This is a genomic window from Pseudomonas gozinkensis, assembly GCF_014863585.1.
Taxonomy (GTDB): domain Bacteria; phylum Pseudomonadota; class Gammaproteobacteria; order Pseudomonadales; family Pseudomonadaceae; genus Aquipseudomonas; species Aquipseudomonas gozinkensis.
Window position 1 is genome coordinate 6,506,880 of the sequence record NZ_CP062253.1, and the last position, 56,648, is coordinate 6,563,527.

General features: G+C 60.3%; 50 protein-coding genes (1 of these 50 only partly in view). 13 read left to right on the top strand and 37 right to left on the bottom strand.

Features of this window, described 5'->3' with window-relative positions; translation table 11 throughout:
- The 5 genes from cfaB to hflK (IHQ43_RS29185) form a co-directional block, all read right to left on the bottom strand.
- Positions 1-496 carry the start of a C17 cyclopropane fatty acid synthase CfaB gene (cfaB, locus tag IHQ43_RS29165; RefSeq protein ID WP_192562910.1) on the bottom strand. 689 nt of this gene lie to the left of the window's left edge, so 496 of the gene's 1,185 nt are visible here — the first part of the coding sequence; it begins with the start codon at positions 494-496; its stop codon lies beyond the left edge, outside the window.
- Positions 497-673: 177 nt separating this feature from the next.
- Positions 674-2,581 (bottom strand): heavy metal translocating P-type ATPase, encoded by a 1,908-nt coding sequence (locus IHQ43_RS29170; RefSeq protein WP_192562911.1) that lies wholly within the window; start codon positions 2,579-2,581, stop codon positions 674-676.
- The gene (gene hflK, locus IHQ43_RS29175) at positions 2,578-3,636 is read right to left on the bottom strand and encodes a protease modulator HflK (protein WP_192562912.1); all 1,059 of its coding nucleotides are present in this window, start codon (positions 3,634-3,636) and stop codon (positions 2,578-2,580) included. Before hflK (IHQ43_RS29175) ends, IHQ43_RS29170 begins: the two co-directional genes overlap by 4 nt.
- Positions 3,633-4,679 carry a protease modulator HflC gene (gene hflC, locus IHQ43_RS29180; RefSeq protein WP_192562913.1) on the bottom strand — a complete coding sequence of 349 codons (1,047 nt, stop codon included), beginning with the start codon at positions 4,677-4,679 and terminating at the stop codon, positions 3,633-3,635. Before hflC ends, hflK (IHQ43_RS29175) begins: the two co-directional genes overlap by 4 nt.
- Positions 4,676-6,622, bottom strand: a complete 1,947-nt coding sequence (gene hflK / locus IHQ43_RS29185; protein ID WP_192562914.1) for a protease modulator HflK — start codon at positions 6,620-6,622, stop codon at positions 4,676-4,678. The genes hflC and hflK (IHQ43_RS29185) overlap by 4 nt, the downstream gene beginning before the upstream one ends.
- Positions 6,623-6,832: 210 nt before the next feature.
- On the opposite strand from hflK (IHQ43_RS29185), the gene lpdA reads away from it, so the two are divergent.
- Complete coding sequence (gene lpdA / locus IHQ43_RS29190) at positions 6,833-8,233, top strand: dihydrolipoyl dehydrogenase (protein WP_192562915.1); 1,401 nt, start codon at positions 6,833-6,835, stop codon at positions 8,231-8,233.
- A 37-nt stretch (positions 8,234-8,270) separates the two neighbouring features.
- Here the strand turns inward: lpdA and IHQ43_RS29195 are convergent, their stop codons facing one another.
- Positions 8,271-8,744: an Lrp/AsnC family transcriptional regulator gene (locus IHQ43_RS29195; protein WP_007954205.1), complete on the bottom strand. Its 474-nt coding sequence runs from the start codon at positions 8,742-8,744 to the stop codon at positions 8,271-8,273.
- 144 nt (positions 8,745-8,888) lie between these two features.
- On the opposite strand from IHQ43_RS29195, the gene IHQ43_RS29200 reads away from it, so the two are divergent.
- Positions 8,889-9,518: a LysE family translocator gene (locus IHQ43_RS29200; RefSeq protein WP_192562916.1), complete on the top strand. Its 630-nt coding sequence runs from the start codon at positions 8,889-8,891 to the stop codon at positions 9,516-9,518.
- Here IHQ43_RS29200 and IHQ43_RS29205 read toward each other — a convergent pair.
- The 7 genes from IHQ43_RS29205 to IHQ43_RS29235 are packed head-to-tail and all read right to left on the bottom strand — an operon-like array spanning position 9,515 to position 18,583.
- Complete coding sequence (locus IHQ43_RS29205; RefSeq protein ID WP_192562917.1) at positions 9,515-11,653, bottom strand: tetratricopeptide repeat protein; 2,139 nt, start codon at positions 11,651-11,653, stop codon at positions 9,515-9,517. The genes IHQ43_RS29200 and IHQ43_RS29205 overlap by 4 nt on opposite strands.
- The gene (locus IHQ43_RS29210; RefSeq protein ID WP_192562918.1) at positions 11,640-12,833 is read right to left on the bottom strand and encodes a DUF3142 domain-containing protein; all 1,194 of its coding nucleotides are present in this window, start codon (positions 12,831-12,833) and stop codon (positions 11,640-11,642) included. Before IHQ43_RS29210 ends, IHQ43_RS29205 begins: the two co-directional genes overlap by 14 nt.
- Positions 12,834-12,881: 48 nt before the next feature.
- On the bottom strand, positions 12,882-13,700 hold the full coding sequence (locus tag IHQ43_RS29215) for a class I SAM-dependent methyltransferase (protein ID WP_192562919.1): 819 nt from the start codon (positions 13,698-13,700) through the stop codon (positions 12,882-12,884).
- Positions 13,694-14,848 (bottom strand): acyltransferase family protein, encoded by a 1,155-nt coding sequence (locus IHQ43_RS29220; RefSeq protein ID WP_192562920.1) that lies wholly within the window; start codon positions 14,846-14,848, stop codon positions 13,694-13,696. The genes IHQ43_RS29215 and IHQ43_RS29220 overlap by 7 nt, the downstream gene beginning before the upstream one ends.
- Positions 14,845-15,741, bottom strand: a complete 897-nt coding sequence (locus tag IHQ43_RS29225) for a class I SAM-dependent methyltransferase (RefSeq protein WP_192562921.1) — start codon at positions 15,739-15,741, stop codon at positions 14,845-14,847. Before IHQ43_RS29225 ends, IHQ43_RS29220 begins: the two co-directional genes overlap by 4 nt.
- Positions 15,738-17,042 carry a glycosyltransferase gene (locus IHQ43_RS29230; protein WP_192562922.1) on the bottom strand — a complete coding sequence of 435 codons (1,305 nt, stop codon included), beginning with the start codon at positions 17,040-17,042 and terminating at the stop codon, positions 15,738-15,740. The genes IHQ43_RS29225 and IHQ43_RS29230 overlap by 4 nt, the downstream gene beginning before the upstream one ends.
- Positions 17,036-18,583 (bottom strand): glycosyltransferase, encoded by a 1,548-nt coding sequence (locus IHQ43_RS29235; RefSeq protein WP_244142234.1) that lies wholly within the window; start codon positions 18,581-18,583, stop codon positions 17,036-17,038. The genes IHQ43_RS29230 and IHQ43_RS29235 overlap by 7 nt, the downstream gene beginning before the upstream one ends.
- 426 nt (positions 18,584-19,009) lie before the next feature.
- Between IHQ43_RS29235 and IHQ43_RS29240 the strand changes: the two genes are divergently transcribed.
- Genes IHQ43_RS29240 through IHQ43_RS29275 form a run of 8 tightly spaced genes read left to right on the top strand, consistent with a single transcriptional unit; the run spans position 19,010 to position 27,995 of the window.
- Positions 19,010-19,924, top strand: a complete 915-nt coding sequence (locus tag IHQ43_RS29240; RefSeq protein ID WP_192562924.1) for a GDP-mannose 4,6-dehydratase — start codon at positions 19,010-19,012, stop codon at positions 19,922-19,924.
- On the top strand, positions 19,921-20,892 hold the full coding sequence (gene gmd / locus IHQ43_RS29245; protein WP_011336673.1) for a GDP-mannose 4,6-dehydratase: 972 nt from the start codon (positions 19,921-19,923) through the stop codon (positions 20,890-20,892). The genes IHQ43_RS29240 and gmd overlap by 4 nt, the downstream gene beginning before the upstream one ends.
- Positions 20,893-20,895: 3 nt before the next feature.
- Entirely contained in the window at positions 20,896-22,338 is a 1,443-nt protein-coding gene (locus IHQ43_RS29250) for a mannose-1-phosphate guanylyltransferase/mannose-6-phosphate isomerase (RefSeq protein WP_192562925.1), read from the top strand.
- On the top strand, positions 22,339-23,136 hold the full coding sequence (locus IHQ43_RS29255; RefSeq protein ID WP_192562926.1) for an ABC transporter permease: 798 nt from the start codon (positions 22,339-22,341) through the stop codon (positions 23,134-23,136). It abuts the gene before it with no gap.
- Complete coding sequence (locus tag IHQ43_RS29260; RefSeq protein WP_192562927.1) at positions 23,136-24,386, top strand: ABC transporter ATP-binding protein; 1,251 nt, start codon at positions 23,136-23,138, stop codon at positions 24,384-24,386. The genes IHQ43_RS29255 and IHQ43_RS29260 overlap by 1 nt, the downstream gene beginning before the upstream one ends.
- Positions 24,383-25,750 (top strand): glycosyltransferase family 4 protein, encoded by a 1,368-nt coding sequence (locus IHQ43_RS29265; RefSeq protein ID WP_192562928.1) that lies wholly within the window; start codon positions 24,383-24,385, stop codon positions 25,748-25,750. Before IHQ43_RS29260 ends, IHQ43_RS29265 begins: the two co-directional genes overlap by 4 nt.
- Positions 25,734-26,864, top strand: a complete 1,131-nt coding sequence (locus IHQ43_RS29270; protein WP_192562929.1) for a glycosyltransferase family 4 protein — start codon at positions 25,734-25,736, stop codon at positions 26,862-26,864. The genes IHQ43_RS29265 and IHQ43_RS29270 overlap by 17 nt, the downstream gene beginning before the upstream one ends.
- Positions 26,865-27,995, top strand: a complete 1,131-nt coding sequence (locus tag IHQ43_RS29275; RefSeq protein ID WP_192562930.1) for a glycosyltransferase family 4 protein — start codon at positions 26,865-26,867, stop codon at positions 27,993-27,995.
- 4 nt (positions 27,996-27,999) lie between these two features.
- On the opposite strand, the gene IHQ43_RS29280 is transcribed toward IHQ43_RS29275, so the two are convergent.
- From IHQ43_RS29280 to mnmG, 19 genes are all read right to left on the bottom strand, one after another.
- Positions 28,000-30,030 (bottom strand): 2Fe-2S iron-sulfur cluster-binding protein, encoded by a 2,031-nt coding sequence (locus tag IHQ43_RS29280; RefSeq protein ID WP_192562931.1) that lies wholly within the window; start codon positions 30,028-30,030, stop codon positions 28,000-28,002.
- Between the two features lie 45 nt (positions 30,031-30,075).
- Positions 30,076-30,702, bottom strand: coding sequence for a glutathione S-transferase family protein (locus IHQ43_RS29285; RefSeq protein ID WP_192562932.1), 627 nt, complete (start codon positions 30,700-30,702; stop codon positions 30,076-30,078).
- 104 nt (positions 30,703-30,806) lie between these two features.
- Positions 30,807-31,733 (bottom strand): LysR family transcriptional regulator, encoded by a 927-nt coding sequence (locus IHQ43_RS29290; protein ID WP_192562933.1) that lies wholly within the window; start codon positions 31,731-31,733, stop codon positions 30,807-30,809.
- Positions 31,734-31,804: 71 nt separating this feature from the next.
- On the bottom strand, positions 31,805-33,637 hold the full coding sequence (glmS, locus tag IHQ43_RS29295; protein WP_192562934.1) for a glutamine--fructose-6-phosphate transaminase (isomerizing): 1,833 nt from the start codon (positions 33,635-33,637) through the stop codon (positions 31,805-31,807).
- 2 nt (positions 33,638-33,639) lie between these two features.
- Positions 33,640-34,416, bottom strand: coding sequence for a DeoR/GlpR family DNA-binding transcription regulator (locus IHQ43_RS29300; RefSeq protein WP_192562935.1), 777 nt, complete (start codon positions 34,414-34,416; stop codon positions 33,640-33,642).
- Between the two features lie 129 nt (positions 34,417-34,545).
- Positions 34,546-35,913 (bottom strand): bifunctional UDP-N-acetylglucosamine diphosphorylase/glucosamine-1-phosphate N-acetyltransferase GlmU, encoded by a 1,368-nt coding sequence (gene glmU, locus IHQ43_RS29305; RefSeq protein WP_192562936.1) that lies wholly within the window; start codon positions 35,911-35,913, stop codon positions 34,546-34,548.
- A gap of 118 nt (positions 35,914-36,031) precedes the next feature.
- The gene (locus IHQ43_RS29310) at positions 36,032-36,457 is read right to left on the bottom strand and encodes a F0F1 ATP synthase subunit epsilon (protein ID WP_007954164.1); all 426 of its coding nucleotides are present in this window, start codon (positions 36,455-36,457) and stop codon (positions 36,032-36,034) included.
- A 45-nt stretch (positions 36,458-36,502) separates the two neighbouring features.
- Positions 36,503-37,879 carry a F0F1 ATP synthase subunit beta gene (gene atpD, locus IHQ43_RS29315; protein ID WP_007954162.1) on the bottom strand — a complete coding sequence of 459 codons (1,377 nt, stop codon included), beginning with the start codon at positions 37,877-37,879 and terminating at the stop codon, positions 36,503-36,505.
- Positions 37,880-37,906: 27 nt separating this feature from the next.
- Positions 37,907-38,767 (bottom strand): F0F1 ATP synthase subunit gamma, encoded by an 861-nt coding sequence (atpG, locus tag IHQ43_RS29320; RefSeq protein ID WP_007954161.1) that lies wholly within the window; start codon positions 38,765-38,767, stop codon positions 37,907-37,909.
- A gap of 50 nt (positions 38,768-38,817) precedes the next feature.
- Positions 38,818-40,362: a F0F1 ATP synthase subunit alpha gene (atpA, locus tag IHQ43_RS29325; protein WP_041073579.1), complete on the bottom strand. Its 1,545-nt coding sequence runs from the start codon at positions 40,360-40,362 to the stop codon at positions 38,818-38,820.
- Positions 40,363-40,383: 21 nt separating this feature from the next.
- Positions 40,384-40,920 (bottom strand): F0F1 ATP synthase subunit delta, encoded by a 537-nt coding sequence (locus tag IHQ43_RS29330; protein ID WP_007911956.1) that lies wholly within the window; start codon positions 40,918-40,920, stop codon positions 40,384-40,386.
- Positions 40,921-40,932: 12 nt separating this feature from the next.
- Complete coding sequence (locus tag IHQ43_RS29335) at positions 40,933-41,403, bottom strand: F0F1 ATP synthase subunit B (RefSeq protein WP_007954149.1); 471 nt, start codon at positions 41,401-41,403, stop codon at positions 40,933-40,935.
- 58 nt (positions 41,404-41,461) lie between these two features.
- Positions 41,462-41,719 (bottom strand): F0F1 ATP synthase subunit C, encoded by a 258-nt coding sequence (gene atpE / locus IHQ43_RS29340; protein WP_003097235.1) that lies wholly within the window; start codon positions 41,717-41,719, stop codon positions 41,462-41,464.
- Between the two features lie 134 nt (positions 41,720-41,853).
- Positions 41,854-42,723 (bottom strand): F0F1 ATP synthase subunit A, encoded by an 870-nt coding sequence (gene atpB / locus IHQ43_RS29345; RefSeq protein ID WP_007954148.1) that lies wholly within the window; start codon positions 42,721-42,723, stop codon positions 41,854-41,856.
- A gap of 16 nt (positions 42,724-42,739) precedes the next feature.
- Positions 42,740-43,147 (bottom strand): F0F1 ATP synthase subunit I, encoded by a 408-nt coding sequence (locus tag IHQ43_RS29350; protein ID WP_003229783.1) that lies wholly within the window; start codon positions 43,145-43,147, stop codon positions 42,740-42,742.
- A 148-nt stretch (positions 43,148-43,295) separates the two neighbouring features.
- Positions 43,296-44,168, bottom strand: coding sequence for a ParB/RepB/Spo0J family partition protein (locus IHQ43_RS29355; protein ID WP_011336720.1), 873 nt, complete (start codon positions 44,166-44,168; stop codon positions 43,296-43,298).
- A gap of 9 nt (positions 44,169-44,177) precedes the next feature.
- Positions 44,178-44,975: a ParA family protein gene (locus tag IHQ43_RS29360; RefSeq protein ID WP_007954142.1), complete on the bottom strand. Its 798-nt coding sequence runs from the start codon at positions 44,973-44,975 to the stop codon at positions 44,178-44,180.
- A gap of 18 nt (positions 44,976-44,993) precedes the next feature.
- Positions 44,994-45,638: a 16S rRNA (guanine(527)-N(7))-methyltransferase RsmG gene (gene rsmG / locus IHQ43_RS29365; RefSeq protein ID WP_192562937.1), complete on the bottom strand. Its 645-nt coding sequence runs from the start codon at positions 45,636-45,638 to the stop codon at positions 44,994-44,996.
- Positions 45,635-47,533 (bottom strand): tRNA uridine-5-carboxymethylaminomethyl(34) synthesis enzyme MnmG, encoded by a 1,899-nt coding sequence (mnmG, locus tag IHQ43_RS29370; protein WP_192562938.1) that lies wholly within the window; start codon positions 47,531-47,533, stop codon positions 45,635-45,637. Before mnmG ends, rsmG begins: the two co-directional genes overlap by 4 nt.
- A gap of 571 nt (positions 47,534-48,104) precedes the next feature.
- Between mnmG and IHQ43_RS29375 the strand changes: the two genes are divergently transcribed.
- The 3 genes from IHQ43_RS29375 to IHQ43_RS29385 all read left to right on the top strand — a co-directional run bounded on the left by IHQ43_RS29375 (position 48,105) and on the right by IHQ43_RS29385 (position 52,113).
- Positions 48,105-48,611: a sigma-70 family RNA polymerase sigma factor gene (locus IHQ43_RS29375; RefSeq protein WP_192562939.1), complete on the top strand. Its 507-nt coding sequence runs from the start codon at positions 48,105-48,107 to the stop codon at positions 48,609-48,611.
- Positions 48,611-49,558, top strand: coding sequence for a FecR domain-containing protein (locus tag IHQ43_RS29380; RefSeq protein WP_192562940.1), 948 nt, complete (start codon positions 48,611-48,613; stop codon positions 49,556-49,558). The genes IHQ43_RS29375 and IHQ43_RS29380 overlap by 1 nt, the downstream gene beginning before the upstream one ends.
- 119 nt (positions 49,559-49,677) lie before the next feature.
- On the top strand, positions 49,678-52,113 hold the full coding sequence (locus tag IHQ43_RS29385) for a TonB-dependent siderophore receptor (protein WP_192562941.1): 2,436 nt from the start codon (positions 49,678-49,680) through the stop codon (positions 52,111-52,113).
- A 43-nt stretch (positions 52,114-52,156) separates the two neighbouring features.
- Here IHQ43_RS29385 and mnmE read toward each other — a convergent pair whose 3' ends face one another.
- The 5 genes from mnmE to rpmH form a co-directional block, all read right to left on the bottom strand.
- Entirely contained in the window at positions 52,157-53,527 is a 1,371-nt protein-coding gene (mnmE, locus tag IHQ43_RS29390) for a tRNA uridine-5-carboxymethylaminomethyl(34) synthesis GTPase MnmE (RefSeq protein ID WP_192562942.1), read from the bottom strand.
- 81 nt (positions 53,528-53,608) lie between these two features.
- The gene (gene yidC / locus IHQ43_RS29395; RefSeq protein WP_192562943.1) at positions 53,609-55,288 is read right to left on the bottom strand and encodes a membrane protein insertase YidC; all 1,680 of its coding nucleotides are present in this window, start codon (positions 55,286-55,288) and stop codon (positions 53,609-53,611) included.
- A 2-nt stretch (positions 55,289-55,290) separates the two neighbouring features.
- Positions 55,291-55,536 carry a membrane protein insertion efficiency factor YidD gene (gene yidD / locus IHQ43_RS29400; protein ID WP_080761984.1) on the bottom strand — a complete coding sequence of 82 codons (246 nt, stop codon included), beginning with the start codon at positions 55,534-55,536 and terminating at the stop codon, positions 55,291-55,293.
- Positions 55,529-55,930: a ribonuclease P protein component gene (gene rnpA, locus IHQ43_RS29405; RefSeq protein ID WP_208492426.1), complete on the bottom strand. Its 402-nt coding sequence runs from the start codon at positions 55,928-55,930 to the stop codon at positions 55,529-55,531. Before rnpA ends, yidD begins: the two co-directional genes overlap by 8 nt.
- 16 nt (positions 55,931-55,946) lie before the next feature.
- Positions 55,947-56,081 (bottom strand): 50S ribosomal protein L34, encoded by a 135-nt coding sequence (gene rpmH, locus IHQ43_RS29410; protein ID WP_003213577.1) that lies wholly within the window; start codon positions 56,079-56,081, stop codon positions 55,947-55,949.
- Between the last annotated feature and the right edge of the window lie 567 nt (positions 56,082-56,648).

Consider the following 56,648-nt stretch of genomic DNA (forward strand, 5'->3'; position numbering starts at 1 on the left):
CGACGTCCAGCAGATAGTCGCCGGGCTGCAGGCGCAGCTTGCGGCACAGGTGCCGGAATTTTGCTTGCTGGGCTTGCTCCAGGGATTCGCTGCCGGTTTCGAAATACGCGCAGGAATACGCCATGTCGCTGTCCAGCCACAGCTGGTAGAACGCGTTGGACAGGTCGTAATGATAGGAGATGGCCTTGGCATCGGTTTCCTTGTCGTGGAGCGTGCGTACCGGCTGAGTGTCCTCGTCCCCAAGCAACGCTGTGCTCAACTCATCGCAGACCCGGATGACCTCGCTGATCGAGCCCTCCAGTTCGAGTTTGCCCTCGACGAAAGCCGCACCCAATGCGTCCAGACTGGGATGGGTGAACTGGGTGACCATCTGCGGGTCCTTGACCACGATGGTGACGCTGGGCGTCGGGCCCAGATTGAATTCATGGCCGTCCCAGAGTCGCAGGCGAAGCGGAAGCTGCAGATTCTGTAAGGCCGGTGGAAGTTGCGCGAGCATGGAATATCCCCCTGGTTTCAGACGTCTGATCTGAGGGTAGACCATCCTTGAAAATTAGCAGGCTATCGATTTGATAGTTGCCGACTATCAGCCACAGCGGCTGTCACCGCGCTGTCATCCTTGTTTCAGTGCGCCTTATCCAATGACTGCGAGAGCGGCGCACAGTTCGAAAAATGATCAGTCCGACGCTTTCAGCTTCAGCAACGGTTCCTGAAACCGCAGCAGGCGCCCGGCATTGCCCAGCACCAGCAGCGTGCTCAGGTTGTGCAGCAATGCAGCGATCATCGCGCCCGCCGCACCGAGCCAGCCGAAGGCTGCGAACACCACAATGGCCAGCGTCCAGCCCAGACCGATGATCACGTTCACCTGCAAGGTGCGTCGGCACTGACGGCTCAGGCGCACACAGGTGCCGAGCCGACGCAGGTCACTGCCGATCAGCACGATGTCGGCAGACGCCAGCGCAATGTCCGCGCCGCCCGCTCCCATCGCCACACCGACGACGCCCGCCTTGAGCGCCAGCGAATCGTTGATCCCGTCGCCGACCACCATCGGCCGGAAGCCGTTGTCGATTTCCTTGAGCACTCGATTGAGCTTGTCTTCGGGCAACGCCTGGGCTTCGACTTCGTGCAGGCCGACATCCTTGGCCAAGGTTTGCGCGACGCTTTGCCGGTCGCCAGTCAGCAACAGCTGTCGTCCCAATCCGAGGTCACGCAGTTCACTTAGCGCAAATCGCGCTTCCGGTTTGACGGTGTCGGCCAGCAACAGCCAGGCGAGGAATTCGCCGTTCAGTGCCAACCCGGCAATCGGGCCATCGTGTTCGGGGATCGCCGTGGTCAGGATGCCCAACTGCGCAAACAGCTCCGGGCGCCCGAGCGCGGCCTCGCCTTGCGCGGTTTTGGCCACTACGCCCAACCCCTGCCGCTCATGAATATCGGTCAGCACCAGCACCTCTTCCGCGCTGACCAGTCCGGCCAGCGCGCGGCTGACCGGATGACTGCTCGCCGCCCCCAGGCTTGCAGCCAGCGCCATCACCGAACCGTGATCCGCTCGTGGGCTGTTGATCGACTGCAAGCGCAGCGTGCCGTAAGTCAGGGTGCCGGTCTTGTCGACGACCAGCGAAGTGAGATCGGCCAGTTCCTCAAGGAACGCCGAACTGCGGATCAGGATCCCGTGCCGCGCCGCCACCGCCACCCCGGCGATCGCCGTGGCCGGTGCCGACAACACCAGAGCGCATGGGCATGCCGCCACCAGCACCGCGAGCATCGCCTGTGCGTCGTTGGTGATGAACCAGGTCACCGCCGCGAGCAACAACACCAGCACCATGTAACTGCCGGCATAGCGTTCGAGCAAACGAGTGATCGGCGGCTTCGAGCGTTCGGCGTTCTGCATCAGCGCGATAACTTTGCCGAGGGTGGATTCATCCCCGGTACGGGTCACTTCAATTCGCAGCAACCCGTCGAGGTTGATCGCGCCGCCGAACACCGCCATGCCGACGCCCGCTTCCACCGGCACCGACTCACCGGTGATCGATGCCGTATCGAGGCTGGCCTGGCCGGACAACACCCGACCGTCCGCCGGCACCCGATCGCCAGCGCGCACTTCGACTTTGTCGCCGGCCTTGAGCGTGCCGTTGTCGACCTCGATGATCGAACCGTCCGCCTGCACCTTGCGCGCATGACTGCGGGTCAGTTGGCCGAGGGCATGAATCGCTTCCTGGGAACCGATCACACTGCGCTCTTCCAGCACGTGGCCGAAGATCATGATGATCGGCAGCAGCGCGGCGGTGAGCAGATCGCCCGTGGCCCAGGCCCCGATCATCGACAGGGCGATCAACTGATCGGTGATGCCGTGCAGGCTCGGATAACGCAGGCTGAACCACGCCGAACGCATCACCGGCACCGCAACTAATAAAGAAGCGAATCCGAGCAGCAACTGACTGACCCCGCTTTGCTCGGGCATCAGCCAGCGCCAGATCAGCCCCAGACCGAGCAAGCCGAGGGCGAGCATCGCCAGGGTCAACTGGCGCGCGGCGCGGCGTTGTTCGGCCGAGGACAACAGGCTCGGAGATGAGGTGGTGGCAGTCATTTGCTGGCTCCCTGAATGATCAGGCGTGAATCGTCTTTCGGGTCGACCGTGGTGACCGAACCGGCTTGTCCGAGAATCTTCGGCATCCGCTCGCGGTACAGACGCAACAGCATTTGCGGGTCCGTGCCCTGCTGTTGCGCCTTGGCCAGGCTCAACACCGTCGCAGTGTCGGCAGAGGCTTTGGCCAGCCGCTCACCGGCCTGGGCGTGGGCGACTTGCAGCGTGCGGTCAGCCTGCTCGTTGGCGGACTGGGTAAGTTTTTCAGCGTCCGTGCGGGCATTGGCGACCGCTTTGTCGGCTTGCTGGCTGGCAGTGAGGACAGCGTTGAAAGAGCTGACCGCCGGCTCCGGCAAACTCGATTGCACATCGACCCGCGCCACTTCTATGCCGATGCCCTGACCGCTCGCCTTCAACTGGGCGAGACGTCGGTTGATGCCTTGCACCAGATCGCCCCGCAGCCGCTCGCGACGTTCGGCGGCCTGATTATCAGCACCGATCAACTCCGGCCGCGCCACCAGAATCGTGTCCAGATCTCGCGCCGCGGTAAGCGCCACCGCGCTGCGCGTCACCACTCGATCCAGCGCCGGCAGCACATGTTCGCCTTGCAGTACGAAGTCATAGGGATCGGTGACCTTGTAGAACACCCGCACATCCAGTTGCACCACACCGGCATCACCGGTCAGCAGATAACCAGAGCCGGCCAGCGCGTCACTCAGCGGCGTGGCGAAGGTTGCAACGCGATCCGCCTGCAAGGCCTGATCACTGCGCAGCAGATTTTCCACCCGTCGCTCGATGACCCGATCCGCCGCCGGCAACAAAACTACCTGCTCGAACGGCTGCGGCCACGCCAGTAACAACCCGGCATTTTGAATGCGATCCAGTGCTCCGAAATGCAAAACCACGGCGCGATTTTGCGGGTCGATCTGCCGGACATTGGAAAATGCCCAAGCCAATGCCGCCAGCACCGTCACCGCGTACAGCGCGAAAAACGCCAAACGTCCCGCTTGAATCCACGGACTGTTCAGCGAATGTGTTCCACGTGGAACTTCATTCATGGCTGCGTTCCGCTCTTGCTGTCGAGATTCGGCGGACCGTCGACCAACACCCGGAATGGCGCGGCGTCAGTGCGCAGGATCAGTTTGGTGGCTGGCGACACGATGGTGCCGAGGGTATCCAGCGAACGCAGCAAGTTGTACAGCTGCGGTGAACCGGCGTAAGCGCGTCCGTAAATCTGCGCCGCTTCCACCCGCGATTGGGCTTCGATATCGGCGGCTTTCACCGTGGCGTCGGCTTGCACGATGCGCGCATCGCGTTCGGCGGCGGAGCGGATTTGCGCCGCTTCACGCTTGCCGATGGCGGTGCGTTCGGTGGCGATGGTTTCACGCTCGGCGCGCATCCGGTCGACCGTTGCTGTCAGGGTCACTGATGGCAATGTCAGCCGTTCGATGCCCACCTGCACCACCCGCACGCCGTAAGTCGCGAGCAGTTGCTGATCGATTTGCTGGCGTAACTGCGCTTCAAAATCGGCGATGCGAACCTGGCTGGCATCGGTGTTCACCAGATTCGCCAGATCGAAACTGCTGGCCGTGGTTTCCAGTGCCGAACCGACAAACGTCCGAATCTGCCGCGCCGCTTCGTCCGGCTGGTTCTGCACAGCGCGCATGAAGCGCTGCACGTTGTCGGGATCACCCTGCACCTGCCAGGCCACGTATGCCTGAACGATGATGCGCAACCCGTCGCGAGTGCCGACGTCCTGCAAGCCGCTGGAAGTCGTACGCAAACGCAGGTCCACCGGAATGGCTGCTTCGAACGGCGCCGGCCAGCGCCAGCTCAGGCCCGGTTCCAGCAACACGCGGGACGGATTGCCGAACCGCGTGATGACCGTGGCTTCACCGGAGCGCACTTGCACCAGGCTCGCCGCCGCGATGGCGAACGCCACCAGCAACGCTGCCCAGCCCATGCGTTTCCACGGAAAAGGTCCCGCCTCTTCCGGCGCACCGTGGTGATGGTGATGATGCCCGTGATGGTGATGACCGCCGCCATGAGCATGATCGTGGCCGCTGTGGTCATGGTGATCGTGAGTGTGCGACTGGCTCAATGGGTGGCTCCTGGCTGAGCGGTGGTGCGCGCCGGATCTGCCGGCAGCGTGAACGTACGCAGGTCGATGGTCGGTGCATTACTGCTTCCGCCCAGGCGATGGTCGAGTACCAACAGTTTGGCTTTGCTCAAACCCTGGCTGAGTTGGCTGAGGTATTGCTCCAGCACGAAGGCCTGGCCGGCGCTGGCGTAAGCCTTTTGTTCGGCGCTGAATTTCAGATCCGCCGCCCGGGCGGTGGCGTTGATTTCATGGGCGTTGGCACTGGCCTGATCCCGAGCGAGACTGGCCTGCAACTGCGCCTGGTTACTCGCTTCGGCAGCGGCGCCGCGCTCACGGGAGATCAACGCCTGAGCACCGATCTGCGCGGCTTGCACACTGTGATAGGCATTGGCCGCCCCTGCCGGCGGGTGTATCGCTTCGACGACTGTGGCGAGAATTTCCACGCCGCTGTCGAGTTTCTGCAGATCGCTTTGCACGGCGCGGCCGATTTCTTCGGCGAGCCCGGTCCTGTCCTCACCGAGCAATCCGTCGAGAGTACGCGAGGCAAAGTCATGCACCAGAATCCGGATGGCGGTGCTGCGGATCAGCGTGGGCACATCGGCACTGTGATAAGTGGCGGCCAACGCGGCCTGATCGCTGAGGCCGATGCGATAGACGAAGCGCACGTCCATGTTGACGATCTGAAAGCTCTGCTGCTCGCCCCGGCTGCTGGCGATCACCTGGGACTTGTCGTTGACGTGGCTGGCGTCCCACAAACGATTCGCGGTGAATGGCGCCGGGCCTTCTGCCGGGTCCAACTGCACGGGTGCCGGGTTCTCGCCGACGCTGGTTGCCAGTTCATGCACCACGCCATTTTCAACGTTCAGCACACGCCCCAGCGGCCAGGGCAAACCGGCGTGCAACCCCGGGCCGAACACCTGCACCGGTTTGCCGAAGCGCTCGTAGATGCCACGGCTTTGCATCGGAATTTCGTGAAGGCCGGTAAGCAACCAGCCCACCGCCGCCACCAGCAACAACACCGGCAAGAACGCGCGGCGCATGTAACTGAAGGCCCAGATCTGACGCAGATCGATGCCGAAGCGGTTGTGCAATTCGTGCTGCAACGCGAGCAGAGGTTGTGGCGGCCAGCGCAGCAGATCGGCGACGAAACTGCGCGCCAGCAACACCGGTTCGAGTTGTTCGCGGCGCGGGCTGAACAGCGACAGCAGCGCACGCAACAGCAATTCCAGAGCGACCAGACCCGGCAGAATGCCGATCAACACCGCCAGACGCACCGGCCAGATTGCGGTATCACTGGCGAACAGCAGACACAACGCGCCCAGCACCAGACTGATGATTGCCACCCGCGTCAGTTGCGCCAGCGCCCCGGCCTCGGGCCATTGCGCCGGGTTTTCCTGCGCCAGTTGCCGCTCCAGTACCAGCAGAGCGAACGCCACCAGCAACGCGATGGCCGCGCCGACCGTGGCGGACAACCCCACACCCGCCGCCGGCAGCGTCAGATTCCACATTTGCTCGATGCTTGACAGCACCAGCACCGACCACCCGCCGAGCCACAATGTGGCCGCGCCGATCTGCCCGAGCAGATGCAGACTGCGCTGACTCATGCGATCCAGTAGCCGCTCGTACCAGCCTTCTGGCGCAGGTTCTTCAGCAACCGTCACCGGCACGACGGGATGGATCACCCGCGCCCGCCACTGCGTCACCCACCACGCCGATTGCAGCCCGGCCACCAGCACCAGCAACGCCGCGCTCTGATTGACCAGCAGCGCGGGCCACAGCGATTGCGGCGCAAACAGGCCGACGAAAAATGCCAGCACCCACCCTGCCCCGGCCAACGCGCCCAGGCCGATCGCCAGGCGACGTAAACGCCGGCCCTGCGTTGCCGCTTGCTGAAAGCGCGGCAACCCGGTCACCGGCGTGCCTTCATCCAGATCGACTTGCATATCCCCCCAAAACCCTTGGCTCACTGCACATATCGTTACGATATAACGAAAGTCGTGAAATATTTGTACTCATTTGCATCATTCAAAGATGCGCAACCTGTCGCTTGCCTGAAGCCTTGACCGAAATGTCTGGAAACGCACATATTACGTTCGTAATTTTCAGTGCCAACTACTTTTACCGATCCGCATCCTTCAGCCAGGAGTAAGAGCATGAGCAACTATGACGTGGTGATTCTGGGCGGTGGCCCCGGCGGTTATAACGCAGCGATCCGCGCCGGCCAGCTGGGCCTCAAGGCCGCGTGCGTCGAGGGCCGCGCCACGCTGGGTGGCACCTGCCTGAACGTCGGCTGCATGCCGTCCAAGGCGCTTTTGCATGCGTCAGAGCTCTACGAAGCGGCGCTGGGCGCGGAGTTCGCAAATCTGGGCATCGAGGTCAAACCCACGCTCAACCTTGCGCAGATGATGAAGCAGAAAGACGAAAGCGTGAGCGGCCTGACCAAAGGCATCGAATTCCTGTTTCGCAAAAACAAGGTCGACTGGATCAAGGGCTGGGGCCACATCGACGGCCCCGGAAAAGTCAGCGTGACCGGTGATCAGGGTAGCCGGATTGAGCTGACTGCCAAAGACATCGTCATCGCCACCGGCTCCGAGCCCACTCCCCTGCCCGGCGTGGAGATCGACAACAAGCGCATCCTCGACTCGACCGGTGCGCTGTCATTGAGTGAAGTGCCCAAACATCTGGTGGTGATCGGTGCGGGCGTCATTGGTCTCGAACTCGGCTCGGTCTGGCGGCGCCTCGGCGCGCAGGTAACCGTGGTGGAATACCTCGACCGCATCTGCCCCGGTGTCGACGGCGAAGCCGGCAAGACCCTGCAACGCTCGCTGAGCAAACAGGGCATCAGCTTCAAGTTGAGCTCGAAAGTGACCAGCGCCACCTCCTCGGCCAATGGCGTACAGCTCAGCGTCGAGCCCGCCGCTGGCGGCAGCGCAGAAATCCTTGAAGCCGATTACGTGCTGGTGGCCATCGGTCGTCGTCCGTACACCCAGGGTCTGGGCCTGGAAAACGTCGGCCTGAGCACCGACAAACGCGGCATGCTCGCCAATAAACAGCATCGCACCGAAGCGCCCGGTGTGTGGGTGATCGGCGACGTGACGTCCGGGCCGATGCTCGCGCACAAGGCTGAAGACGAAGCCATGGCGTGTATCGAGCAGATCGTCGGCAAGGCCGGTGAGGTCAATTACGAGCTGATTCCCAACGTGATCTACACCCGTCCGGAGCTGGCCAGCGTCGGCAAGACTGAAGAGCAGCTGAAGGCCGAAGGCCGGACGTACAAAGTGGGCAAATTCCCGTTCACCGCCAACAGCCGGGCGAAGATCAATCACGAGACCGAAGGTTTTGCCAAGGTCATCGCCGATGAGCGCACCGACGAAGTCCTCGGCGTGCACTTGGTCGGCCCGAGCGTCAGTGAAATGATCGGCGAGTTCTGCGTGGCCATGGAATTCAGCGCCTCGGCCGAAGACATCGCCCTGACCTGCCACCCGCATCCAACCCGCTCCGAAGCGTTGCGTCAGGCGGCGATGAATGTCGAGGGGATGGCGACGCAGATGTAAGCACTGTGCGAATACTTCCCGCGCAATGCGGGAAGTATCAGGACGGCAGATGCCCCAGCGGCAGCGCGCCGGGCGTCTTCACCGTGTGAATCGCAAAATTGCTGCGGATATCGCTCACACCCGGCAACTTCAACAGGCACCCGGTGAGAAAACGGTCATAGGCGCGCAGATCCGGCACCACCACCTGCAGCAGAAAGTCCGACTCCCCGGACACCAGAAACGCTGAAATCACCTCCGGCAACGCCGTCACCGCCCGGTGAAATGCCTCGGCCTGTTCGTCGTTGTGCCGCTCGACCTTGACCCCGACAAACACCGTCAGCCCCAATCCCACCTCATCACGATCCAGATTGGCCTGATAACCGCGAATCACCCCGGCTTCTTCGAGCATCCGCACCCGGCGCAGACAGGGCGATGCCGACAGACCGATTTCGTCGGCCAACTGCACATTGCTCAGGCGCCCGTCCCGTTGCAGCGCGGCGAGAATCTTGCGGTCAAAGGCATCCAGTTTCATGGTTGGCAGATCCTGATGGCTTGCATGGTCAAAGAGCGCAGATTATGCCAATTAAATGACCTTTAGAAGCTGACTACGCAACCACCTGCCCTGCCCTTCGGCCCTAGACTGAGGGGACCGAATCGACAACGAAAGGGGTGCGACATGGCGAGTCTCTGGCTGTTTTTCCTGGCCTTGGCGGTGGTCTATCTGCTGCCCGGTCCGGACATGATCCTGCTGTTGCAGACCGGCGCCCGCCAGGGTCGCGGCGCAGCGCTCGCTACAGCGGTGGGCCTGGCGATTGCCCGAGGCTGTCATGTAGCGCTCGCGGCATTGGGGCTGGCGGCGCTGTTCAAGGCGGCGCCGTGGACGTTCGATGCCGTGCGGATTGCCGGTGCGGCGTACTTGCTGTGGATCGGCATTCAATGCCTGCGCACCACGCTGCTGCCGGATCTGAACGCCGACACCGTAACGGACAGTCATGCGCAGTGGTACGCAGCCATCCGTCGCGGCCTGCTGACCAACCTGCTCAATCCGAAAGCCTTGCTGTTCTGCTCGGTGCTGCTGCCGCAGTTCATCGTGGCGGATGGCGCACCGGTGCTGACACAGTTTGCGCTGCTCGGCGCGATTCTGGTGGGCGCAGGTCTGCTGTTCGACAGCGCCTACGCCCTGACCGGCGCCGCGCTGGGCCGCTGGCTGAAACACAGCCCGACGGCCCAGCGAGTGCAACAGTGGCTATTCGGCAGCCTGTTGATCGGCTTTGCGGTGCGCCTGACCTTCGTCCAGCAGGCTTAGGTTTTGCGGGCCTTGCGCTGGCGGCGGGTAATCAGCAACAACGCCACCGCGGTGAAGGCCACGATCGCACCGATCTGCACCGGCCACTTGTACGGCCGCAGTGTCGAACGCACCGAATCGGTCACCTGAGTGACGTAGCGCTTGTCGGCATTTTCGAAGTCCGGATAAGGGCATTGATGGCCGAAATCCACGGCCCACAGTACGTACGGCCCTTCATCGACATAGCGTTTGTACAAGGCGCTCTGCTCTTGCAGGCTGCTGTTCCAGCCCGCCGCCGAGCACAACACCGCAGCAAACGCCTGACTGGTGTGCGGCAGATTATCCGCCGCACGGCTAGCCAGCGCCGTAGCAACAAAACGGTAGTGATAACGCTCGTCCGGCTGCGCTTCGCTGGCCTTCTGACGTTTCACCTCGGCTTCGCTGACCAGCGGCCCGACTTTCAGCTCGGTGTTTTCCAGGCTGTAGTTGCCGCCGAAGGTCGCGTAATCCGGGGCCATTTCGTAGCCCAGAATGTCCATGCCCCACTCGCGCGCCGTCCACGCCGCATTGAACAGCGCGCTGGCACGCTTGGTCGGCCACCACGCCGAATCGGCCTTCAGGCGTTGCTCACCATAGAGCCGGGCCTTGTTCTGCAGATCGGCGCTGTCGAAATAACCGACCCCTTCTTCGTAATGCCCCTCACGCAACAAGCGCCGACCCAGCAGATTGCGCAGGCTCGCGGCCACCGGCAGCGGCACATAATTGTCGCGATCCTGCTGGCTCAGCGCGGGCGGTGCCGGCACGTTGGTATCGACATAGTTTTTCAATTCCTCGACCGTCAGCACTCGCTCGGCCACAGTCGCGGCGTCGAACCAATAAATGTTTTTGCTGCGATACAACTGGTCGAAGGCCTGCAGATACTCGCCACGTTGCAGCGCCAGAATCGCACTTTCACCCTCGACCCGGCATTTGGGCTGCACGCTTTCGAGATTCCAGTCGGCGGTGCGCCGCTCGCCCCAGGATTCGCCCTGCGGGAACGCTTGCGCAGCTTTCGCATAGGCCGCCGCTGCTGCATTCCTGTCGCCATCGCGCACGGCCAGTTTCGCCCGCAGCCACCACGCCAGGCCACTGTCGCCGGCGTGTTCGAGGAACGCCTTGGCGCTGGCGTAATCACCCTGTTGATAATTCATTGCCGCCAGACGATCGGCGTTGTCGAGGCTGCCGCGCGTGCTCGCTTGCAGGGCCTTGATCAGTTTTTTCTCGTTCGGCGGCTCATCGCCGAACGACCAGCCGATCCGGCTGATCAGCGAGGCGGTCACCAGTTGCTGCACCGCTTCGCCTCGCAGCAATTTCGCCAGCCGGTCTTCGGGCTCTTCTGCCAGTTCGTTCATCAACTGCTTCAGCGAGGAGTAACCGACGTCCGAGCCGTGCAGGTCCTGCGCGGCATAGAGTTTGATTGCGCTGTTCCAGTCACCCGCCGCACGCAGCGCCCGCGCCTCTTCGCCAAGACTGGCGACGCCCAGCTCCAGCGGATCGCTGAAACCGTCGATGCTCAGTTGCCGGGCTTGCCGGAAGGCTTCGATGGCATTTTCCAACGCTTCAAGCGCATCGCCCGCTTCGCTGCTCATGGCAAAGAAAGCGCGGCCCAGGGAATAAGCCGCCCACGTGCTGCGCAATGCACGCTGATCGGCCGGCAGCGCCAGCAACTGACGGAAATACTCGACAGCCAGTTGATTGTCACCGGCGCCGAACGCCACGGCCCCCGCCACATACAGACGCAGTTCCGCCGGCAGGCTCGCACCCTGCACGTCGACCTGACGCGCGTCGGTCAGGCTGCGCAGTTGTTTGACCAGCGCTTGCTGTTCAGGCGTCAGGCCGATCTGTTCGGCCTTGTTGCGCAGATCGGCCGGCTCATCAGGTTCGCCATAGATGTCATCCGGGTTATACGTGACCGCAGTAACGTTTTTCAGCCCGGCAATGGTTTTGCCGAGGCGACTGATCTCGAACCTGAAGTTGCCCTCCGGCAGTTCCGCCAGCGATTGCCCGCGATCGTCGAGCAGACGCATCGGGAAATCCGGGCCGCAGGCCAACGCCGAGCCCAGCGGCAGGCTGAGGCTCAGGCAAAGCAGATGGCGGGGCCAGTTACGGGTCAACATGCGAACCTCCTTGATCAATATTTGCGCAGCGTGCCCAACCGATCGCACGCTGCCCGCCCGCCGGCAATCGGCCGTCGCGCAGGCGGGTGAAGGTAAGCAGATCCGCCGTCTGTTGCAACGCATAACCGGCGAGCGCATCGGCGCCTTCGCAGCCCCGGGCCTTGAGGGTGATGCGGGCAGGCCAGGCGCTGTCGAGGTTGCCGACGTTACGCAAGGCGATATCTTGCAGGCCGTTCTGTTCGGTGAACGTCAGGCCGAGCTGGCTGCTCAATGCATCGCCTCGGGCGACCGCACGCAGCGTGCTCAGACTCCAGGCTCTGCGGTCGTTGGCCAACGGCAGCCGAAACCAGATCAGACCGGCCAGATGCGCCGGGCGATCCTCGCGCAATTCATTGGCCAGTCGGCCCAGTTGTTGTGGATCGGCAAGCAATTCGCGTCGCTGGCCACCCCGTTCGAGCGGCACTTCGCTTTCCACCACCGGGGCGCCGCCGGCGTCCGCCAACAACGCCACGCCGTAGGCCGGCAGCGCCAGATAAAACGGTTTGTCGGTCACCCGCCCCCAGGCCTTGGCCCAGCGCTGCGCCTGCTCGGGATCGAACAGACCGCGACGCGGATCGCTGACGGCGTGCACCTGCAACACACTGCTGTCGACGGTCGCCAGCAGCGCCGGCAATTGCGGGCTGTCGAGCCAGGCAGGCAACGCGGTGATGCTCAGAGGCAGGTTGGCCGGCAATGCGCCGCGCAAGTGAACGAGGAATTCGGTATAGGCCGACAGTCGGGCACTGCCGGCATCATGATCGATCTCGACCCCGGCCAGGGTAAGTCCCTGACCTTGCCAGTCAGCGAGCACTTGATGGATTTGCGCCGTAACCGCTTGCGGGTCGAGCGCCTTGAGCTGGCCGTCGAGGCGAATCACCGCGATCAACGGCCGGGCATCGCGTTTCAGCAGCGCAGAATCGACGCGTGCCCGACTCCAGCCGGCATTCGGGAAAGCCTGCAACGCCAATACCCGCAACGTCGAAAAGTCGCTGCGACTGTCGTTCAGGGCAGGTTCATGGGCCGGCGTCCATTGCCGTTGCCAGACGTAGAGCTGCTGATCGAGCGGCACTGTGTCCTGTCGTTCACAAGCACACAGCAACACCACAGCCACCAGGGCTGACCACCCGATGATAAAGCGCATACCTTGCAGATCCCTGAGACATCAGGCTGCAAGGTTACACAAAAGCGCTCAGGGCTTGCGGGCAATGATGACCTGACTTTTCGCCACCACCGCGTCCAGCGCCTGCTTGATCTGCGCGCCGCGTGGCGAGTCGAGCACCGCTTGCCAGGTATCGGCCCAATGGTTGAGCAGCGGATGATCCGGGTTGCTGAATTCGACCTTCGCTTCCCAGAACAACATCATCCACATGGACCAGTAAAAGCCGTACTGACTATGGCTGATGATCTCGAGTCCCGCCTCGCTGACCATCGCCTTGAACTGCTCTTCGCTGATGATGCGAATGTGGTTGGGCTTCTGGAAATACTCCGGCGCGGCAATGTCCTTTTGCAGGTCTTCGGAGCTGGGGTGCGGCACGCTCAGCAAGTACAGCGCGCCGGACTGGCCGACGCGTACCAGTTCGGCAAGAAACTGCGCCGGATCGTCGACGTGCTCGATGACTTCAGTGGACACCACGCGAGTGGCGGTGCCATCGGCGATCGGCAGCGGATTGCAGTCGGTCACATGGCATTCGACGCTGCGCGCCGGCGTGTCGCTCAGGCGCTGGCGAGTCGCTTCGACCTTGGCGCCGTCGATGTCGGCAATGATGATCTTTGCCCCGCGCATACCGCAGAAATGCACGTTGCCACCGTCGCCACAGCCAACGTCCAGCAGAGTGTCGTCGGCGGTCACCGGGAAGCCTTTGAACAGCTCACCGGTTTCCTGATTGAACCAGCCGCTGAGCATCGCGTCGTGCAGGCCGAGCATGTAAGGGTCCACCTTGTCGGCGACCGGTGCGACAGCTTGTGCGGGGGCCGGAGCCGCCGTGAGTTTTTTCAAAAGGCTCAGCATGAGGTGGCTCCAGAGGACGAGACGGCAGTTCGCGAGCTTGCGAGGCGTTTCACCAGCGTGGCGCCTCGATTGCGCATGGGCATTTCGATCAAGCGGTAATTGAGTTCACTGAGCAGCACGATCAGGCCACCGGCAATCAGCAGCGTCACGATCGGATGCCCCGCCGGGCTCGGCAGGCCGGCGTCCTGTAAACGGAAGGTCAGTTCCCGCACCAGTTGATAGGCCGGGATGTGTATCAGGTAAATGCCGTAGGAACGGCTGCCGATCCATGCCATCAGCCGTTGCAGACCACCGGCCGGCAGCAGGTAATTGCGGTCGTACGAAGCGATCCACACCAGCACGGCGCTGAGCACGGCGATAGACCCGATGCGGTAACCGGCAAAGGTGAAGCGGTCGGTGGCCATGAAGCTCAGCAGCGCTCCGAGGCCGACCAGCGCGAGCAATCCGGTCCATGGCCGACGCAGGAATACAGGCTCCCAACGGCGATAACCCGGCTGCACGCTCCACATGGCCAACAGCACGCCCAGCGCCAGCGCATCGGTGCGAATCACCATCAGCAGCGGCGTGCGCACCGTAAACAACTGCACCGCCACCAGCGCCAGCAATGCCCACACCAGATGCTTGCGGCATAGCAGGATCACCAGCGGGAACAACAGGTAGAACTGCTCTTCCAGCGCCAGACTCCAGTAAACGAAACTGCTGCCGTATTCGTAATGAAAGAACGCATCGGCAAAGCGGAAATTGGCGTACTGCAACACCCCCGCCAAAGTGGCCTGGACGTTGGCTGACCACGTACCGAACGCACCTGATCGATTCAGAAACACACACGCCAGCAGCATCAGCGCCAGCCACAGCCAGGCCGACGGCAAAAGACGAAAGACCCGGCGCAGCCAGAAATTGCGCGTCTGCTCCCAGCACTCCTGGCGATTGCTGCAACCGCGCAGCGCCGGAATCAGACTGCGGGCGATGACAAACCCCGAGATGGCAAAAAACAGGTCGACGCCCCACCACGGCTGCGCAAAGGCATGGATCCTTTCAAGCAGCGGCACCGGGTCGGTGAACAGGCTGCCCTGCAAGTGATGAAACAGCACGCCGAGTACCGCGACAGCTCGCAAGACTTCAATGTCCATGATCCGCTTGCCGCTCATGACACATCTCCTGCATCGAGCGGTTTGCGGGCGATGATCACCTGGCTCTTGGGCATGAACCGGTCGAGCATCTGCTTGATCGCCATTCCATCGGGCTGCGCCAGCAAGTCCTGCCAGGTTCTGGCCCAGCTCTCCATCAACGGTGGATACGGCGCCTGGATCCGGTCGCGCACGGCACCGCCGAGATCACGTCCGGCTGCACGCTCGCTGGCCCAGAAAAAGATCATGCCCATGACCCAGAAGAACCCTGTGGCCTGACGATGCTCGATCACCAGACCGGCATCTTCCACCAATGCTGCGAAGCGTTCCGGGGTAAAAATCTGCACATGATTGGGTGACTGGTAATAACCCGCCGGGGCAATGCCCTGCTGCAAATGCTCGCCCACCGGTGCCGGCACGCTGAGCAGGTACAACGCACCGGGACGGCCCATGCGCACCAGCTCGGCCATGAACGGCTCGGGCTGGTCGATGTGTTCCAGCACTTCCATGCACACGACCTTGCTCGCACAGCCGTCGCTCAACGGCAGTGGCAGGCTGTTGCTGACCAGACCGAGACTGGCCTTGCGGCTCTGCGCTTCGACTTGCCGGGCAAGATCACGGACCTTGTCGTGTTCGCTGTCGGTGAAGATCACCGAGGCGCCCTGGCGCACGGCGAACAACGTCGCCACACCCTCACCGCAACCCACGTCGAGCAAGGTGTCGTCCGCATCAATGGCAAAGCCCTTGAGCAACTCGCCACTGTCGCCGTGAAACCAGCCGTCGAGCATGGCATCGTGCAGGCCGACGTCCCGTGGCGATACGCTGGCAGCCAGCGGTTCAGGCACAGAAACCGGCAAGGAGGCCGGCACCGATGGCGCAACCGGACGCAAACGCCGCAGCAATGCGCGGATCATATGCCCGTGGCTTCCGTTGCAGCGACAGCGCGAAGCTCATGCACTTGAGCGAGAAAATCGCGCAACCGCTGCCCGGCCACCGCCTGACTGCAGAACGCCTGCAGACTGGCAACGGCTTGCGCCGACATCTGCGCATATCGCCGGGGGTCGTTCTTCGCCACCTCATAGCTGTCGCGATAGGCCACACAGACCGACGCCCAGTTGGTCATGTAGCGCAATGTGCGGAACGCCTTGCGCGGATCGTGAGGCCAGGCCGTGAGTTCATCGGTGGACTCCACCACGAATGCGTTATCGGTACTCAGGTAATCGATCATCGCCGTGGTGCGCGGCGCCACGGCCGGTTTGCCGCAGGACATGAATTCCATCAGCGGCAGGCACTGGCCCTCGCCGTAGGAAGTGTTCACCACGTAACGGGTGGCCTGCACCAGACGCTCGTAGTCCGCGTCCGTGAGGTAGCCGTAGATCAGCACGATGCGGCAGCGGTAGGACTGGTTCTTGTACAGGTGATGGAGAATGTCGCCGAGCGCTTCTTCTGCATCGTGATGCGTGAGTTTGAGCACCAGCGTCGCGTCTTCGACCTCGCGGAACGTCACGCAAAAAGCGCTGAGCATGTCTTCCCAGTTCTTGCGGCCGTCACCGGGATTGAACACCGAGGTGTAGACAACACCGTCCAGCAGCAGCTCTTGCTCGCGCACCGGTGCCTGGAAATCGATGCCCTTGCCACGGCGCAGGTGTTTCGGGCCGAATGCGTCGAGATCGAGTTGACGACTGTCGGCGACCAGCCCCTTGATCGTCAGGCGCACCGGCCCTGTCGAGGGTTGGCCCTGAAGCTGTGCGCCTCGTTCTGCAAAGCGATCCCACACCGGCGCCGGCACCGCGACAATCGGGTAATCGGCGCCCATGGCCTCGCGCACGGCGTTGACCGTGTAACTGGAATGGGTGATCGCCGCGCCGCAGGCCCGGAGCACGGTGCGCCAGTCATTGCGCGGCTCATTGTCGAAAGGTTCGTTGGGGATGGTGCTGAATTCCCAGGCGAACACCGGCAGCGTCGGGCACGCCAGATGGACCGGCGTACGGTGCGGCGGCGAGAACGACAGAAACACGCACGGCTCGCCACGGGACAGGCACTCCAGATACAGCGCATCGACTTCGCGCGCCGGGTCGACGACTTCCACCACGCGCCCGAGGCGTTCGAGCACCGGCCGGTATTCCTTGAGCACGAAGTAATAGCTGTACTCCGAACGACCGAGGTTCTGCGCGATGGTGTGCTGGTTGGTTTCCGAGTGAATGATGATCAGCATGAGGCGTTGTCCGTCACGGGGGCAGCATCGGCAACCAGCGGAATCAGGCCGAAAAAGTCCGCCATGCGCCGCTGCACCGGGGCAAACGCGCAGTAATCGTGCATGCGTTCGACAGCCGCGGCAGACATGCGCGCGTACTCCTGCGGCTGTGCCTTGGCCATGCGGTAGCTGTTCTCGTAGGCGCTTTTGAGCGAAGCCCAGTCCGGCCGATAGCGCAGGGTGCGGTAAATGATGCGGGTGTCCTGGGGCCAGATCGTCAGCTCTTCGCTGGACTGGACGACGAAGGCCACCGAGTCATCGATGTAGTCTTCCATCGCCGTGTGGTCCGGGGCGATCACCGGTTTGCCGCTGGACATGAACTCCATCAGCGGCAGGCACAAGCCTTCGCAGCGTGAAGCATTGACGTAAAAACTGGCGGCCTGGTAAAGCCGCGCATATTGCGCATCGTCCAGATAACCGTGCATCACCAGCACCCGGCAGGCGAACGGTGACAGTTGCGCGAGCAGGGTCATCAGTTCGCTGTAGTAGGACGCCAGATCGTTCTGGGTAATCTTCAGCACCAGCGTGGCGTCGGGTGTTTCGCGAAAGGCCCAGCAGAACGCGGTGACCAGGTGGTGCCAGTTCTTGCGACCATCCCTGGGATTGAAAACGGTCACGTAGACCACGCCTTCCACCGTGGCCTCGACCACCGAGGAAGTGTCCGGCAGATCCAGCGGTGGTGGCTCGGCGACGACAATCGCATGCGGAGCGGCAATGGCCGGCAGGCGTTTCTCGAGCCAGGCGTGCGCGCGGTCCGAAAGCAGATCCTGCAGACCTTCCCAGTACCAGTGGTGCAGGTATTTCACCCGTTCTTCACCCGCGCCCAGCATCCACAGACGCAGATAATGGCGGGCAATGACCAGGCGTCGTTTGACCGTCAGCGGTGGCGGGCGCAGCGCCTCGATTTCAGCCAGTTGCTCGGCAGTCAGCGGTTTTGGCAGCAAGTCATCGGCAGACAGTCCCAGCGTGCGGCTGTCGAAAATGCAGCCCTTGATCGCCAGGGTCGCGCCTGGATTGATCGGTGCACTGACGTGCTGCTCACGAATGGCGGCGAAGTTTTCCCACAAGGGCGTCGGCAGCACGAGTACCGGAAAGTCCTCGCCCATGGCGCGGCGAATCGCGCGGGCGGTGTGGCTCGACAACGTGATGACCCGTCCTTGCCGTGCGAGCATCTGCGTCCAGTCGTGGCGCAGATCGCCGTCCCACGACTCGTCGGGGATCGAATCGAACTCCCATGCGATCACGCAGATCGTCGGGCATTCAAGGTCGGTCGGGGTATTCTGTGGTGGCGTGAAGGACAGGAAAACGCTGCTTTCACCGGCGGCGAGCAGTTGTCGATAAAGTGGGTCGACCTCGGCGCTGGTGGACACCACATGCACTCGTCCCAGGCTTTCCAGGACCGGGCGATAGGCCTTGAGCACGAAGTAGTAGCTGTATTCGGGACGCCCGAGACTCTGGCTGATGGAGCGGTCGTTGACGTCCGAGTAGAGAATGAAATTCATGGCATCCCACGGTGAAACCGCCATCCCGGCAGCTTCACGCTATGACGGCCGGGCGTCGGATCGAACCGGTATCAGCGGTGTTCGTCCTGCGTCATCGGGCACGTTTCTGTTCTTGTTTTAATGGTCGGTTTTACCCTGTCGCACGACCCTCAAGAAAAACTGCCAGGGATCGCGACGAGGGGCATTCTAAACACATCCGCCAAGGATTCGGGAACCGCCCGGCGAGAAAAAACCGACTACTCTGACGAGAACTGACCAGTCACGATTTGCCCTGTTGAAATTGTCACGCAATTGGCACAGATTGGCAGCCAAACAACTACAACAATGACTTCACCTGCCGTTCTGCCCGGTTTTTCCAGTGGTTTGACAGATATTCCCTTAAAGCCTGTGGGAAGAGGTGAAAGTTAAAGACCAAGGGGTCGCTGTTTGAAAAAAAGTCTGTTCATCACGGGCCTCAGTGGGTTCGTAGGACAACACATCCAGTCACGTCTGCAAGGGGAAGACGCGTCGTGGCACCTGCTGCCTGCCGCCTCCGCCTACGACCTGACAAACCCGGACAGCCTCATCGATCTATGGCCGCAACTGCCTGATGCAGTCATTCACCTGGCTGGCCAGACCTTTGTCCCCGAAGCTTTCCGTGATCCGGCACGCACCTTCGACATCAACCTGCTCGGCACCTTGAACCTGTTGCAGGCGCTCAAGGCTCGCGGTTTCAAAGGCACGTTCCTGTATGTCAGCTCAGGCGATGTCTACGGCCAGGTCGAAGAACCCGCGCTGCCGATCACCGAACAACAACCACCCTGCCCGCGCAATCCCTATGCGGTGAGCAAGCTGTCGGCGGAATTCCTCAGCCTGCAATGGGGGCTCAGCGAAGGCTGGCCAGTGCTGGTGGCGCGACCGTTCAACCACATCGGCACCGGGCAGAAGGAAAGCTTCGTCATTGCGAGCGCCGCTCGGCAGATCAATCGCATCAAGCAAGGGCTGCAAGCGCCACAACTGGAAGTCGGCGACATTGATGTCACCCGTGATTTTCTCGATGTCGGCGATGTGGTCTCAGCCTATTTCGCGCTGCTGGAAAAAGGCACGCCGGGGCAGGTCTACAACATTTGCTCAGGTCGTGAGCAAAGCATCCGCAGCCTCATCGAACAGATGGGCGACCTGGCCGAGGTCGAGCTGCAACTGGTTCAGGATCCGGCGCGCATGCGCCGCGCTGATCAGCGTCGCGTCTGCGGCAGCCATCAACGGCTGGCCCGAACCACAGGATGGACGCCGCAAATCACTACACAACAATCCCTGCGGGCGATCCTGTCCGACTGGGAGACTCGAGTACGACAAGAATGACAAAAAGTGCATTGATCACAGGGATCACCGGCCAGGACGGCGCGTATCTGGCAAAACTGCTGCTCGACAAGGGTTACAAGGTTCACGGCCTGGTGGCGCGACGCAGCAGCGATTCACGCTGGCGCCTGCGCGAGATGGGCGTCGAGGCTGACATCGTTTATCTGGACGGCGACATGGCCGACGCCTGCTCGGTGCAGCGCGCGGTCATCAAGTCGGCGCCGGACGAAGTCTATAACCTCGCCGCACAAAGCTTCGTCGCCGCGTCCTGGGATCAACCGGTGACCACCGGCATCGTTGATGGCCTGGGCGTGACCCACCTGCTCGAAGCGATCCGTCAGTTCAGCCCGCACACACGTTTCTATCAGGCATCCACCAGCGAAATGTTCGGCCTGATCCAGGCCGAGCAGCAGGACGAGAACACCCCGTTCTACCCGCGCAGCCCTTACGGCGTGGCCAAGCTCTATGGCCACTGGATCACCGTCAACTACCGCGAAAGCTTCAACCTGCACGCCAGCAGCGGCATTCTGTTCAACCATGAATCGCCACTGCGCGGCATCGAATTCGTGACCCGCAAGGTCACCGATGCGGCAGCCCGGATCAAACAGGGCAAACAGCAGGAGCTGGCCCTGGGCAACATCGACGCCAAGCGCGACTGGGGCTTTGCCGGTGACTACGTCGAGGCCATGTGGCTGATGCTGCAACAGGACAAGCCCGACGACTTCGTGGTCGCCACCGGCGTCACCACCACCGTGCGCGAGATGTGCCGTATCGCCTTCGATCACGTCGGCCTCAACTATCGAGACTACGTGAAGATCGACCCGGCCTTCTTCCGCCCGGCCGAAGTCGAAGTGCTGCTCGGCAACCCGGCCAAGGCCCAGCGTGTGCTGGGCTGGAAACCGAAAACCGACCTGGACACCCTGATCCGCATGATGATGGATGCGGACATGAAACGCGTCGCCAAGGAGTAGGCCATGCTGATCCCCGTGATTCTGTCCGGCGGTGCCGGCACCCGTTTGTGGCCGGTGTCCCGCGAGGGCCACCCCAAGCCGTTCATGACCCTGCCCGACGGCCAGTCGTTGCTGGGCAAGACGTACCGGCGCGCCGCCGGCCTGCTGGACGGCTGGGGCGACATCGTCACGGTGACCAACCGCGAGTACTACTTCCAGAGCAAGGATCACTATCAGGCCGCGCGCCTTTCCCGGCATCGTGGGCACTTCCTGCTCGAACCTACCGGGCGCAACACCGCGCCAGCCATCGCGGCGGCGGCGCTGTCGCTGCAAGCCCTGCACGGTGATGCAGCGATCATGGTGGTAATGCCCGCCGACCATTTGATCGTCAACGAAGAAGCGCTCAAAAGCGCGGTCGAGCATGCGGTCAATCTGGCGAAGGACGGTTATCTGGTGACTTTCGGCGTAGTGCCGACCGCACCGGAAACCGGCTTCGGCTACATCGAGACCGGCGCCCCGCTGGATGCCCGAGGCGCGGCCAAGGTGCAGCGTTTCGTGGAAAAACCCGACCTGCAGACCGCCACCCATTATCTGGAGAGCGGCAACTTCCTGTGGAACTCGGGGATGTTCTGTTTCACCACCGCGACCCTGATCGCCGAGCTGGAGCTGCACGCTCCCGAGTTGCTGGAACAGACCCGCGCCTGCATGGCCGCCAGCGAACCGGTGGAAACCGTCGGCTGTCTGCAACAGGAACTGTCCGCGCAGTTGTTCGCCGAAATCACCGACATTTCCATCGACTACGCGTTGATGGAACGCTCGGAGAAAGTCGTGGTGGTGCCCGCCGGTTTCGACTGGAGCGATATCGGTTCGTGGGGCGCGGTCGCCGCGCTGGTGCCGGCCGACGCCGATAACAACCGCGCCAGCGGCGAGGCGATCTTCATCGACAGCCGCAACAATTTCGTTCAAAGCGAAGGCCGGCTGGTGGCCGCTGTCGGTGTGGAAGACCTGATCGTCATCGACACCGCCGACGCCGTGCTGGTGGCCCACGCCGACCGTGCGCAGGATGTGCGGCGCGTGGCCAAGCAGCTCAAGGACAAATCCCACGAAGCCTATCGCCTGCACCGTACGGTCAGCCGTCCGTGGGGCACCTACACCGTGCTCGAGGAAGGCCCGCGCTTCAAGATCAAGCGCATCGTGGTCAAACCCGGCGGCAAGCTGTCGTTGCAGATGCACCATCACCGCAATGAACACTGGGTGGTGGTCGAAGGCATGGCCAAGGTCACCAACAACGGCAGCGGCACGACCCTGGTGGCGAAGAACGAATCGACGTTCATCGCCGCCGGTCACAAGCACCGGCTGGAAAACCCCGGCGTGATCGACCTGGTGATCATCGAAGTGCAAAGTGGCGAATACCTGGGAGAGGACGACATCGTCCGCTTCGAAGACCAATACGGCAGGACGGTGTGAATGCTGCTTTCCCTGTACCGCTCGCTGCACGACTATCGGGGTTTCATCCTCGGTAGCGTCAAGCGGGAGTTTCAAGCGCGGTATCGCAATTCGCTGTTCGGCGCGCTGTGGACGGTACTCAACCCGCTGTCGATGATCATCGTGTACACGGTGATCTTTTCTCACATCATGCGCGCCCGTCTGCCCGGCGTGGACGACGGCATGGCCTACAGCGTCTACCTGTGCGCCGGGCTGCTGACCTGGGGCCTGTTCTCGGAAATCACCCTGCGCAGCCAGAACATGTTTCTGGAGAACGCCAACCTGCTGAAGAAAATCAGCTTCCCGCGCCTCTGCCTGCCGGTGATCGTGCTGCTCAATGCCGGCATCAACTTCTCGATCATCATCGGCCTGTTCCTCGGGTTCCTGCTGATCACCGGGCGCTGGCCGGGCATGGCCCTGCTGGCCCTGGTGCCGCTGCTGGCGCTGCAAGTGCTGTTCTGCGCCGGGCTGGGCATGATCCTCGGCGTGCTCAACGTCTTTTTTCGTGATGTCGGACAGTTGTTCGCCATCTGCCTGCAATTCTGGTTCTGGCTGACGCCGATCGTGTACCCGTTGAGCATCCTGCCCGAGTGGGTGCAGCGCCTGTTGCAGCTCAATCCGCTGACCAACCTGATCGGCAGTTACCAGAACCTGTTTCTCTACGGGCAGTGGCCGGTGTGGAGTTCGCTGCTGCCGATCTTCGTGATCGGTCTGCTGTTGTGCGCGGTCGGTCTGCGCCTGTTCCGCCGGCGGGTCGGCGAAATGGTGGATGAACTCTGATGGGGCACATACGCGTTACGGGCCTGGGCAAGGCCTACAAGCAGTACCCCACCCGCTGGAGTCGCTTGGCCGAATGGCTGATCCCGTTTTCGCCGATGCGCCATCGCCAGCACTGGGTGCTGCAGGACATCAATTTCGAAATCGCCCCCGGTGAAGCGGTGGGCATTGTCGGGGTCAACGGCGCCGGCAAAAGCACCCTGCTGAAAATGATCACCGGCACCACTCAACCGACCTGCGGCCAGATTCAGCTCGAAGGCCGGGTCGCGGCGCTGCTGGAACTGGGCATGGGCTTTCACCCGGACTTTACCGGCCGGCAGAACGCGGTGATGGCCGGGCAACTGCTGGGCATGCCGGTCGAGGAAATCGAAGCGCTGATGCCGGACATCGAACGCTTCGCGGAAATCGGCGAGGCCATCGATCACCCGGTGCGCACTTACTCCAGCGGCATGCAGATGCGCCTGGCCTTCAGCGTCGCCACCGCGCGCCGCCCCGACATCCTGATCGTCGACGAAGCACTGTCGGTGGGCGATGCCTACTTCCAGCACAAGAGCTTCGACCGCATCCGCAGCTTCCGCAAGGCCGGTACTACGCTGCTGATCGTGTCCCATGACCGCTCGGCGATCCAGTCGATCTGCGACTCGGCGATCCTGCTCGAAGGCGGCCACATGGCCATGCACGACAAGCCCGAAGCGGTCATGGATTACTACAACGCCCTGCTCGCCGAACGCGAAGGCCAGACCGTGCGCCAGGAACTGCTCGACGGCGGCCAGGTGCGTACCGTGTCCGGCACCGGCGAGGCCGGCATCCTCAGCGTGCGTCTGCTCGATGAACGCGAACGCTCTATCGAAGCCGCCGAAGTCGGTCAGCCGGTGACGCTGGAAGTCGAGGTGGAAATCCGCCAGGACATCGAACGGCTGGTGCTGGGCTTCATGATCAAGGATCGCCTCGGCCAGGCCATGTACGGCATCAACACCCATCGCCAGAACCAGGCGCTGGAAGACCTGCGTGCGGGCGAGCACATCACCTATCGCTTCGCTTTCGTCATGGGCCTGGGCAAGGGCAATTACTCCGTGGCCCTGAGCCTGTCGCGGCTGGATTCACACCTGGACCGCAACTTCGAATGGCGTGACTACGGCCTGGTGTTCCACGTGATCAACAACCGTGAGGAAGATTTCGTCGGCTGTTCCTGGCTGGGCGCCAGCACCTCGATCACCCGCCATGCGGACAGCCTCGCGGAGCGTGCGCCATGACCCGCCTGCTGGTCGAATGCACCCACGTGTTCAAACACCCGAAGGTCAATTCGGGGATCCAGCGGGTGGTGCGCAACGTCATCAAACAGTTGCCGGCGAGTGCCGAAGGCGTCGAATGCGTACCGGTGGTCCTGCTCAAGGGCCAGCTATACCGTGTGAAGCGTCTGGCGCCGCTGGATTCGCCGCTGTTCAATGCCATCGTCACGTTTGGCGAGCGCCTGGAACGGCTGGCCCATCGCTTCTGGCAACTGCATCAGCGGCTGGACACGCATTGCCACACAAAAATGGCACGACGCCTTTTGTATGTCGGCTATCGCCTGACCTCGTTCGGTGCATTCGGGATACCGCTGCGGCTGGTCGGGCAGGTCAATCGCTATCAATTGCCTCAACGCTGTGAACCGCTGCAACACCAAGCGGGCGATCACCTTGTGCTGCTGGATTCATCCTGGCACTCGGACTTTTTCCTCGATGCCGAGCGCCTCAAACAGGAAGGTCTGGGCATCGTTGCGGTGATCTACGATCTGATTCCCCTGTCCCACCCGCAGTTCTACGACACGCGGCTGGTGGAAGTTTACAGCGAGTGGTTCGACTGGATCGCCCGCAACGCCGACGGCTTCATGGCCATATCCGCGACGGTGCGCGATCAGGTGCGGACAGAACTGCAACGTCGCCTTGGTTCGGCACAACTCGGCAAACGCTGGTTCGACTACTTTCACCTCGGTTCGGAGCTGGATCTGCAGAGCGTCGAAGCGTCCGTCGAACCGCGTCTGGAACGGCTGTTCGCCACACCGGAGCCAGTGTTCCTGATGGTCAGCACCATCGAGCCGCGCAAGAACCACGACTACTTGCTGGATGCCTTCGACCATGCCTGGGCGAAGGGCTCGAAAGCCCGGTTATGCATCGCCGGCCGCATCGGCTGGAAGTGCGACGCACTGCTTGCCCGGATCCGCAATCATCCCGAGCTGAACCGGCGCCTGTTCATGTTCAACGACTTGAGCGACACAAGCCTCGAATACGCCTACGCCCATGCCAGCGCGCTGGTGTTTCCGTCGTTCGTCGAAGGTTTTGGCCTGCCGCTGGTGGAAGCCATGCAGCGCGGGCTGCCAGCGATGGGCAGCGACATTCCGGTGTTTCGCGAGATCGGCGGTGAGTTCATGACGTATTTCGATCTGCAATCGCCGCAAAGCCTCGCAGAGCTGGTGCAGACCTTTGAGCGCAGCGGCCGCTTCCCGGCCGAACGTGACGTCAGCGACTGGCAATGGATCGGCTGGCGTGAAGCCAGCGCGCAACTGGCCGAGCGTACCGCACGCCATGTGCTGGAGGCACCTCAGGTGCCAGCGAGGCAACATGCGCATAGCCCTTAACGCCCGCATCCTTCAGGCGCCGCGCACCGGCATCGGCCATTACGTCGCCGAACTGGTGAGCGCCTTGCACGCTGAAACTGATATCGAAGTGGCGCTGTTTCACGGCTGGGGCTGGAGTTCGCAACTGCCGGAAGCAGCGATGCCCGGCTATTCGCGCCTGACGCCGCTGCTGCGGCAGATCCCCGGCGCCTATCAGGCACGCCGCTGGCTGGAGCAGAAGCGCTTCGATCAGGGCCCCGCGCAGCCGGTCGATCTGTATCACGAACCGAGCCTGTGGCCGCTGGCCTTCGATGGCCCGACCGTGATTACCCTGCACGATCTTACGCATCTGCATTTCCCCGAGACCCAGCCACCGGCGCGGCTGCGGGAAATCGAGCGACGACTCGCCGACGGCGTACGCCAGGCGCAGATCATTCTGACCGACTCACAAGCCATCGCTGACGAGGCCCGGGATCATTTCGGACTGCCCGCCGAGCGCTTCGTGGTCGCGCCGCTGGGTGTCGCCGAGCGTTTCCATCCGCGCGAGCCGCAAGACATCGATGGGGTGCTCAAGGCCCATGCGGTCGAGTACCGGGAGTATTTCCTCTGCGTCGGCACCCTGGAGCCGCGCAAGAACCTGAACCTGGCCCTGCGCGCCCACGCGCTGTTGCCGGACCTGGTGCGTCAGCGTTTTCCGCTGTTGATCGTCGGCATGGCCGGCTGGCAGCGCGACCAGTTCAGTGAGGAACTGCAGCAGGCGCTGGCCTGCGGGCACGTTTGCCTGCTCGGTTACTTGCCCGATGAGCACGTGGCCCAACTGCTGGCCGGCGCCCGGGCACTGATTTTTCCTTCGCTGTATGAAGGTTTCGGCCTGCCAGTGCTGGAAGCGATGGCCAGCGGCACGCCAGTGGTGCTCACGCGCTCATCGGCCATGCCGGAAGTCGCGGGGGACGCCGGCAACTATATTGAAGCTGACGATGCAGACGGCTTGCGTGATGCGATGAGCCGACTGATCGATGATCGAGCGCACTGGCAGGCATGCCGGGAAGCCGGATTGCAGCAGGCACGGCTTTTTTCCTGGAAGCGTTGCGCGCAGGCCACGGCCGGCGCCTACCACCAGGCCATGGGAGGTTGAATGCGAGTTCTCCATTTTTTCAAGACTTACCTGCCTGACTCGGTCGGCGGTATCGAGCAAGTCATCTTTCAACTCTGCGAGAGCGGCGCCCAGCACGGCATCGACGGCCAGGTGCTGACCCTCAGCGCCAATCCAGAGCCGGCGGTGGTGCGTCTCGGCCAGCACGAAGTGCATCGGGCCAGACTGGATATCCAGTTCGCCTCCACCGGTTTTTCCTGGAGCGTGTTCAAGCAGTTTCGCGAACTGGCCGCCGAAGCCGACGTGATCAACTATCACTTCCCGTGGCCGTTCATGGACCTGGTGCATTTCGCCAGCGGCGTGAACAAACCGACGGTGGTGACGTACCACTCGGACATCATTCGCCAGAAGCACCTGCTCAAACTCTATCGTCCGTTGATGAACCGTTTCCTCGCCAGCGCCGACCGGATTGTCGCGGCCTCGCCGAACTACCTGCACACCAGCGATGTGTTGCAGCAGTTCCAGGAAAAGACCCGCGTCATCCCTTATGGCTTGAACAAGGCGGGTTATCCACAGCCCGACGTCGAGCGCATGAACCGCTGGCGCCAGCAGCTTGGGGATAAGTTTTTCCTGTTCGTCGGGGTGATGCGCTACTACAAGGGCCTGCACATCCTGCTCGATGCCTTGAAAGACGTGGACTACCCGGTGGTGATCGTTGGCGCGGGTCCGCTGGAACAGGAACTGCACGCCCAGGCCGCTGCGCTGGGCCTGCGCAACATCCATTTCCTCGGCCGTCTGAGCGATGAGGACAAGGTCGCCCTGCTGCAACTGAGCTACGCCATTGTCTTCCCGTCGCACCTGCGCTCGGAGGCGTTCGGCATTTCGCTGCTCGAAGGCGCGATGTATGGCAAACCGATGATCTCCAGCGAGATCGGCACCGGCACCAGCTTCATCAATATCCACAACGAAACCGGACTGGTGGTGCCGCCGAGTCATCCACAGGCGTTTCGCGAAGCGATGCGCACCCTGTGGGAAAACCCGGCCCGCGCCGCCGAAATGGGCCTCAAGGCGGAGGCCCGCTATCGGCAGTTATTCACAGCCGATGAAATGGGCCGCAAATGGACCGAGCTGTATCAGGAGCTGCTGGAGGAAAAGGCGTTGTCCTACGCCTGATCCCCTACAAATCCAGCACCAGCGGCTGGGCACTCTGCGCCGGCACTGCGCAGCAAATCAGCACCTGCCCTTCCTCCGGCACTTCGGCCGGAGGCTGTGGATAATTCACCGCGCCACTGATCAATCGTGTCTTGCAGGTGCCGCATGAACCACCGCGGCAACTGAATTCCGGACGCAGCCCACGGCTTTCCGCCAGCTCCAGCAGGCTGCCGCCATCGGGCTGCCAGCGCGCTTCCTTGGCCGAACGGTCGAACACCACCGGCACCGACGTGGTCGCAGCCGGCGGTTGTTCCATCACGATCGCATCCGGATCGGGTTGGCGCTTGAGAGTCGAAGGGCCGAAGGTTTCCGCGTGGATCTGGGCGTCCCGCACATCCATTTCCCGCAGAGTGTCGTAGAGACCCTGGGTAAAACCACCGGGACCGCAGAGCACGAAGTCGACCTGATCGAAGTCCTCGTCGGTCAGCAGATTGCGCAACAGATCGCCATCAATGCGGCCGCGCAGGTCGAAATCTTTTCCTTCGACCAGATCGTCCTCCGGCTGGCTGAGCACTCGCAACACCTTCACGGCGTCACCGGCATCCTCCAGTAACCGGTCCAGCTCCGCACGAAACGGCTGATCGGCGAGGCTGCGGGAACTCTGGACAAACAGGGTCGGACGAATCCGCCGCGTCCGCAGGCCCTGATAGACCACCTCACGCAGCATCGACAGCAACGGCGTGATGCCGACTCCGGCCGCCAGCAGCACCAGTGGACGACGCTCCAGTGCCGCTACAGTGAAATGCCCCTGAGGCAAACGCGCTTCCAGCACATCGCCGACACGAATCTGTTCGTGCAGGTGCGTCGATACCCGACCTTCGCGCTTCACGCTGATCCGGAAGAAATCATCCGACGGCGCGCCCGACAGGCTGTAAGTGCGAATGTGCACCTCGCCATCGAGGTTGAACCGCAGCGGCAGATGCTGCCCGGCGAGAAACACCGGCAGTCCCGCACCGTCGTCCGGTTCCAGATAGATCGAGCGGATGTGGCGGCTTTCCATTTCAATCCTTGCCACGCGCAATGGCCGCCAGCTGTCACCCAATGCCTTGGCCTGCAAACGTGCATCGGCCTGGGCCCAGTTACCGGTCAGCAGACTGGTGGGAGACATCCCGTCGAAACGCCAGCGCAGTGCCAATGCCGCAGGTCGCCGGACCAGTTTTTCCACCTCGAACGTCCACAACCGTTCGGCGCCCTGAAAGGCCTCGATCTGCGGCGCCTCGAGAATGACTTCGGTACGGCCGCTGAGCTGCAGCACATCGCCTGTGGAAAAGTCGATGAACAGCAAACCAGCGAGCGGATTGAGGAGCAGATTGCCCAACGTATTGAAATGCAGGTTGCCAGCGAAATCCGGAATCGTCAGGCGATTGCCTTCGATCCGCACAAAACCTGGCTGACCGCCCCGGTGAGAAACGTCGACCGAACGCTCGCCATCGACATCGACATAACTGGCGACGAAGAAGGTGTCGGCGCTTTCGATCAGCGCAATGGCGGCGTCATCGAGGCTGTCACGGTGTTCGGCCTTGCGGGTGTGCGGATCCGTCAGTGGCACCCGCTGAAACTGGCGCAACTGAATGTATTGCGGGCAGTTGCCGAACGACTGATCCACCGTCACCCCAAAGCCATCCGCCCCGAGGCTGCCAATATGGCCATTGAGACGATTGCGCCGGCGGGTATGCAACTCGATGCCGAGCAGGCCGATCGCGGCACCATCCTGCAACTGCGCCGGATCATCGGCAGCCGGCAGACTGGCGAATTGCAGTTGCGTCGGCTCGGGAGAGTGGGCGAACCCCGGTTCGCCTTCCAGCATGCTGGCCCAGGGACGCCCCTCGGCATCCACCGCGCCGTACAGCATGAAGGGCAATTGCTGATAGAACTGGCGGTGCTGATCCGGCATCCAGGTGCGAATCACCTTGCGACCGAATTCCTCCATGCGCTCGGCAACGCCGACATGGGCCTGCAATTGTTGCTCGCCAGCGTGCCACGGTGAACGTTCCATCTCAGCCTCTCCCCTGCACCGTCGGCGCAGTGTGGATGATCAATGTCAGGCGGTCGTTTGCAGGCCGGCGACGGTGCGCGGCATACCGACAAAACCGGGCAGCGCTTCGATGCGTGAGAGCCAGGCGCGAACGTTAGCGTAGTCGTCCAGCGACACATTGCCTTCCGGCGCATGGGCGATGTAACTGTAGGCCGAGACGTCGGCAATGGTCGGCTCGCTACCCACCAGATATGGGGTTTTGCCCAGTTCCACATCCATCACCTTGAGAAAATTGTGCGCACGGGTGATGACTTCCTCAGGGTTGAACTTCGCCCCGAACACCGTGATCAGGCGGGCGGCGGCAGGACCGAAAGCAATCGGCCCGGCAGCGGCCGACAGCCAGCGCTGCACATGTGCGGCACCGACCGGATCGCTTGGCAGCCAACGGCCATTGCCGTATTTCTGTGCCAGGTAGACGAGGATCGCGTTGGAGTCGGCCAGCACCACACCGTTGTCATCGATGGCCGGCACTTGCCCGAAGCTGTTGATGGCCAGGTAGCCGGGCTGTTTGTGCTCGCCCTTGGCAAGGTCGACAAATATCAGCTCGGTCGGCAATTGCAGCAGGGACAGCATCAGCTCGACGCGATGGGCGTGGCCGGAACGCGGGAAGTTGTAGAGTTTGATCGCTTGCATGGTCGACTCCGCTGAACGAATGCGCCGTTCAGGATGGACGGCGGCCGTGGCAGCCATCTTCCCCTCATCGCGAAAACAACAGAATCACCAGCAAACGCAATCCATTATTTCTCCTGATGAAATAACGCAGCGTTTTTCAGCGCCGGATGTTCACGCAACGCCTGCACGATGAAATCGACAAAACTGCGTATCCGCGCTGGCGCCTTGCGCCCGCCCTGATACACCACGTGGATCGGCAAAGCAGGCAATTCAAATTCGGCGAGAACAATTTCCAATTCCCCGGAAGCGACTCTGCTGGCCACCTGATAAGACAGCACCCGGGTCAGCCCCAGGCCCAGCGACGCCGCCGTGATCGCAGCCTGATTGGCGGTGACCACCAGACGCGGCTCCGGTTTTACGCCAATGAGCTCACCGTGTTCCATGAATGGCCAACTGCGCTGCTGGCCGATGGCCGAAGTCGCCACCACCGGCGCCCCCGCCAGTGCCTGCGGATGCTTCGGCCGACCATGAACGGCAAAGTAACCGGGCGAACCGCAAATCACCCGCCGCACCTCGCCGACCCGGATCGCATGCTGATTGCTGTCCGGCAACTCGCCGATGCGTACCGCGACGTCGACGCCCTCCTCGACCATGCTCACCACTCGATCGAGCAGCAGGGCATTGATGTAAACGTCCGGGTATTGCGTCAGATAACGCGCCATTACCGGCGTGACAAACAATTCGCCGAACAACACGGGGGCCGTCACCGTCAACTGCCCACGGGGCTGGGTATGACTGCCGGCAGCGGAATCCTCCGCTTCCTGCACTTCGGCGAGAATCCTCCGACAGTCTTCCAGGTAGCGCAGACCTGCTTCGCTCAAATGCACGCTGCGAGTGGTGCGGATCAACAACTGCGTGCCGATCCGCTGCTCCAGCGCCGCCACCGCCCGGGTCACGCTGGCCGCCGACAGACCCAAGCGCCGCGCGGCAGCGGAAAAGCCCTGCTCCTGGGCGACGATGGCGAAAACCTGCATTTCCTGGAAGCGATCCATGGTGCCCTCGATCCGGATAAAAAAATCGCAGCCGAAGCTGCGATTTCATGGGGTGATCAACTGTGGATAACTTATTCCACCGTCACCGACTTCGCCAGGTTACGCGGCTGATCCACGTCAGTGCCTTTGAGCACAGCGACGTAGTACGACAGCAGTTGCAGCGGAATGGTGTAGAGGATCGGCGACAGGATGTCGTGGATGTGCGGCATCTGCACCACGTGGGTGCCTTCGCCGTTGGTCATCCCGGCTTTTTCGTCGGCGAAAACGATCAGTTCGCCGCCGCGGGCACGGACTTCCTGCAGGTTGGACTTGAGCTTCTCCAGCAGTTCGTTGTTTGGTGCAACGGTGACCACCGGCATGTCGTTATCCACAAGCGCCAGCGGGCCGTGTTTCAGTTCCCCGGCCGGGTAGGCTTCGGCGTGGATGTACGAGATTTCCTTGAGCTTCAAGGCACCCTCCATCGCCACCGGGAATTGCGCGCCACGGCCCAGGAACAGTGTGTGGTTTTTCTCGGCGAACAGCTCGGCAATCTTCTCTACGGTGCCGTCCATCGCCAGGGCTTCGCCGAGGCGGGTTGGCAGACGGCGCAATTCTTCGACCAGCTTCGCTTCGACACCTTCGGCCAGCGAGCCACGTACCTGGCCCAGGGACAGCGTCAGCAACAGCAGGCCAACCAGTTGCGTGGTGAACGCTTTGGTCGAGGCCACGCCGATTTCACGACCGGCCTGAGTCAACAGGGTCAGGTCGGATTCACGCACCAGCGAACTGATGCCGACGTTGCAGATCGCCAGGCTGGCGAGGAAGCCCAGTTCCTTGGCGTTGCGCAGGGCGGCCAGGGTGTCGGCGGTTTCGCCGGACTGGGAGATGGTGACGAACAGGGTGTCCGGCTGCACCACCACCTTGCGGTAGCGGAACTCGCTGGCGACTTCGACCTGACACGGAATGCCGGCCAGCTCTTCGAGCCAGTAACGGGCAACCATGCCGGCGTGGTAGCTGGTGCCGCACGCCACGATCTGCACGTTGCGCACCTTGGCGAACAGCTCGGCGGCCTGCGGGCCGAAGGCTTGTACCAGAACCTGATTCTCGCTCAGACGACCTTCCAGAGTGCGTTGCACCACGACCGGTTGCTCGTGGATTTCCTTGAGCATGTAGTGGCGGTACTCGCCCTTCTCTGCGGCTTCGGCGCCATCGCTGTACTGCACGGTCTGGCGCTCGACCGCCTGGTCGTTCACGTCCCAGATCTGCACGCTGTCACGGCGGATCTCGGCGATATCGCCCTCTTCCAGGTACATGAAGCGGTCGGTGACCTGACGCAAAGCCAACTGATCGGAGGCGAGAAAGTTCTCGCCCAGGCCCAGACCAATCACCAGCGGGCTGCCGCTGCGGGCAGCGACCAGACGGTCCGGCTGCTGTGCGTTAATCACCGCCAGACCGTAAGCACCGTGCAGTTCCTTGACGGTGGCCTTGAGAGCGACGGTCAGGTCGTGCAGATCCTTGAGTTTGTGGGTGAGCAGGTGGGCGATGACTTCGGTGTCGGTGTCCGAGGTGAACACGTAACCCAGCGCCTTGAGTTGTTCGCGCAGCGCTTCGTGATTTTCGATGATGCCGTTGTGCACCACGGCGATGTCGCCGGAGAAATGCGGGTGGGCGTTACGTTCGTTCGGCGCACCATGGGTTGCCCAGCGTGTGTGGGCGATACCGAGACGACCGACCAGTGGGTGCTCGGCGAGCGCAGCATCCAGTTCACTGACCTTGCCCACCCGGCGCGTGCGCTCGAGGGTTCCGTCATTGGTCAAGACAGCCACGCCCGCACTGTCATAGCCCCGGTATTCCAGGCGCTTGAGGCCTTCGAGCAGGATGGCGGTGATATTACGTTCAGCAACGGCGCCGACAATTCCACACATGCTTATTTCTCCTGACTGACAGTCGCGCAAATCAAGTTGATACCGCGAGCCTGAATCTGATCCCGTGCATCTAAAGGCAGGCGATCATCGGTAATTAGGGTATGGACACTGCTCCATGGCAGCTCCAGGTTGGGAATCTTGCGGCCGATCTTGTCGGCCTCGACCATCACGATCACTTCCCGCGCCACTTCCGCCATCACCCGGCTCAGGCCCAGTAATTCGTTGAACGTGGTGGTGCCACGCACCAGGTCGATGCCATCGGCACCGATAAACAACTGGTCGAAGTCGTAAGAGCGTAGTACCTGCTCGGCGACCTGGCCCTGAAAGGATTCCGAGTGCGGATCCCAGGTGCCGCCGGTCATCAGCAGCACAGGCTCGTGTTCGAGCTCGCTCAGGGCGTTGGCCACGTGCAGCGAGTTGGTCATCACCACCAGCCCCGGCTGTTGGCCGAGCTCGGGAATCATGGCGGCGGTAGTGCTGCCGCTGTCGATGATGATGCGGGCATGCTCGCGGATGCGCGTAACCGCGGCGCGGGCGATCGCCTGCTTGTATTTGGAAACGTTGAGGCTAGTGTCTGCCACCAGTTCCTGAGGCATGGTGATGGCTCCGCCGTAGCGACGCAGCAACAAGCCATGACTTTCCAGGGCGGCGAGATCCTTGCGAATCGTAACTTCCGAAGTTTCGAAGCGCTTGGCCAGTTCATCCACACTCACTTCGCCCTGCTCGTTGAGCAAAGCCAGAATGTTGTGACGGCGCTGAGGTGTGTTGCGTTTCGACATGACTGTTTAAGTTTCGATTCGAAAGATAACAGAAGCAATCAAAACCTATCAGGTGCAAATCGTCAAGCCGACGCCCATAAAAAAGACCGCTGGCGGCGGTCTTTTTTTGAATCGAGCGTTGTGGATAACTCAGCTCTTTTTGATCTTCTCCGGCCGCTTCCAGCCATCGATGTTCTTTTGCCGCGCCCGGCCAACTGCCAACTGCGCGTTATCCACATTCTGGGTGATGGTCGAACCGGCTGCGGTGGTCGCACCGGCAGAGATATCCACAGGTGCCACCAACGAGTTGTTCGAGCCGATGAACACATCCTCACCCAATACGGTTTTCCATTTGTTGGCACCGTCGTAGTTGCAGGTGATGGTGCCGGCACCGATGTTGGTGCGGGCACCGATCTCGGCATCGCCCAGGTAAGTCAGGTGGCCGGCCTTGGCGCCCTCGCCCATGCGGGCATTCTTCAGCTCGACAAAGTTACCCACATGGGCGCGGGCCTCCAGAACGGTCCCCGGACGCAGACGGGCAAACGGACCGGCATCGCTACCTTCGCCCAACTCCGCGCCTTCGATGTGACTGTTGGCCTTGATTACCACGCCTTTGCGCAGGGTACTGTCCTTGATCACGCAGTTCGGGCCGATGACTACGTCATCCTCGATAACGACCTTGCCTTCGAGAATCACGTTGATATCGATCAGCACATCGCGACCCACGGTCACTTCGCCACGCACATCAAAGCGCGCCGGGTCACGCAGGGTGACACCCTGAGCCATCAGACGACGACCGGCGCGCAACTGGTAATGACGCTCCAGCTCGGACAGCTGTTTACGATCGTTGGCGCCCTGCACTTCCATCGGATCGTGCGGCTGTTCGGTAGCGACGGTCAGGCCATCGCTGACCGCCATCTCGATGACGTCGGTCAGGTAATACTCGCCCTGAACATTGTTGTTCGACAGGCGACTCATCCAGTCCGCCAGGCGGTTGGCCGGTACTGCCAGAATGCCAGTGTTGCCTTCGGTGATCGCCCGCTGCGCTTCGCTGGCGTCCTTGTGCTCGACGATGGCGGCAACCTTGCCATCGGCGTCGCGAACGATGCGGCCATAACCGGTCGGATCGTCCAGCTCGACGGTGAGCAAACCCATCTGCCCGGGCACGACGTGCTTGAGCAGACGCTGCAGGGTCTCGACTTCGATCAACGGCACATCGCCGTAGAGAATCAGTACGGTATCGGCGGTGATGAAGGGAACAGCCTGGGCGGTGGCGTGGCCGGTGCCCAGTTGCTTGTCCTGCAGCACGAAATTCAGGTCGTCAGCGGCCAGACGCTCTCGCACCACATCGGCACCGTGGCCGATGACGACATGAATGCGTTGCGGATCAAGTTGACGGGCGCTGTGGATAACATGACCGAGCATGGAATCGCCGGCAATCGGGTGAAGCACTTTTGGCAGCGCGGAGCGCATGCGGGTGCCTTGACCGGCCGCGAGGATTACGATTTCAAGAGACATGACTGGCTACCAATCCTGGGTGGTCAGCAACTGCGACCGGGTTTGTAGAATTCTGAAAAGAAAAAAGGGTAGCCGAGGCTACCCTTTTTTATCAATCGCACAACAAGTGACTGACGGATTAACCGCCAAACTTCTTGCGGATCTGCTGGACGGTGCGCAGCTGAGCTGCAGCCTCGGCCAGACGTGCGGACGCAGCTCCGTAGTCGAAATCTGCGCTCTTCTCGTGCAGAGCAGCTTCGGCAGCCTTGAGAGCTGCTTGAGCCTGAGCTTCATCCAGGTCGGCGGCACGTTGCACGGTATCGGCAAGCACCTTGACCATGTTCGGCTGAACCTCGAGGAAACCACCGGAGATGTAGAACACCTCGGCTTCCCCGCCTTGCTTGATCAGGCGGATCGGACCCGGCTTGAGATTCGTGATCAGCGGCGCGTGGCCCAGAGCGATACCAAGATCACCCAGAGCACCGTGCGCAATCACCATCTCGACCAGGCCGGAAAAGATTTCTCCTTCCGCGCTGACGATATCGCAATGGACTGTCATAGCCATCTGATTGCCTCAACCTAAATTAGCGCCCGTTGCCGGGCGCCGGGATTACAGTTTCTTGGCTTTCTCGATCGCTTCTTCGATGCCGCCGACCATGTAGAACGCTTGTTCTGGCAGGTGGTCGTAGTCACCGTTGAGGATGCCTTTGAAGCCAGCAATGGTGTCTTTCAGGGAAACATATTTACCCGAAGCACCGGTGAAGACTTCAGCCACGAAGAACGGCTGCGACAAGAAGCGCTGGATCTTACGAGCACGGTTTACCAACTGCTTGTCGGCTTCCGACAGCTCGTCCATACCCAGGATCGCGATGATGTCCTTCAGCTCTTTGTAACGCTGCAGCACGTACTGAACACCACGAGCGGTCTCGTAGTGATCGTTGCCGATCACGTTCGGGTCCAGCTGACGCGAAGTCGAGTCCAGTGGGTCTACCGCCGGGTAGATACCCAGGGAAGCGATGTCACGGGACAGAACGACGGTGGCGTCCAGGTGAGCAAACGTGGTCGCTGGCGACGGGTCAGTCAAGTCGTCCGCTGGTACGTATACGGCCTGGATCGAAGTAATCGAACCTTGCTTGGTCGAAGTGATGCGCTCTTGCAGCACGCCCATCTCTTCAGCCAGGGTCGGCTGGTAACCTACTGCCGAAGGCATACGGCCCAGCAGTGCGGATACTTCGGTACCGGCCAGGGTGTAACGATAGATGTTGTCGACGAACAGCAGAACGTCGTTACCTTCGTCACGGAACTTCTCGGCCATGGTCAGACCGGTCAGCGCTACGCGCAGACGGTTTCCCGGTGGCTCGTTCATCTGACCGTAGACCAGGGCTACCTTGTCGAGAACGTTGGAGTCCTTCATCTCGTGGTAGAAGTCGTTACCCTCACGAGTACGCTCACCCACACCGGCGAACACGGAATAACCGCTGTGCTCGATGGCGATGTTACGGATCAGTTCCATCATGTTTACGGTCTTGCCTACACCGGCACCACCGAACAGACCGACTTTACCGCCCTTGGCGAACGGGCAAACCAGGTCGATAACCTTGATGCCTGTTTCCAGCAGCTCGTTGCCACCGGCTTGTTCAGCGAAGGAAGGAGCGGCGCGGTGGATACCCCAGCGCTCTTCTTCGCCGATCGGACCAGCTTCGTCGATCGGGTTGCCCAGTACGTCCATGATCCGGCCCAGAGTCGCTTTACCGACCGGTACGGAGATGGCTGCGCCAGTGTTGTTGACGTCCAGACCGCGCTTCAAGCCTTCGGTGGAGCCCATCGCAATGGTACGAACCACGCCGTCGCCCAGCTGCTGCTGAACTTCCAGAGTGGTTTCGGCGCCTTGAACCTTCAAGGCGTCGTAGATGCTCGGTACGCTGTCGCGTGGGAATTCCACGTCGATAACGGCGCCGATGATTTGAACGATACGTCCGCTACTCATAGCTGGATCCTCTGAATATTTGAACCGTTAAACCGCGGCAGCGCCGCCGACGATTTCCGAGATCTCTTGGGTGATCGCAGCCTGACGCGCCTTGTTGTAGATCAGCTGCAAATCGCTGATCAAATCACCGGCGTTGTCGGTAGCGTTCTTCATCGCGATCATCCGCGCAGCCTGTTCAGCCGCGTTGTTCTCGACCACCGCCTGGTACACCTGCGACTCCACGTAACGCACCATCAAGCCGTCAAGCAGCTCTTTGGCGTCTGGTTCGTAGAGGTAGTCCCAGTGGTGCTTGAGTTCCTGATCCGGGGTTGCCACCAGTGGAATCAACTGCTCCACGGTAGGCTGTTGTGTCATGGTGTTGATGAACTTGTTGGATACCACGGACAGGCGGTCGATACGGCCGTCCAGGTAGGCATCCAGCATCACCTTGACGCTGCCGATCAGATCATTGATCGACGGCTCTTCACCCAGGTGGCTGATAGCTGCAACGACGTTACCGCCGAAGTTGCGGAAAAAGGCCGCACCCTTGCTACCAACGACACACAGATCGATCTCGACGCCGTTTTCGCGGTTTACCGCCATGTCCTTGACCAGGGCCTTGAACAGGTTGGTGTTCAAGCCGCCGCACAGACCACGGTCACTGCTCACCACGACATAACCGACGCGCTTTACTTCGCGATCGATCATGAACGGGTGGCGGTATTCCGGGTTGGCGTTGGCCAGATGCCCAATTACCTGGCGGATACGCTCCGCATAAGGACGGCTAGCAGCCATGCGCATTTGTGCCTTGCGCATTTTGCTGACCGCCACTTTTTCCATGGCGCTGGTAATTTTTTGCGTGCTTTTGATGCTCGCAATCTTACTGCGAATCTCTTTTGCGCCTGCCATGTAACACCTATCAGGTTAGCAAGCGGGAGCCTTGCGGCTCCCGCTGCGGCTTACCAGGTTTGGGTGGCCTTGAACTTCTCGATACCAGCCTTCAGGCCAGCGTCGATTTCGTCATTGAAGTCACCTTTAACGTTGATCTTCGCCATCAAATCGGCGTGATCGCGGTTGAAGAAAGCAATCAGCGCTTGTTCGAAGCTGCCGATCTTGGCGATTTCAATGTCAGTCAGGAACCCACGCTCAGCGGCATACAGCGACAGCGCCATGTCAGCGATCGACATAGGTGCGTATTGCTTCTGCTTCATCAGCTCGGTAACGCGCTGACCATGCTCAAGTTGCTTGCGGGTCGCTTCGTCCAGGTCAGAAGCGAACTGGGCGAATGCCGCCAGTTCACGGTACTGAGCCAGAGCGGTACGGATACCACCGGACAGCTTCTTGATGATCTTGGTCTGAGCGGCACCACCCACACGGGATACCGAAACACCGGCGTTCACTGCAGGGCGGATGCCCGAGTTGAACATGGCCGATTCCAGGAAGATCTGACCGTCGGTGATGGAAATCACGTTGGTCGGAACGAACGCGGAAACGTCGCCAGCCTGGGTTTCGATGATCGGCAGTGCGGTCAGGGAACCGGTTTTGCCGGTCACTGCGCCGTTGGTGAACTTCTCTACGTACTCTTCCGAAACGCGGGATGCGCGCTCCAGCAGACGGGAGTGGAGATAGAACACGTCGCCCGGGTAAGCTTCACGGCCTGGTGGACGGCGCAGCAGCAGGGAAATCTGGCGGTAAGCCACTGCTTGCTTGGACAGATCGTCATAAACGATCAGCGCGTCTTCACCGCGGTCGCGGAAGAATTCACCCATGGTGCAACCGGAGTACGGAGCCAGGAATTGCAGTGCTGCAGATTCCGAAGCGCTCGCTGCAACGATGATGGTGTTAGCCAGTGCACCGTTTTCTTCCAGCTTGCGAACCACGTTGGCGATGGTCGATTGCTTCTGACCGATTGCCACGTAGACGCAGAAAATGCCGCTGTCTTTCTGATTGATGATCGCGTCGATCGCCAGAGCGGTTTTACCGATCTGACGGTCACCGATGATCAGCTCACGCTGGCCACGGCCGACAGGGATCATGGCATCGACAGCCTTGTAGCCAGTCTGTACAGGCTGGTCTACCGACTTACGCCAGATCACGCCCGGAGCAACTTTCTCGACCGCGTCGGTCTCGGTGTTGCCCAGTGGACCTTTGCCGTCAACAGGGTTACCCAGTGCGTCGACAACGCGACCCAGCAGTTCCTTACCAACCGGAACTTCGAGGATGCGGCCGGTGCACTTGGCGCTCATGCCTTCAGCCAGACTGGTGTACGCGCCCAGTACAACGGCACCTACGGAGTCTTGCTCCAGGTTGAGGGCCATACCGTAGACGCCGCCCGGAAACTCGATCATCTCGCCGTACATGACGTCGGCCAGACCGTGAATCCGCACGATACCGTCAGATACGCTGACGACAGTGCCTTCGTTACGGGCTTGGGAGGTCACATCGAGCTTTTCGATGCGGCCCTTGATAATTTCACTTATTTCGGAAGGATTGAGTTGCTGCATTGCTCTGCTGCCCCTTCAAACTCAAGATTTCAATGCTTCGGCAAGTTTCGCGATTTTGCCGCGAATCGAGCCATCGATAACCAGGTCGCCGGCGCGGATAACGACACCACCTATAAGGGCAGCATCCTCCGCAACTTGCAGGCGCACTTCCCGGTTGAGTCGTGCACTGAGAACCTTGGCGAGTTTGTCTTGCTGTTCTTGGTTCAATGCAAAAGCACTGGTCACTTCAACGTCTACCGATTTCTCTTGTTCGGCCTTGTACAGGTCGAAAAGAGCGGCGATCTCCGGCAGAAGCGGGAGACGGTCGTTTTCGGCAACGACATTGATGAAGTTCTGTGCCTTGGCATCAAACTTGTCGCCGCACACGTCAATGAACGTGGCGGCCTTTTCTGCGCTCGTCAGTCGCGGGGCCTTGAGCACGCGCTGCATGGTGTCGTCTTGCGACACCGCTGCAGCCAGGCCGAGCATGGCTGACCAATTGGCCAGTTGCTGGTGGGCCTGAGCGTGCTCGAAGGCCGCCTTAGCGTAAGGTCGGGCCAACGTGGTCAGTTCTGCCATGATCGCCCTCGCTTAGATTTCAGCAGCCAGTTGGTTAACCAGCTCTGCGTGCGCGTTTTGATCGATTGTGGCACCCAGGATCTTCTCGGCGCCGCCGACAGCCAGCAAGCCCACTTGGGCGCGCAGCTTGTCTTTGACACTGTTCAGTTCCTGTTCGATCTCGGCTTGAGCCTGAACCTTCACACGGTCAGCGTCGACGCGGGCCTTTTCAACGGCCTCTTCGACAATCTGGTTACCGCGTTTCTTGGCTTGCTCGATGATTTCAGCTGCCTGAGCTTTCGCTTCGCGCAGTTGCTGACCCGCTTTTTCTTGGGCCAACTCCAGGTCGCGAGCTGCACGGCTGGCAGCGTCCAGACCATCAGCGATCTTCTTTTGACGTTCGTGCAGAGCGGCGATGACCGGAGGCCATACGAACTTCATGCAGAACAGTACAAAAATCAGGAACGCAACGGACTGGCCAATCAGGGTCGCATTAATGTTCACGCCAACACCTCGCAGTTACGTTGTCCATCACACCAAATCACTCGGAAAATCCGAATGATTAGCCAGCGATTTGACCAACGAACGGGTTCGCAAAGGTGAAGAACAGAGCGATACCAACACCGATCATGGTTACGGCGTCGAGCAGACCGGCAACGATGAACATTTTAACTTGCAGCATTGGAACCATTTCTGGCTGACGCGCTGCGCCTTCCAGGAACTTGCCGCCCAGCAGGCCGAAACCAATTGCGGTACCCAGTGCGCCCAGGCCGATCAACAGTGCAACAGCGATAGCGGTTAGACCAACTACAGTTTCCATCTTTCCTCCCGACTTTTACGTCGTATGGTTTAGGTTTTTTAGATTAAAGCGGTAAAACAAATCGTTTCATGGTGCCCCGTGAGGAGCCCCTTCCCGTTTGACCGGGAAGGACATCAGACTAGTCGAGACTGGTCTTAATGGTTTTCTTCGTGCGCCATCGACAGGTAGACGATGGTCAGCATCATGAAGATGAACGCCTGCAGGGTGATGATCAGGATGTGGAACACAGCCCACGCCCACTGCAGGACAACGCCCAGGCCGCTCAGCCAGAGCAGACCGCTGCCGAACATCACAGCGATCAGGATGAACACCAGCTCGCCGGCATACATGTTGCCGAACAGACGCAGAGCCAGAGAGATCGGTTTGGCGATCAGAGTCACGAATTCCAGCAGGAAGTTCACCGGAATCAGCAGCGCCTGAACGAAGATGTTCTTGCTGCCGAACGGGTGCAGGGTCAGCTCGCCGATGAAGCCGCCGAGGCCCTTGACCTTGATGCTATAGAAAATGATCAGTGCGAAAACCGAGAACGCCATGCCCAGCGTCGCGTTCGGGTCGGTAGTCGACACGGCGCGGAACGGGATGTGGTGATCGCCGGAGATCAGGATGGCCAGCTGAGGAATCCAGTCGACCGGTACCAGGTCGACGGCGTTCATCAGGAACACCCAGACGAAGATGGTCAGTGCCAGCGGTGCGATCACCGGGCTACGGCCATGGAAGCTGTCTTTCACGCTGCCATCGACGAATTCGACCAGGACTTCAACGAAGTTCTGCAGTGCACCCGGCTGACCGGAAGTCGCCTTCTTGGCCGCCATGCGGAAAAGAAGAACGAAGATCAGACCCAGCGCGACCGACCAGCCGAGGGTATCGACGTGGAAAGCCCAGAAGCCCATTTCCTTGGCTTCTGCTGCGGTGTGGGCAAAGCCCCAGCCGCCGTTGGGTAGCTGACCGAAGGTCAGGTTCTGCAAGTGGTGCTGGATATAGCCCGAAGCGGTTGTTTCTGCCATGGTTGCCTCAAACGCCCTAAGGTCTCGAAAGTCTTGTTCTCATCAGCAGGGGAGCGAACCAGCTGACCGACTGAGTCAGCACGAAGGCGCCGAATACAGCGATCGGCGCCAGTGGCTTCACACCTGCAAACACCAGTGCAAACAGCACTGCCGTCAAAATCAGTTTGCCTGCCTCGCCGGCATAGAAAGACCGGACGATGGACTGGGCTGCTCGGGCGCCGGAAAACCGAAATGCCTTGTGAGCGAAATAAACATTGGGCAGCAAGGCTATCAGGCCTCCGCAAAGTCCCGAGTATCCGGCAACGACTCCGTGCCATTGCCAGAGCGCCAAAGCGGCAATGAGCAAAATGACAAATTGAGCCATCAACACCGGAAAAACCGCCAGGCGATGGAACGGCAGGCGGTTTGGCTTGCGGGTTTCCATCACTATTGCTCTCCAATGGTCGGCTGCCGAAATTCAATAACTTGGCATAATTTGTGCCGACAAAATGCGCGCAGAGTATAGGGGCGGTTCTGCCCCTATTCAACTGTCAGGTAGTGATTTCCGACTGCGCGCTACAAGAGGAATTGTTTCAGCGGATGTGTGCGAGCACACCTTGAAGCTCATCGAGGGAGTTGTAACCAATCACCAACTGGCCTTTGCCCTTCTTGCCGTGGCGGATCTGCACCGCAGAGCCTAGGCGCTCGGCCAGACGCTGTTCGAGCCGGGCGATATCCGGGTCGGGTTTGGCAGGCTCGACCGGCTCCGGTTTGCCACTCAACCACTGACGAACCAGTGCCTCGGTTTGGCGCACGGTGAGGCCGCGTGCGACAACATGTCGCGCCCCTTCCACCTGCTGATTGTCCGGCAGACCGAGCAATGCACGGGCATGACCCATTTCCAGGTCGCCGTGGGACAGCATGGTCTTGATGACCTCAGGCAGCGCGATCAGGCGCAACAGGTTGGCCACGGTGACGCGGGACTTACCCACAGCCTCGGCAACCTGTTGCTGGGTGAGCTGGAACTCCTGCTGCAAACGCTGCAGGGCCACCGCCTCTTCGATCGGGTTCAGGTCTTCGCGCTGGATGTTCTCGATCAGCGCAATGGCGATCGCGGTTTCATCCGGCACGTCGCGGACCATCGCAGGAATGGTTTCCTGTCCGGCCTGCTGACTTGCACGCCAGCGACGTTCACCAGCGATGATCTCGAAACGACCGCCACCAATCGGGCGAACCACGATCGGCTGCATCACGCCCTGGGCCTTGATCGACTGCGCCAGTTCTTCCAGCGCCTGCGGATCCATGTCCCGGCGTGGCTGATACTTGCCGCGTTGCAGCAGATCCAGTGGCAAGTGCTGCAACTCACGGCTGTCGGCCTGTGCTGCTTGTTCTTCCAGCGAGCTGACAGTCGGACCGCTCAGCAGTGCATCCAGTCCTCGTCCGAGACCTCGTTTCTTGACGGCCATGGGGACTCCTTAAGTTGGCTGGGCAGCGGCGATGCGTGAATTTTTGCGCTGACGGCGAACCATCTCGCCCGCCAGGGCCAGATAGGCCAGCGCGCCACGCGATTGCTTGTCGTAGGCCAGAGCCGGCATGCCGTAGCTCGGGGCTTCGGCCAGGCGGATGTTGCGCGGGATCACCGTGTCGTACAGCTGATCGCCGAAGTGCTCCTTGAGCTGGGCCGAAACGTCATTCATCAGGCTCAGACGCGGGTCGTACATGGTCCGCAGCAGGCCTTCGACTTTCAGGTTCGGGTTCAACAGTTCGGCTATGCGCTTGATGTTATCCACAAGGTCGCTCAAGCCTTCAAGCGCGAAGTACTCGCACTGCATGGGGATAATCACTCCGTCAGCGGCGACCAGTGCATTCAGCGTGAGCATCGACAGCGACGGCGGGCAGTCGATCAGGATGTAATCGTAGTTTTCACGGATCGGCGCCAGCGCGCTGCGCAGACGGCTTTCCTTCATCTGCATTTCCAGCAGCACCACTTCGGCCGCCGTCAGGTCGCGGTTAGCCGGCAGCAATTGATAACCGCCGTGTTCCGAATAGTGCATGGCCTGGGCCAGATCGCATTCGCCGATCAGCAGGTCGTAGACCGAGTTTTCCAGGCCATGTTTATCCACACCGCTACCCATGGTGGCGTTGCCCTGTGGATCGAGATCGATCAACAGCACCCGGCGCTTGGTCGCGACCAGGGATGCTGCGAGGTTGATGCAGGTGGTGGTCTTGCCCACACCACCCTTCTGGTTCGCTATCGCGAATACCTTAGCCATTCTTGCTTGTGTTCCCAATCATGCCGTGCGGCGCAGTATCAGCAGATGGCGTTGGCCTTGGCAACCGGGTACGGCCAGGGCGTGTTCGCTATCGAGTTTGAAGTCTGCCGGCAATGCTACCAGCTCATCGGCCGGATGAACGCCCTTCATTGCCAGCCAGCGCGTATCGGCGTCGCCGAGGTGGCGAGTCCAGTTGGTGAAATTCTCCATGCTGCTGAACGCCCGGGAAATGATCCCGTTGAACGGCTGTGCAGGCTGGAACGCTTCGACGCGACTGTGGATAACTTGCAGGTTATCCAGTTTGAGTTCGAGTTTGACCTGGGTCAGGAAGCGGGTTTTCTTGCCGTTGCTGTCCAGGCAGGTCACTTGCGAGTCCGGGTACAGGATTGCCAAAGGGATCCCCGGCATGCCGCCGCCGCTGCCCACATCCAGCCAGCAGCCGTTTTCGATGAACGACATCACGCTGAGACTATCGAGCAAGTGACGGGAAACCATTTCGTCCGGATCGCGAACGGCGGTCAGGTTGTAGGCCTGGTTCCATTTGATCAACAGGGCCAGATAACCCAGCAGCAATTCGTGCTGGGTTTCAGTGAGATTGACACCGAGCGCGCGGGCTCCTGTGGATAACTCTTCGGCGTGTTGCGAAGTGACCTTAGAACTCAAGCGCTTTGCTCCAACTGACGGCCCGCGCCGCGTTTTTTCAAATGAATCATCAACAGCGAAATCGCTGCCGGGGTCACGCCCGGGATCCGCGAAGCCTGGCCAAGCGTCTCGGGACGCGTGGCGCCAAGTTTGCTCTGGATCTCCTTGGAGAGACCGGAAATGTTGGTGTAATCGATATCCACAGGCAGTTTCGTGTCTTCGCTTGCACGCAGACGGGCGATTTCGTCCTGTTGACGGTCGATGTACCCGGCGTATTTGGTCTTGATCTCGACCTGTTCGGCGACCTGTGGGTCTTCCGCGCCCTGCCCGGTCACTTCGACCAGACCAGCGTAGTCGATTTCCGGACGGCTCAAGAGATTGAGCAAGTTGTATTCGTGAGTCAGCGGCGTGCCGAATTTTTCCGCAATCGCATCGCCCTGCGGAGTGCCCGGGCGAACCCAGGTGCTTTTCAGACGTTGCTCTTCGAGTTCGATGCTTTCGCGTTTCTTGCAGAACGCCGCCCAGCGCGCGTCATCGACCAGACCCAGTTCGCGACCTTTTTCGGTCAGACGCAGGTCGGCGTTGTCCTCACGCAGGATCAGGCGGTACTCGGCACGGGAAGTGAACATGCGGTACGGCTCTTGGGTACCGAGGGTGATCAGGTCGTCGACCAATACCCCGATGTACGCCTCATCGCGACGCGGGCACCAGGCTTCTTTGCCTTTCGCACGCAGCGCAGCGTTCGCGCCAGCCAGCAAACCCTGGGCGCCGGCTTCTTCGTAACCGGTGGTGCCGTTGATCTGGCCAGCGAAGAACAAACCGCCGATGACTTTGGTTTCCAGGCTGTACTTCAGGTCGCGCGGGTCGAAGTAGTCGTACTCGATTGCATAACCCGGACGCACGATGTGCGCGTTTTCCATGCCGCGGATCGATTGCACGATCTGCAATTGCACGTCGAACGGCAGGCTTGTGGATATCCCGTTCGGATACAGCTCATGGGTGGTCAGGCCTTCCGGCTCGATGAACACCTGATGGCTTTCCTTGTCGGCAAAGCGGTGGATCTTGTCTTCGATCGACGGGCAATAACGCGGACCGACGCCTTCGATTTCACCCGCTGCGGAATACATCGGCGAACGGTCGAGGTTCGCGGCAATGATTTCGTGGGTTCGGGCGTTGGTGTGGGTAATCCAGCAACTGACTTGCCGTGGATGTTGTTCCTTGTTGCCCATGAACGACATCACCGGGATCGGCGTATCGCCTGGCTGCTCGGTCATCACCGAGAAATCCACAGACTTGCCGTCGATGCGCGGAGGCGTACCGGTTTTCAGGCGGCCGACGCGCAGCGGCAGCTCACGCAGACGATGCGCCAGGGCAATCGACGGTGGATCGCCGGCACGACCGCCGGAGAAATTCTGCAAACCGATGTGGATAAGTCCGCCCAGGAACGTACCGGTGGTCAGCACCACGGAATCGGCGAAGAAACGCAGACCCATTTGCGTGACGACACCGCGCACTTGTTCCTGCTCGACGATCAGGTCGTCAGCGGCTTGTTGAAATATCCACAGGTTCGGCTGGTTTTCCAGAATTTCGCGGACAGCGGCCTTGTAAAGAATACGGTCGGCTTGCGCACGGGTCGCCCGTACGGCCGGGCCTTTGCGGCTGTTCAACACGCGAAACTGGATACCGCCCAGATCGGTGGCCATGGCCATCGCGCCGCCGAGGGCGTCGATTTCCTTGACCAGATGGCTTTTGCCGATGCCACCGATGGCCGGGTTGCAACTCATGGCACCGAGGGTTTCCACGTTGTGCGTCAGCAGAAGGGTTTTTGCACCCATGCGTGCTGAGGCCAGTGCTGCCTCGGTACCGGCATGACCGCCGCCGATGACGATCACTTCAAAACGGGAAGGGAAATCCACCACGCACCTCGTGCCTGCTTAAGTAGGTAATTCAGGAATAGTTTGAGATCAGGTTTCTGGACCTGGTCGGCAAGTATAGGGACTTCGCCCTTCCTAAAGAACCCTTTGCACAAAATTTAACCAGCTGTGGAGAACTCGCGGTTAAAAGAATAAAAAAGAGAGAAATTTATAAAACCTTTGTTTTAAAGCTTATTCTTACTGCCCATGATTTCTGTGGATAGATTGCTGCAGACCTTCAATTTCAATATGTACAGAGATTCAAAACCCTGTGCTCATGTGGCCATGAGGCCCTTGGATAACCGGTGTAAGCCTGTGGATGAATGAGGTGGTTATCCACAGAGGCAGTTATGTTCAGTTTTCAGGCCCTGTTATCAACTGCCCTCAGCGGCAGTTATTCACAGGGCTTAATCCACAGAAAATCGACGAAACGGCTTTTTCATGGCGCAATAAAAGCGCCCCTCTGGGGGCAGGTGACAGCGGAGAGGCCGATGAAGGGAAGTGACAGGGCTATTGTGAGAGAACGTAACAGAGGCTAATAATAGCTATTATCATTAACTCGCCAGTTGCTTCCATGTCCCTACCCGCCCATAACGCTGCGATCGAGCAAATCTACGAGCAACACCATTCGTGGCTATATGGATGGCTCAAGGGCAAATTGAATGACGCTTGCGATGCAGCCGATGTCGCGCATGACACGTTCGTGCGGATTCTGGCCGCGCGCAATGCCGCACAGATTCGCGAACCGCGCGATTACCTGGCAACTGTTGCACGTGGTCTGGTCATTGATCGTTATAGACGGCGTGCGATCGAGGCCGCTTATTTGCAGACCGTCGCGGCCAGACCTGAAGCCACGGCCATCAGCGAAGAAGACAGGGCACTGATTATCGAAACCCTGGTCGCTGTGGATAGAGCCCTGGCCGGTCTGGGCGCGCGTACCCAACGGATCTTCATGCTTTCGCAGATCGATGGCCTGACTTATCAACAGATCGCCCTACAGTTGAAGGTTTCGCTGACGACAGTGAAGAAGCACATGATCCGCGCATTGACGGAATGTGCCCTGATCATGGCGCAGCGTTGATGGCCATTGCACCCAGTCGCAAGGTTTTCGAAACCGCTGCCAGCTGGTACGTGCAGTTTCAGGCCGACCCACCGACCCTCGTCGAACAGAAAGCCTGGCAGCTGTGGATAGATAGCGATCCAACGCATCTGGCGGCATGGAACCAGATGGTGCAACTGCAGCGACAACTTGGCACCCTGCCGCAGGATTTGAAGCGCCGAGCTCTGAACACCGGTCAGCAACGGCGTCAGGTGTTGAAGCTGTTGTTGCTCGCCGCGGGGACAGGTTTCGTTGGCTGGAATGTCCAGCAGCGGACTTCTCTTGGGAATGTCTGGGCTGACTATAAAACCGGCGTTGGCCAGCGCCGCAACATTGCATTGGCCGATGGCAGCCAGATTCAACTCAATACTGGCACAGCGATTGATGTGTCTTTTGACGCAGCCCAGCGATCGATCCGTTTGCGCTCGGGGGAGATCCTGATTCAAACCGGCAGACTCGGCGATCAGCGGCCTTTTTTCGTCGAAACCCGCGATGGACGGATTCAAGCGCTGGGCACCCGATTCTCCGTACATCAGTTATCAGGTTCTACCCGCGTGGGGGTGCTGGAAGATCGGGTCAGCGTCCAGCCCGCAGACCTGTCGAAAGCCGCAATCATCCTGAATGCAGGCGAAGGCGCAGACTTCGACAGTCGGCACGTCGGGTTGATTCACCCTTTCACATTTTCGGAAGTAGCGTGGACCAACGGCCAGCTGATCGTGCTCGATGCGCGGTTGAGCGAGGTGATCGAAGCGTTGGGGCGTTATCGCAGCGGTGTTCTGCATTGCGAGTCCCGTGCCGGGGATCTTCGGGTTTCCGGCACCTTTCGCCTCGATTCTACCGACGCAGTGCTGGCCAACCTCCAGGCCTCGTTACCGATCAACGTCCGGTACTTCACTCGTTACTGGGTTTCAATCAGTCATGACGCCTGAGCAAAAAAAGCTCGGGCGGAAAATAAATGCAAACAAGGTTATCTTTTTTTGCCCTGACCCGGCCCTACAAGAAATCGCGATAAACGCGACTCTTTGCCACCTTCAGGGCTTATCCACATATGCATCTTCCCGCGTTCCGTCAGCGTTTTTCCTACCAATGCTTTGCCTACAGCTTACTGATGACCAGCGTTACTTCCTGTCTGGTCATCACTCATGACGCCTTCGCTGCGACAACGGCCCAACGCTACGCCATTGCTGCCGGCCCGCTGGACAATGCCCTGAGCCAGTTCGCCTCTGCCGCGAATGTGATTCTGTCGTTCTCGCCGCAACAGACCAGCCGTTTGCGCAGCCCCGGGCTGAACGGCAATTTCAGCGTGGAACAAGGATTCGCCCAACTCCTGCAGGGTTCGGGTTTGCAAGCCGTGTCGCAGGCACCGGGCAGTTATGTTTTACAGGCGCTGCCAGACGGCGATTCACTGGAGCTGGCACCAACCAATATCAATGGGCAGTTGGCGAACCCGATGAACCTGGATTACGCCACCGACGTCGGTTACAAGGCGCAGAACAGCCGAGTCGGTACGAAAACCAGTACACCTTTGTCGGAAACACCACGTTCGGTGTCAGTCGTGACCGCCCAACGCATGAAGGACCAGAAATCTCAGACACTGACCGAAGTACTTGGCTACGTCCCGGGGATCTTCGCGCCACCGTTTGCCGCCGGCGACAGTCTGGCCGGGGATCTGTTCTATATTCGCGGTTTCAACGCCACCGATTATGGCTACGGTCTGTTGCGTGATGGACTGCGCGTACAGGGCAACCGTTATGACACCAGCACCGAGCCTTACGGACTTGAGCGAGTCGAGATTTTCCGCGGTCCGTCTTCGCTGCTCTATGGGGAAAACGCACCGGGCGGACTGGTGAATCTGGTGAGTAAACGTCCTACCGCTGTACCCCAGGGTGAAGTGCAACTGGGCTATGGCTCGAACAATCGCCGACAGATCGGCGTCGATGTCTCCGGCCCGCTCAACGACAGCGGCAACATTCTCGGCCGGGTGGTGATGCTCGGGCGCAAGTCGGACACCCAGACCGATCATGTCCCGGATGACCGGATCTACATCGCACCATCCCTGACCCTGAATTTTGATGATTTCAACACCCTGACCCTTCTGGCCAACTACCAGAAGGATCACACCAACATGGAACTTGGACTGCCTGCCGCCGGCACCCTGCTGACAAACCCCAATGGAAAGTTATCCAAAGGCACCATGCTCGGCGACCCTGACTGGAACACCTTCGAAAGGGAAACCTGGAGCACTGGCTACGAATTCAGCCACTCGTTCAACGATGACTGGCAGTTCCGTCAGAATTCTCGCTACATGCAGTCGCGCATTACCCGACATGAGACCTGGCCGGGCAACCTTAACAATGCCGGGTTCGGCACGCGTCTGAACATGACCGCCTACGATCGCTTCAATAAGTCGATGGTGTATTCGCTGGATAACCAACTGGAAGGAAAATTCCAGGTCGGTGGTCTGGAAAATACGGTGCTGTTCGGCGCCAGCTATGACCGTACTTCCTTCAATCAAGACTGGAATGCAGGGCTGGTCGGGTCGGTTGATGTGTATAACCCCGTCTATCTGCGCGATCCAACCACGCCGATCGCGGTGCAAAACACGCTGCTCGAGCAACAGATGAAAGGCGTTTATGCACAGCTCCAGAGCAAATACGACCGTTGGCTGTTCCTGCTCGGTGGCCGTCAGGACTGGGTCGACAGTGATTTCCGCGACAAGGTGGCCAAATCCAGCGATATCAGTTCGCAGGACAAGAAGTTCACCTATCAGGGCGGTGTGATGTACCAGTTCGACAACGGCATGACGCCTTATGTCAGCTATTCCACCTCGTTCGTGCCGGTGCAACAGATTTCCAACGCCGGTGCGCCACTCGATCCGATCACCAGCAGTCAGTATGAAGTGGGGCTCAAGTACGAACCGATCGGCTGGGACACCGCGTTCACCGCGTCGGTGTATGACCTGCGCAAAAAGGACGACACTTACTTTGATGGCACTACGTCGAGCTACCGTCAGGTAGGCGAAAGCCGCTCCAAAGGCGTGGAACTTGAACTCAACAGCAATCTGACGCAGAACCTGAATGTCACCGCGGCCTATACCTATACCGACGCGCGAATCACCAAAGATGCAGCGACGTCCCTGGTCAAAGGCCACCAGATGACCGGCGTGCCGCGTAATCAGGCCTCGGTGTGGGCGAAATACCGCTTCCTTGATGGCGATCTGAAAGGGGTGTACCTGGGTGGTGGTGTGCGTTACTTCGACAGTGCATTCGCCTATACCTCGCCCTCCCTGTACGGAAAACTGGACGCCGGTGATGTGACATTGGTGGATGCGGCGATCGGTTATCAGATCGATACGCACTGGAGCGTCGACCTGAATGCGAAGAACCTTTTTGACAAGGAATATGTGTCGGGATGCAACGATGCCGGCCGCTGCTATTGGGGCGAGGATCGCACCTTGCTCGGTACGGTTTCCTATAACTGGTAAGACGGAAAAGGGGCTGTGGATAAAGTGTCCACAGCCCCTTTTGTCATTTGCCGATACAGAAACTGGAAAAAATCCTTCCCAGCAGATCGTCGGAACTGAAGGCCCCGGTGATTTCACCCAGAGAGTGCTGGGCCTGACGTAAATCCTCTGCGAGCAATTCGCCGGCGCCTGCCAGCGTCAGCTGGGCACGACCGTGTTCCAGTGCCGCACTGGCGTGGCGCAAGGCCTCCAGATGCCGGCGACGTGCACTGAAACTGCTTTCCGACGTTTGTTCATAGCCCATGCAGGCCTTGAGGTGATCACGCAGCAGATCCAGCCCCTCACCGGCGGATTTGGCGCTCAGGCTGATCGTCACATGGCCATCGTCACTGACTTCCAGAGCAATGGGTTCGCCCGTGAGATCCGCTTTGTTACGGATCAGCGTGACTTTCGCAGGATCGGGCCGGGTTTCGAGGAATTCCGGCCACAGGGCGAATGGATCGGCGGCCTCGGGTGCAGTCGCATCAACTACCAGCAGCACTCGGTCAGCCTCGCCGATCGCTTTCAACGCTCGTTCAACGCCGATCTTTTCCACATGGTCATCGGTATCACGCAGGCCGGCAGTATCCACAACATGCAGCGGCATGCCGTCGATGTGGATATGTTCGCGCAGAATATCCCGGGTGGTGCCGGCGATTTCGGTCACGATCGCGGCTTCGCGACCGGCCAGTGCGTTGAGCAGACTGGACTTTCCGGCATTCGGACGACCGGCAATCACCACGGTCATGCCGTCGCGTAGCAAAGCGCCCTGCCCGGCTTCGCGCAATACGGTGGATAACTCGTGACGAACCTTGTCGAGCATGCTCAGCACGTGGCCATCGGCAAGGAAGTCGATTTCTTCTTCCGGGAAGTCGATAGCCGCTTCGACATAGATCCGCAAACCGATCAGCTGTTCGGTGAGGTTATGCACACGCTGGGAAAATGCTCCTTGCAACGAACGCAAGGCGTTACGCGCAGCCTGTGCAGAACTGGCCTCGATCAGGTCGGCAATCGCCTCGGCCTGAGCCAGGTCGAGTTTGTCATTGAGGAATGCTCTTTCGCTGAATTCACCCGGGCGAGCCAGACGGCAGCCCAATTCCAGACAGCGCTTGAGCAACATGTCGAGGACGATAGGGCCGCCATGGCCCTGCAGTTCCAGCACGTCTTCGCCGGTGAACGAGTTCGGCCCGGGGAAATACAGCGCCAGACCTTCATCCAGCACCTGTTGGTCGTCACTGAAGAACGGGCCGTAGTGGGCAAACCGTGGTTTCAGTTCACGACCGCTGATGGCTTTGGCCGCAACGCTGGCCAGCGGCCCGGAAATTCGAACGATGCCCACGCCGCCACGGCCCTGAGCAGTGGCGACGGCTGCGATGGTTTCACGAGGTGCGCTCATAAACCGGTATCCAGACAAAAATGGCAGATAGCAAAACGCCCCACTAGGGGGCGTTTTGAGTGGTGTTATCCACAGAGTAAGTTACGCCTCGGCTTTTTTCGTCGCCGCTTCGATCTTACGCGTGATGTACCACTGTTGGGCAATCGACAGGCAGTTGTTCACAACCCAGTACAGCACCAGACCCGCCGGGAACCACAGGAAGAAGAAGGTGAAGATGATCGGCATCATTTTCATCACCTTGGCCTGCATCGGATCCGGAGGTGTAGGGTTCAGACGCTGCTGGATGAACATGGTCGCGCCCATGATGATCGGCAGGATGAAGAACGGATCCTTGATCGACAGGTCGGTAATCCACAGCATGAACGGCGCCTGGCGCATTTCCACGCTTTCCAGCAGAACCCAGTACAGCGAAAGGAAAACCGGCATCTGCACCAGGATCGGCAAGCAGCCACCCAGCGGATTGATCTTCTCTTTCTTGTACAGCTCCATCATGGCTTGCGACATTTTCTGCCGGTCATCGCCATGTTGCTCTTTCAGTGCGGCCAGTTTCGGCGCCACGGCGCGCATGCGAGCCATCGACTTGTAGCTGGCGGCCGACAGAGGGAAGAAAATCCCTTTGATCAGCATGGTCAGGAAGATGATCGACCAGCCCCAGTTGCCGACGATGCTGTGGATATGTTGCAGCAGCCAGAAAATTGGCTGGGCAATGAACCACAGAATGCCGTAGTCGACAGTCAGTTCCAGACCTGGGGACAACTCTTTCAGCACCGCCTGGCTTTTCGGACCGGCGTAAAGAACAGCGCTGGTCTCGACTTTCGCACCCGGCGCAGCGGTCAGCGAAGGACCGGTGTAACCGATGATGTAATTGCCTTTGCTGTCTTTACGGGTCTGGACGATGTTGTTTTCGCCCTTCGGAGCAACCCATGCAGTCACAAAGTAGTGTTGCAGCCAGGCTACCCAGCCACCGGTGACGGTTTCCTTGAGGGAAGCCTTGTCCATGTCCTTCATGGACACTTTCTTGTACGGCTCGGAACTTGTCCACAGGGCGGCGCCCAGGTAAGTCGCGGTACCGGTAGCAGTTGTGGACGAAGGATCGGCGCTGGCGTCGCGTTTCAGCTGGGCGAACATCGAACCGGACCAGGGCTGAGCGCTCTGGTTGTCGATCAGATAGGTCACGGTCACGTCATACAGGCCACGTTTCAGAGTGAAACGCTTGATGTAATTGACGCCGTCCTTGCTGAACTTCAGGTCGACGACCAGTTGGTCCTGACCTTCAGCCAGTTGATAAGTCTTCTTCTCCGAGGAGTAGATCGGACGACCGGCCGGGTTTGCATCCGGACCATTGGTGCCAATCAGACCGCTCTGTGCCAGATAAGTACGTTCGCCACCGTTGTCGAACAGCTGGAACGGAACGTCCGGACGATCCTGCCGACGTGGATACAGCGGCAAGGTCAGCTGAGCAACATCGCCACCTTGTGGATCAATCGCGAGATCGAGCACGTCGGTCTTGATCTGGATCAGATCCTTGCTGACGGCGACCGGCGTTTCGGCAGGTGCGCTGGTATCGCTTGCGGCACGCGGAATATCGTCACTGGCAGCATTATTGCCAGTGGCGGTGTCCGGCAAACCGGATGTAGTCGTACTGGAAGCAACATTCTGAGTCGGCAGGGCAGCCTGGCCATAGTCCTGGTTCCATTTAAGGACCATGACGTAGGACACGATTGCCAGGGCGACGATCAGGATCGTGCGTTTGATATCCATGATTACTCGGCCATCGAAGAAGAACGGGAGGTAGGGATAGGTGGAACCGGGTCATAACCACCGGGATTCCACGGATGACAGCGACCTAAACGACGAAAGGCCAGCCAGCCACCGCGCAGAAGGCCATGATTTTCGATGGCTTCATACGCGTAGCAAGAACAACTGGGGTAGAAACGACAGTGACTGGCCATCAGGGGACTAATGGCGTAGCGATAAAACTGGATCGGAACGAGTGCCAGTTTACGCATCTGGACTGTCTACCCCTACAGTTTCGGTTTTGACTGCTGGTACCGGCTTGCTGCGTGCCAGACGTTTCCAGAGTTTGCCGAAATGCTGAATCAATTCGGGGTTTTCTACGTCACCCAAACCTTTGCGCGCGACGATAACGATGTCCCAGCCGACCAGTGAATCCTGGTGCAGGCGAAACGATTCGCGCATAAGACGTTTGAGGCGATTGCGCTCGACGGAGAGCTTGACGCTCTTTTTCCCGATAACCAGCCCGAGACGGGGGTGATCGAGATCGTTGTTGCGCGCAAGGAGCAGGAGATTTTTCCCCGGAACCTTGCCGGTAGGGGAGTCAAAGACTGCCTTGAAATGCCGGGGTGTAAGCAGACGCTTTTCCCGACTGAAGTCCTGACTCACCTCCAGTGCCGGATTATCAAACTGCCAGACGTGCGCGGCCTTTGGCGCGACGACGCGACAGTACGGCACGACCGTTCTTGGTAGCCATGCGAGCACGGAAACCGTGGGTACGAGCGCGTTTGATAGTGCTTGGTTGGAAAGTACGTTTCATGTCGTGTTACCTGGTTCGTCCACAACGGGCCGGAATGGCCCCCGTTTTAAGAGACCGGGGATTCTAGAGAAAGCAAGCCAATAGGTCAATTTCCAACCAACGTTTCCTTATAAATAGATCTTCGGAGCGTCCAGGACCTGATTACCCGTTTGCCAGAGATAAAAATAAAGAAGGGAATTATTTAAAGCTTTTCTGTAAAGCTTGTAAAAGCTAGGCACGCCCTTCTCTGTGGATAACTGGTTCAAGGCCTTGTTTCAAGCGATGTACAGAGAATGACAACTACAGTGGAAAACCGTGTTCAGCCTGTGCTGCGCTGTCGGATAACCTGTGTGTGGAATGGGTAGTTATCCACAGGCTGGTTATCCACCGACTTTCACCCCCAGTTGTCCAGTGTGCTCAGATAGGGTTATCCACAGAGCTTATGCACACACCGTCGGTCGCCTTTTTCGCGTTTAACGCATTGATAAATCATGTCCACCGGGCAACCTGCATGTGGATAAGTGGACGACTGGCCGCTACAATGGCCGCTTGTTTTTGCCTCACCGGCTTTCAACTTAGGGGATATCC

Bases quoted from the DNA above. Each gene is read 5' to 3' on its own strand.
- IHQ43_RS29170 (WP_192562911.1), bottom strand. From the start codon at position 2,581: ATGACTGCCACCACCTCATCTCCGAGCCTGTTGTCCTCGGCCGAACAA.
- hflK (WP_192562912.1), bottom strand. From the start codon at position 3,636: ATGAATGAAGTTCCACGTGGAACACATTCGCTGAACAGTCCGTGGATT.
- hflK (WP_192562914.1), bottom strand. From the start codon at position 6,622: ATGCAAGTCGATCTGGATGAAGGCACGCCGGTGACCGGGTTGCCGCGC.
- lpdA (WP_192562915.1), top strand. From the start codon at position 6,833: ATGAGCAACTATGACGTGGTGATTCTGGGCGGTGGCCCCGGCGGTTAT.
- IHQ43_RS29195 (WP_007954205.1), bottom strand. From the start codon at position 8,744: ATGAAACTGGATGCCTTTGACCGCAAGATTCTCGCCGCGCTGCAACGG.
- IHQ43_RS29200 (WP_192562916.1), top strand. From the start codon at position 8,889: ATGGCGAGTCTCTGGCTGTTTTTCCTGGCCTTGGCGGTGGTCTATCTG.
- IHQ43_RS29205 (WP_192562917.1), bottom strand. From the start codon at position 11,653: ATGTTGACCCGTAACTGGCCCCGCCATCTGCTTTGCCTGAGCCTCAGC.
- IHQ43_RS29210 (WP_192562918.1), bottom strand. From the start codon at position 12,833: ATGCGCTTTATCATCGGGTGGTCAGCCCTGGTGGCTGTGGTGTTGCTG.
- IHQ43_RS29215 (WP_192562919.1), bottom strand. From the start codon at position 13,700: ATGCTGAGCCTTTTGAAAAAACTCACGGCGGCTCCGGCCCCCGCACAA.
- IHQ43_RS29220 (WP_192562920.1), bottom strand. From the start codon at position 14,848: ATGAGCGGCAAGCGGATCATGGACATTGAAGTCTTGCGAGCTGTCGCG.
- IHQ43_RS29225 (WP_192562921.1), bottom strand. From the start codon at position 15,741: ATGATCCGCGCATTGCTGCGGCGTTTGCGTCCGGTTGCGCCATCGGTG.
- IHQ43_RS29230 (WP_192562922.1), bottom strand. From the start codon at position 17,042: ATGCTGATCATCATTCACTCGGAAACCAACCAGCACACCATCGCGCAG.
- IHQ43_RS29235 (WP_244142234.1), bottom strand. From the start codon at position 18,583: ATGAATTTCATTCTCTACTCGGACGTCAACGACCGCTCCATCAGCCAG.
- gmd (WP_011336673.1), top strand. From the start codon at position 19,921: ATGACAAAAAGTGCATTGATCACAGGGATCACCGGCCAGGACGGCGCG.
- IHQ43_RS29250 (WP_192562925.1), top strand. From the start codon at position 20,896: ATGCTGATCCCCGTGATTCTGTCCGGCGGTGCCGGCACCCGTTTGTGG.
- IHQ43_RS29255 (WP_192562926.1), top strand. From the start codon at position 22,339: ATGCTGCTTTCCCTGTACCGCTCGCTGCACGACTATCGGGGTTTCATC.
- IHQ43_RS29260 (WP_192562927.1), top strand. From the start codon at position 23,136: ATGGGGCACATACGCGTTACGGGCCTGGGCAAGGCCTACAAGCAGTAC.
- IHQ43_RS29265 (WP_192562928.1), top strand. From the start codon at position 24,383: ATGACCCGCCTGCTGGTCGAATGCACCCACGTGTTCAAACACCCGAAG.
- IHQ43_RS29270 (WP_192562929.1), top strand. From the start codon at position 25,734: ATGCGCATAGCCCTTAACGCCCGCATCCTTCAGGCGCCGCGCACCGGC.
- IHQ43_RS29275 (WP_192562930.1), top strand. From the start codon at position 26,865: ATGCGAGTTCTCCATTTTTTCAAGACTTACCTGCCTGACTCGGTCGGC.
- IHQ43_RS29280 (WP_192562931.1), bottom strand. From the start codon at position 30,030: ATGGAACGTTCACCGTGGCACGCTGGCGAGCAACAATTGCAGGCCCAT.
- IHQ43_RS29285 (WP_192562932.1), bottom strand. From the start codon at position 30,702: ATGCAAGCGATCAAACTCTACAACTTCCCGCGTTCCGGCCACGCCCAT.
- IHQ43_RS29290 (WP_192562933.1), bottom strand. From the start codon at position 31,733: ATGGATCGCTTCCAGGAAATGCAGGTTTTCGCCATCGTCGCCCAGGAG.
- glmS (WP_192562934.1), bottom strand. From the start codon at position 33,637: ATGTGTGGAATTGTCGGCGCCGTTGCTGAACGTAATATCACCGCCATC.
- IHQ43_RS29300 (WP_192562935.1), bottom strand. From the start codon at position 34,416: ATGTCGAAACGCAACACACCTCAGCGCCGTCACAACATTCTGGCTTTG.
- glmU (WP_192562936.1), bottom strand. From the start codon at position 35,913: ATGTCTCTTGAAATCGTAATCCTCGCGGCCGGTCAAGGCACCCGCATG.
- IHQ43_RS29310 (WP_007954164.1), bottom strand. From the start codon at position 36,457: ATGGCTATGACAGTCCATTGCGATATCGTCAGCGCGGAAGGAGAAATC.
- atpD (WP_007954162.1), bottom strand. From the start codon at position 37,879: ATGAGTAGCGGACGTATCGTTCAAATCATCGGCGCCGTTATCGACGTG.
- atpG (WP_007954161.1), bottom strand. From the start codon at position 38,767: ATGGCAGGCGCAAAAGAGATTCGCAGTAAGATTGCGAGCATCAAAAGC.
- atpA (WP_041073579.1), bottom strand. From the start codon at position 40,362: ATGCAGCAACTCAATCCTTCCGAAATAAGTGAAATTATCAAGGGCCGC.
- IHQ43_RS29330 (WP_007911956.1), bottom strand. From the start codon at position 40,920: ATGGCAGAACTGACCACGTTGGCCCGACCTTACGCTAAGGCGGCCTTC.
- atpE (WP_003097235.1), bottom strand. From the start codon at position 41,719: ATGGAAACTGTAGTTGGTCTAACCGCTATCGCTGTTGCACTGTTGATC.
- atpB (WP_007954148.1), bottom strand. From the start codon at position 42,723: ATGGCAGAAACAACCGCTTCGGGCTATATCCAGCACCACTTGCAGAAC.
- IHQ43_RS29350 (WP_003229783.1), bottom strand. From the start codon at position 43,147: ATGGAAACCCGCAAGCCAAACCGCCTGCCGTTCCATCGCCTGGCGGTT.
- IHQ43_RS29355 (WP_011336720.1), bottom strand. From the start codon at position 44,168: ATGGCCGTCAAGAAACGAGGTCTCGGACGAGGACTGGATGCACTGCTG.
- IHQ43_RS29360 (WP_007954142.1), bottom strand. From the start codon at position 44,975: ATGGCTAAGGTATTCGCGATAGCGAACCAGAAGGGTGGTGTGGGCAAG.
- IHQ43_RS29375 (WP_192562939.1), top strand. From the start codon at position 48,105: ATGTCCCTACCCGCCCATAACGCTGCGATCGAGCAAATCTACGAGCAA.
- IHQ43_RS29380 (WP_192562940.1), top strand. From the start codon at position 48,611: ATGGCCATTGCACCCAGTCGCAAGGTTTTCGAAACCGCTGCCAGCTGG.
- IHQ43_RS29385 (WP_192562941.1), top strand. From the start codon at position 49,678: ATGCATCTTCCCGCGTTCCGTCAGCGTTTTTCCTACCAATGCTTTGCC.
- mnmE (WP_192562942.1), bottom strand. From the start codon at position 53,527: ATGAGCGCACCTCGTGAAACCATCGCAGCCGTCGCCACTGCTCAGGGC.
- yidC (WP_192562943.1), bottom strand. From the start codon at position 55,288: ATGGATATCAAACGCACGATCCTGATCGTCGCCCTGGCAATCGTGTCC.
- yidD (WP_080761984.1), bottom strand. From the start codon at position 55,536: ATGCGTAAACTGGCACTCGTTCCGATCCAGTTTTATCGCTACGCCATT.
- rpmH (WP_003213577.1), bottom strand. From the start codon at position 56,081: ATGAAACGTACTTTCCAACCAAGCACTATCAAACGCGCTCGTACCCAC.